The 57671-nt window shown below is 67.0% G+C and carries 49 protein-coding genes (2 of these 49 cut by a window edge); 25 read left to right on the top strand and 24 right to left on the bottom strand.

What is annotated here, in order from left to right:
* Positions 1–468 carry the 3' portion of an amino acid ABC transporter ATP-binding protein gene (locus tag ACWKWX_RS09805; RefSeq protein ID WP_483827644.1) on the top strand. It extends 294 nt beyond the left edge of the window, so only the last 468 of its 762 coding nucleotides appear in the window; the start codon falls outside the window, past its left edge; the stop codon is at positions 466–468.
* 81 nt (positions 469–549) lie between these two features.
* On the opposite strand, the gene ACWKWX_RS09810 is transcribed toward ACWKWX_RS09805, so the two are convergent.
* From ACWKWX_RS09810 to ACWKWX_RS09860, 11 genes are all read right to left on the bottom strand, one after another.
* Positions 550–1026, bottom strand: coding sequence for a BRO-N domain-containing protein (locus ACWKWX_RS09810; RefSeq protein ID WP_483827645.1), 477 nt, complete (start codon positions 1024–1026; stop codon positions 550–552).
* A gap of 375 nt (positions 1027–1401) precedes the next feature.
* Positions 1402–2529, bottom strand: a complete 1128-nt coding sequence (locus tag ACWKWX_RS09815; RefSeq protein WP_483827646.1) for a GGDEF domain-containing protein — start codon at positions 2527–2529, stop codon at positions 1402–1404.
* A gap of 185 nt (positions 2530–2714) precedes the next feature.
* Positions 2715–3149: a RidA family protein gene (locus ACWKWX_RS09820; protein ID WP_483827647.1), complete on the bottom strand. Its 435-nt coding sequence runs from the start codon at positions 3147–3149 to the stop codon at positions 2715–2717.
* A 33-nt stretch (positions 3150–3182) separates the two neighbouring features.
* A complete protein-coding gene (locus ACWKWX_RS09825) occupies positions 3183–4760 on the bottom strand; it encodes a flavin monoamine oxidase family protein (RefSeq protein ID WP_483827648.1) in 1578 nt (525 codons plus the stop codon).
* Positions 4761–4773: 13 nt separating this feature from the next.
* On the bottom strand, positions 4774–5691 hold the full coding sequence (locus ACWKWX_RS09830) for an ABC transporter substrate-binding protein (RefSeq protein WP_483827649.1): 918 nt from the start codon (positions 5689–5691) through the stop codon (positions 4774–4776).
* 5 nt (positions 5692–5696) lie between these two features.
* On the bottom strand, positions 5697–6482 hold the full coding sequence (locus ACWKWX_RS09835) for an amino acid ABC transporter ATP-binding protein (RefSeq protein WP_416424230.1): 786 nt from the start codon (positions 6480–6482) through the stop codon (positions 5697–5699).
* Complete coding sequence (locus ACWKWX_RS09840) at positions 6475–7431, bottom strand: amino acid ABC transporter permease (protein WP_483827650.1); 957 nt, start codon at positions 7429–7431, stop codon at positions 6475–6477. Before ACWKWX_RS09840 ends, ACWKWX_RS09835 begins: the two co-directional genes overlap by 8 nt.
* A 10-nt stretch (positions 7432–7441) precedes the next feature.
* Complete coding sequence (locus ACWKWX_RS09845; RefSeq protein ID WP_483827651.1) at positions 7442–9877, bottom strand: TonB-dependent receptor plug domain-containing protein; 2436 nt, start codon at positions 9875–9877, stop codon at positions 7442–7444.
* A gap of 522 nt (positions 9878–10399) precedes the next feature.
* Positions 10400–11200, bottom strand: a complete 801-nt coding sequence (locus ACWKWX_RS09850) for a class II aldolase/adducin family protein (RefSeq protein WP_483827652.1) — start codon at positions 11198–11200, stop codon at positions 10400–10402.
* Between the two features lie 112 nt (positions 11201–11312).
* Entirely contained in the window at positions 11313–12218 is a 906-nt protein-coding gene (locus tag ACWKWX_RS09855) for a LysR family transcriptional regulator (RefSeq protein ID WP_416424226.1), read from the bottom strand.
* 89 nt (positions 12219–12307) lie between these two features.
* Positions 12308–13183 carry an alpha/beta fold hydrolase gene (locus ACWKWX_RS09860; RefSeq protein ID WP_483827653.1) on the bottom strand — a complete coding sequence of 292 codons (876 nt, stop codon included), beginning with the start codon at positions 13181–13183 and terminating at the stop codon, positions 12308–12310.
* Positions 13184–13385: 202 nt separating this feature from the next.
* On the opposite strand from ACWKWX_RS09860, the gene ACWKWX_RS09865 reads away from it, so the two are divergent.
* From ACWKWX_RS09865 to ACWKWX_RS09880, 4 genes are all read left to right on the top strand, one after another.
* Positions 13386–14297: a LysR family transcriptional regulator gene (locus ACWKWX_RS09865; protein ID WP_483827654.1), complete on the top strand. Its 912-nt coding sequence runs from the start codon at positions 13386–13388 to the stop codon at positions 14295–14297.
* A gap of 111 nt (positions 14298–14408) precedes the next feature.
* On the top strand, positions 14409–15608 hold the full coding sequence (locus ACWKWX_RS09870) for an NAD-dependent formate dehydrogenase (RefSeq protein WP_483827655.1): 1200 nt from the start codon (positions 14409–14411) through the stop codon (positions 15606–15608).
* A gap of 7 nt (positions 15609–15615) precedes the next feature.
* On the top strand, positions 15616–16113 hold the full coding sequence (locus ACWKWX_RS09875) for an HPP family protein (RefSeq protein WP_483827656.1): 498 nt from the start codon (positions 15616–15618) through the stop codon (positions 16111–16113).
* 120 nt (positions 16114–16233) lie between these two features.
* On the top strand, positions 16234–16911 hold the full coding sequence (locus ACWKWX_RS09880) for a TetR family transcriptional regulator C-terminal domain-containing protein (protein WP_483827657.1): 678 nt from the start codon (positions 16234–16236) through the stop codon (positions 16909–16911).
* Positions 16912–17190: 279 nt separating this feature from the next.
* On the opposite strand, the gene ACWKWX_RS09885 is transcribed toward ACWKWX_RS09880, so the two are convergent.
* A complete protein-coding gene (locus ACWKWX_RS09885) occupies positions 17191–18549 on the bottom strand; it encodes an Nramp family divalent metal transporter (protein WP_483827658.1) in 1359 nt (452 codons plus the stop codon).
* A 272-nt stretch (positions 18550–18821) separates the two neighbouring features.
* Here ACWKWX_RS09885 and ACWKWX_RS09890 point away from each other — a divergent pair, with 272 nt between their 5' ends.
* Complete coding sequence (locus ACWKWX_RS09890) at positions 18822–19946, top strand: MFS transporter (RefSeq protein ID WP_483827735.1); 1125 nt, start codon at positions 18822–18824, stop codon at positions 19944–19946.
* A gap of 112 nt (positions 19947–20058) precedes the next feature.
* Here ACWKWX_RS09890 and ACWKWX_RS09895 read toward each other — a convergent pair whose 3' ends face one another.
* Positions 20059–20595: a DUF4946 domain-containing protein gene (locus ACWKWX_RS09895; protein ID WP_483827659.1), complete on the bottom strand. Its 537-nt coding sequence runs from the start codon at positions 20593–20595 to the stop codon at positions 20059–20061.
* Positions 20596–20746: 151 nt separating this feature from the next.
* On the opposite strand from ACWKWX_RS09895, the gene copC reads away from it, so the two are divergent.
* Positions 20747–21112: a copper homeostasis periplasmic binding protein CopC gene (gene copC / locus ACWKWX_RS09900; RefSeq protein WP_416427601.1), complete on the top strand. Its 366-nt coding sequence runs from the start codon at positions 20747–20749 to the stop codon at positions 21110–21112.
* A 4-nt stretch (positions 21113–21116) separates the two neighbouring features.
* Positions 21117–21980 (top strand): copper homeostasis membrane protein CopD, encoded by an 864-nt coding sequence (gene copD / locus ACWKWX_RS09905; protein WP_483827660.1) that lies wholly within the window; start codon positions 21117–21119, stop codon positions 21978–21980.
* Positions 21981–22067: 87 nt separating this feature from the next.
* On the opposite strand, the gene ACWKWX_RS09910 is transcribed toward copD, so the two are convergent.
* Entirely contained in the window at positions 22068–23006 is a 939-nt protein-coding gene (locus ACWKWX_RS09910; RefSeq protein ID WP_483827661.1) for a site-specific integrase, read from the bottom strand.
* A gap of 184 nt (positions 23007–23190) precedes the next feature.
* Here ACWKWX_RS09910 and ACWKWX_RS09915 point away from each other — a divergent pair, with 184 nt between their 5' ends.
* On the top strand, positions 23191–24813 hold the full coding sequence (locus ACWKWX_RS09915; RefSeq protein WP_416424216.1) for an NADP-dependent glyceraldehyde-3-phosphate dehydrogenase: 1623 nt from the start codon (positions 23191–23193) through the stop codon (positions 24811–24813).
* Positions 24814–25010: 197 nt separating this feature from the next.
* Here ACWKWX_RS09915 and ACWKWX_RS09920 read toward each other — a convergent pair whose 3' ends face one another.
* A complete protein-coding gene (locus ACWKWX_RS09920) occupies positions 25011–25469 on the bottom strand; it encodes an REP-associated tyrosine transposase (protein WP_483827662.1) in 459 nt (152 codons plus the stop codon).
* 430 nt (positions 25470–25899) lie between these two features.
* On the opposite strand from ACWKWX_RS09920, the gene ACWKWX_RS09925 reads away from it, so the two are divergent.
* A complete protein-coding gene (locus ACWKWX_RS09925; protein ID WP_483827663.1) occupies positions 25900–27246 on the top strand; it encodes an MFS transporter in 1347 nt (448 codons plus the stop codon).
* A gap of 72 nt (positions 27247–27318) precedes the next feature.
* Here ACWKWX_RS09925 and ACWKWX_RS09930 read toward each other — a convergent pair whose 3' ends face one another.
* The 4 genes from ACWKWX_RS09930 to ACWKWX_RS09945 form a co-directional block, all read right to left on the bottom strand.
* The gene (locus tag ACWKWX_RS09930) at positions 27319–28500 is read right to left on the bottom strand and encodes an acetyl-CoA C-acetyltransferase (protein ID WP_483827664.1); all 1182 of its coding nucleotides are present in this window, start codon (positions 28498–28500) and stop codon (positions 27319–27321) included.
* A 103-nt stretch (positions 28501–28603) separates the two neighbouring features.
* Positions 28604–30202 (bottom strand): GMC family oxidoreductase, encoded by a 1599-nt coding sequence (locus ACWKWX_RS09935; RefSeq protein ID WP_483827665.1) that lies wholly within the window; start codon positions 30200–30202, stop codon positions 28604–28606.
* A complete protein-coding gene (locus tag ACWKWX_RS09940; RefSeq protein ID WP_416424212.1) occupies positions 30195–30686 on the bottom strand; it encodes a sugar dehydrogenase complex small subunit in 492 nt (163 codons plus the stop codon). Before ACWKWX_RS09940 ends, ACWKWX_RS09935 begins: the two co-directional genes overlap by 8 nt.
* Before the next feature lie 156 nt (positions 30687–30842).
* Positions 30843–33167: an FdhF/YdeP family oxidoreductase gene (locus tag ACWKWX_RS09945; RefSeq protein WP_483827666.1), complete on the bottom strand. Its 2325-nt coding sequence runs from the start codon at positions 33165–33167 to the stop codon at positions 30843–30845.
* Positions 33168–33375: 208 nt separating this feature from the next.
* On the opposite strand from ACWKWX_RS09945, the gene moaA reads away from it, so the two are divergent.
* The 14 genes from moaA (at position 33376) to ACWKWX_RS10015 (ending at position 51358) form a co-directional block, all read left to right on the top strand.
* The gene (gene moaA, locus ACWKWX_RS09950; protein ID WP_483827667.1) at positions 33376–34374 is read left to right on the top strand and encodes a GTP 3',8-cyclase MoaA; all 999 of its coding nucleotides are present in this window, start codon (positions 33376–33378) and stop codon (positions 34372–34374) included.
* A 65-nt stretch (positions 34375–34439) separates the two neighbouring features.
* Positions 34440–35324 (top strand): LysR family transcriptional regulator, encoded by an 885-nt coding sequence (locus ACWKWX_RS09955; protein ID WP_416424209.1) that lies wholly within the window; start codon positions 34440–34442, stop codon positions 35322–35324.
* Positions 35325–35731: 407 nt separating this feature from the next.
* A complete protein-coding gene (locus tag ACWKWX_RS09960; RefSeq protein ID WP_416424208.1) occupies positions 35732–36751 on the top strand; it encodes a FecCD family ABC transporter permease in 1020 nt (339 codons plus the stop codon).
* Positions 36748–37518 carry an ABC transporter ATP-binding protein gene (locus ACWKWX_RS09965; protein ID WP_416424207.1) on the top strand — a complete coding sequence of 257 codons (771 nt, stop codon included), beginning with the start codon at positions 36748–36750 and terminating at the stop codon, positions 37516–37518. The genes ACWKWX_RS09960 and ACWKWX_RS09965 overlap by 4 nt, the downstream gene beginning before the upstream one ends.
* A 27-nt stretch (positions 37519–37545) precedes the next feature.
* Complete coding sequence (locus ACWKWX_RS09970; protein ID WP_483827668.1) at positions 37546–39669, top strand: TonB-dependent receptor; 2124 nt, start codon at positions 37546–37548, stop codon at positions 39667–39669.
* The gene (locus tag ACWKWX_RS09975; protein ID WP_483827669.1) at positions 39666–40646 is read left to right on the top strand and encodes an ABC transporter substrate-binding protein; all 981 of its coding nucleotides are present in this window, start codon (positions 39666–39668) and stop codon (positions 40644–40646) included. The genes ACWKWX_RS09970 and ACWKWX_RS09975 overlap by 4 nt, the downstream gene beginning before the upstream one ends.
* A gap of 204 nt (positions 40647–40850) precedes the next feature.
* Positions 40851–41705, top strand: a complete 855-nt coding sequence (gene thiM, locus ACWKWX_RS09980) for a hydroxyethylthiazole kinase (protein WP_416424204.1) — start codon at positions 40851–40853, stop codon at positions 41703–41705.
* Between the two features lie 65 nt (positions 41706–41770).
* Positions 41771–42325: an RNA polymerase sigma factor gene (locus ACWKWX_RS09985; RefSeq protein ID WP_416424203.1), complete on the top strand. Its 555-nt coding sequence runs from the start codon at positions 41771–41773 to the stop codon at positions 42323–42325.
* Positions 42322–43329, top strand: coding sequence for a FecR family protein (locus tag ACWKWX_RS09990; protein ID WP_483827670.1), 1008 nt, complete (start codon positions 42322–42324; stop codon positions 43327–43329). Before ACWKWX_RS09985 ends, ACWKWX_RS09990 begins: the two co-directional genes overlap by 4 nt.
* A gap of 68 nt (positions 43330–43397) precedes the next feature.
* Positions 43398–45803 (top strand): TonB-dependent siderophore receptor, encoded by a 2406-nt coding sequence (locus tag ACWKWX_RS09995; RefSeq protein ID WP_483827671.1) that lies wholly within the window; start codon positions 43398–43400, stop codon positions 45801–45803.
* Positions 45804–46056: 253 nt separating this feature from the next.
* Complete coding sequence (locus ACWKWX_RS10000; protein ID WP_476302022.1) at positions 46057–48147, top strand: TonB-dependent siderophore receptor; 2091 nt, start codon at positions 46057–46059, stop codon at positions 48145–48147.
* A 15-nt stretch (positions 48148–48162) separates the two neighbouring features.
* Positions 48163–49194, top strand: a complete 1032-nt coding sequence (locus ACWKWX_RS10005; protein ID WP_483827672.1) for a PstS family phosphate ABC transporter substrate-binding protein — start codon at positions 48163–48165, stop codon at positions 49192–49194.
* Positions 49191–50189 (top strand): PstS family phosphate ABC transporter substrate-binding protein, encoded by a 999-nt coding sequence (locus tag ACWKWX_RS10010; protein WP_483827673.1) that lies wholly within the window; start codon positions 49191–49193, stop codon positions 50187–50189. Before ACWKWX_RS10005 ends, ACWKWX_RS10010 begins: the two co-directional genes overlap by 4 nt.
* 170 nt (positions 50190–50359) lie before the next feature.
* Entirely contained in the window at positions 50360–51358 is a 999-nt protein-coding gene (locus ACWKWX_RS10015) for a nucleoside hydrolase (RefSeq protein WP_483827674.1), read from the top strand.
* A 127-nt stretch (positions 51359–51485) separates the two neighbouring features.
* On the opposite strand, the gene ACWKWX_RS10020 is transcribed toward ACWKWX_RS10015, so the two are convergent.
* On the bottom strand, positions 51486–52217 hold the full coding sequence (locus ACWKWX_RS10020) for a hypothetical protein (RefSeq protein ID WP_473006647.1): 732 nt from the start codon (positions 52215–52217) through the stop codon (positions 51486–51488).
* Positions 52218–52429: 212 nt separating this feature from the next.
* Here ACWKWX_RS10020 and ACWKWX_RS10025 point away from each other — a divergent pair, with 212 nt between their 5' ends.
* Positions 52430–52711, top strand: coding sequence for a YkgJ family cysteine cluster protein (locus tag ACWKWX_RS10025; RefSeq protein ID WP_473006856.1), 282 nt, complete (start codon positions 52430–52432; stop codon positions 52709–52711).
* 14 nt (positions 52712–52725) lie between these two features.
* Here the strand turns inward: ACWKWX_RS10025 and ACWKWX_RS10030 are convergent, their stop codons facing one another.
* From ACWKWX_RS10030 to ACWKWX_RS10045, 4 genes are all read right to left on the bottom strand, one after another.
* A complete protein-coding gene (locus tag ACWKWX_RS10030) occupies positions 52726–53472 on the bottom strand; it encodes a phytanoyl-CoA dioxygenase family protein (protein WP_416424195.1) in 747 nt (248 codons plus the stop codon).
* A 551-nt stretch (positions 53473–54023) separates the two neighbouring features.
* Positions 54024–54827: a class I SAM-dependent methyltransferase gene (locus ACWKWX_RS10035; RefSeq protein WP_483827675.1), complete on the bottom strand. Its 804-nt coding sequence runs from the start codon at positions 54825–54827 to the stop codon at positions 54024–54026.
* A 207-nt stretch (positions 54828–55034) separates the two neighbouring features.
* Positions 55035–56216 (bottom strand): pyridoxal phosphate-dependent aminotransferase, encoded by a 1182-nt coding sequence (locus tag ACWKWX_RS10040; RefSeq protein ID WP_483827676.1) that lies wholly within the window; start codon positions 56214–56216, stop codon positions 55035–55037.
* A 69-nt stretch (positions 56217–56285) separates the two neighbouring features.
* On the bottom strand, positions 56286–57671 hold the 3' portion of the coding sequence (locus tag ACWKWX_RS10045) for a methyl-accepting chemotaxis protein (protein WP_483827677.1). 273 nt of this gene lie beyond the right edge of the window; 1386 of the gene's 1659 nt are visible here — the last part of the coding sequence; its start codon lies off the right edge, out of view; it ends in the stop codon at positions 56286–56288.

Raw genomic sequence — 57671 nt, forward strand, 5'->3', positions numbered from 1 at the left:
TTCCCACACCTGAGCGTGCTGGACAACGTCATCGAGGCGCCGCTGCAGGTACTGCGCCTGAGCCGCGAGGAGGCGCTGGAGCGCGCCCATGGCTACCTGGCCATGGTCGGCATGGCCCACAAGGTCCACGCCTACCCCGCCACCCTGTCTGGCGGCCAGCAGCAACGGGTGGCCATCGCCCGTGCCCTGGCCATGCGCCCGCAGGTGATGCTGTTCGACGAGGTAACCTCGGCCCTGGACCCGGAACTGGTGGGCGAAGTGCTGGGGGTGATCCGCCGCATCGCCCACGAGCAGCAGATGACCATGCTGCTGGTGACCCACGAAATGAAATTCGCCCGCGACGTGGCCGACCGCGTGCTGTTCATGGAGCACGGGCGCATCGTTGCCGACGGCTCGGCGGACCAGATCCTGGTCAACCCCCAGAACGAGCGCACCCGCCGCTTCCTCAACCTGGTAGCACAACACTAACCCGTAGCAGCGGCCATAGGCCGCGTCCGGGAGCCCCACGGCATGGCTGCCAGGACGCGGCCTTTGGCCGCTGCTACGGGCTTAGGCCCACACCCGCCACCAGGGTGCTTTCTGCTGGCCCTTCGTGGGCAGCACATCGGGCATATCGCGCAGGCGAATCCACGGTTCATCCTGCCAATACAACACCTTCACCTGCCCCCCTTGCGTGCACATGGACGTCACGGCCGGCACCGTGCCCGGCGCGCTGCTGCGCAACATGGGCACCACTTCCAGCGTCAGCCACTGGCGCAGCGCGCGGTTCTCCGGCATCTGGCTGTGCATGATCAAGGTCACCGCCCCGGTCTCGCTGACCAGCAGGCGCTTGCCCCACTGACCTTCCACCTGCACCCACACCTCACGGTGCTGGTCGGCGTCCAGGCGGCGGATGCGGCGCTCCACGAAGTGCACGCCCATCAAGCGGCCCAGGTCGTGAATGCACAGCCAGGCCTGACCTTCGAGCATCAGCGCGCGCAGCGGGAGTTGGTGGCGGAAAAAGGTGGTGGCGGCGAGTGCATCCATGGCGAAAGCTCCTTGCGGGTGAAGGGCTGCCACGGTCATTGGAGTTAGGGTGGCAGCTGCGTGCAGGTTAGCGAACCGGGCTAGAACCGGCAGGCCCGAAGGCCTCCCACACGCAGCTGCCATAACACTTATCCCAGGCGTGAACGCCCGAAACAAGCGGTATGGTGCTGCAGTGTACTAGCACAGGTCGCTAAACCTGATCCCCGAGGCTTCGGAGACGCTGCGCAGGGTAAGGGTGCACCGGGGCAGTGGCAATCAAAGGAGTGTTAAGGGTTGTGTCCAGGGATCCAGCAAACCGCAATCCACCGGGCACGACAGCGGACGCAGCCTGCGGCAGCTTCTACGAAGGCGTTGTTCAAGCCTGCGTCAGGGGCATCACGCGGTCTCGGCCACCACCACCTGGTTGCGCCCCTGGGCCTTGGCGCGGTACAGCGCCTTGTCGGCGCTGTTAATCAGCTTGTGCAGGTCCAGCACCGCGCCGTCCACCTCGGCCACGCCAAGGCTGGCGGTGATGCTCAGCACCGGGTCGGCCTGCAGGCCGGCGATGGTCTGCAGCACCTGCCGGGCGATGTCCCGGGCCTGCGCCAGGGTGGTGTCGGGCAGCAGCACGGCGAACTCCTCGCCCCCCAGGCGGCCGTGGATATCGGCGGCGCGGAACGAACGGGTGATCACCTGGCCAATCTGCCGCAGCACCTCATCGCCCGCCTGGTGGCCGTAGGTGTCGTTGATGTACTTGAAGTGGTCCATGTCCAGCATCACCGCGCACAGCGGCAGCTGGTTGCGCCGGCAGTAGGCAAACAGCTGCTGGGCATGCTCGAAGAAGGCGCGGCGGTTTTTCAGGCCGGTGAGTTCGTCGGTCTGCGCGGCGTAGGTGGAAATGCGGTGGGCGCTCTCTATCTCGTGGGTCAGGGTGTAGGCCTTCACCAGCGCGTCGGACAGCTTGTGGGTGGCACGCACCACGAACGAGGCGAACACGAGCGTCGCCAGGGCCATGCCCACCTGCACTTCGGACGCCTGGAACAGCAGCCAGAACGTGGGCGGCAGCAGCACCAGCAGGATCGACATGACGGTCATGTGGCGGTACGCCGAGTAGCACGACACCGCGCTCACCGACATGCCCACGGCGAACAGCATCACCAGGGCCTGGGCCAGCAGGTCGCCCGCCGGCATCACCGCCAACGCCCCTGCGCCCCAGATGGTCGCGGACAGCGCCAGGGTCAGCCAGTACGGCCGCTCCCAGCGCTGGGGCGTGCGTTCGGCCTCGGGGCTGCGGTAGTAGCGCAGGAACAGCAGGGTGCGCAGCAGCGTCGAGGCGCTGAGCAGGCCCAGCCAGGTGACCACGGTGGCGTGGTCGAAGCGGTCCCAGCACAGCCAGCTGAGCATGAGCGCGGCCAGGTAACTGCCAAACACGGCCGACACCGATTGGCGGAACAGCTGTTGCAGCTGGTCCGTGCGTACCTGTGCGGCTATGTGTACGTCCTGTTGACGCCCCCGGTGATCCATTCGATCCGCCTGATCCTGCGACGAAAAACCGATTGTCGCATTGGGCTGGCTGGGTCACAACCTAATACCGCAGTGCCGCCGGACGCAGCCTGCGGCAGCTGCTACGCAGGATTTGTATTCCGCGTCAGGAAGCGACGGGGATTCACCGTAGCAGCGGCCAAAGGCCGCGTCCGCAGGCGACGCGGTCAGGCCTGGCGCACGGCGATGCCGTCGATTTCCACCAGCGCGCCCGGCAACGGCAGGCCGGCTACCTGGATAGCCGTGCGCGCCGGCTTGTTGGGCTGCTCGGCGGTGCCGAAGAACGGCGTGTAGCCGGCCTGCAGCCCAGCAAAATCAAGGCGCCCGTCCAGCTCGGGCACGCCGACCAGGAACACCCGCAACTGGACAATATCGCCCAGGCCCAGGCCCTGCGCTTCCAGCACCGCCTTGAGCTTGCGCAGCACCGATTCGGTCTGGGTGCGGGTGTCGCCATAGGCCGCCGAAGTGCCCTGGGGCGCGTGCGGGTCGGCGACGTCGGGCAAGGCGCCGCTGAGGAACACCAGCTGGGCGTTGGCCGGCACGCTGACGGTCTGGGCGATGGGGGCCGTGGCCGGGCCGGTGCGAACGATGGTTTGGGTCATGTCAGTGCTCTCTGTGGGAAGTTGAAAAAACGCTTACGAAGCCAGCGCCGTCTGGCGTTGGCGAATCACCTGTTCGGCCAGTTGCCCGACCACCCGCCGCGCGGCGTTGGCCGCCGATTCCTGCCAGATACCGATGCCGCTCTGCCCCAGGCCGTCGCTGGCCAGGTACACGCGGCCCTGGGGCACCTCCAGCAAGGCGTGGGCGGCTGCCGGGAAATGCTCGCGTTGCAGCCACGGCCCTTCGCTGTAGGCCACCTGCTCCCAGGACACCGCCAGCGGGTGGCGCAGGTGCCGGGACTGGCCAGGGTGCAACAGCTCCACGGCTTCGGCGGACGACGCGTATTGCTCGGCCAGGGGCTTGTGGCCGAACTGGGCGGCGCCCTCGCCGGTCACGTAGCCGGCCACCAGCAGGCCTTGCGGGCTGTTGAGGTCGTTGCTGGGGTACCACAGCAGGCGCGCCGGGTGCTCCAGCCACGACAGGCCGCCGTAGATGCGGTCTTTCTGTTCCCAGAAGCGCGGCGCCTGCCACGCCACCTTGGTGGCCTGGTCGTTGCGGGTGCTGTGCAGGGCGGCCTTGAAGGGTTCGCTGAAGTCGGTGTCCAGGCGCGCCAGCAGCGGCAGCGGCAGCGTCGAGATCAGGTAGTCGCCGCGTTCCAGGCGGCTCTCGCCACTGGCCGCGTCGTCGTAGGTGACGCTCACCCCTTCCCCGCTTTGCCGCAACTGGCGCACCACCGCGCCGAACTGCAGCTCATCCTGCAAACGCTGTTCGAACGCCGCGGCGATGCGGTCCATGCCGCCCACCGGTTGCAGCATGGTCGCGGAGAACTCCGGGTACTCGGTGTGCAGCAGTGCGCCCCACAGCTCCGGGTGCAGCAGCCGCTCCAGCGCCACCGGCGCGCCGAAGCCTGGCAGCGCGCCGGGCGCCGGCGCGGCAATGCCGTGGCCGGCACGCAGGCTGCCCTCGTACACCAGTTCCTGGGACAGGTCGCCGTAGCCTTGCAGGAAGGTCAGCAGGCGGCTGCGCTCCTCGGCCGACAGCTGATCGTCCAGGGCGTCGCGGTTGATGGCGGTGGCCAGCAGGCCGGCCAGGTGGCCGCGGGTGTCGTTCAAGGCCTGGCGCACGCTGAACGCCGGTTGTTCCAGGTCCGGCCGCAGCTGCGCGCTGTGGGTGGTGTTGACCAGCACTTCCAGGGGCACGCCCAGCTGGCTGCAGTAGTCGAGGATGGTCTTGTGCTGGCTGGGCAGCCGCGCGGGGCCGGCGTTGAAGTACAGGCCCGGGGCGAACTGCGCGGTCTGCCGGCGGCCGTCCAGGTACTCGACTTCGTCGCCGTGGCGCAGGGTCCAGCTGCGCCCGCCCACGCGCTGGCGCGCTTCCAGGATGCGCACCTGGAAGCCGGCGCGCTTGAGCTCGAACGCCGCCACCAGGCCGGCGATGCCGGCACCCAATATCAGCACCTTGGTGCCTTTGCCGGCCTGGCCGTTGTAGTCCAGCGGCTGGTGTTGCAGGTGGGTCGAAGGGCCCAGGCCCAGTGCTGCCAGGGCGGCCTTGGCGGCTGTTTCGCCACCCACCGCGTTGATGCTGGCCAGCGCCTCACGTCGTGTCAGGGTCATGGTCGCGCTCCTCTCAGTCCGGCAGGCCCGGTGGGTTGATCAGCGAATGGTCGATACGCTCGTCGGCCAGGCCCCAGCGCTGCAGCACGCTGGCGTACTGGCCGCCGGCGATGGCGCCTTCCAGCGCTGTCTGGATCGGCGTGACCAGGCCATTGCCCTTGCGCGTGGTCACGGCGATGTCGGCCTTCAGCGGCCAGCCGCCGTTCACCAGGCCCACCTGCTTGATGCCGCCGCGGGTGGCGGCGATGTAGGCCAGCAGCGAGTTGGGCGCGAAGAACGCGTCCACCCGGCCCGATTGCACGGCCAGGGTGGCGGCGGCCTGGTCGTCGAAGTACACCAGGGTCGCCGGCGCCAGCCCGGCCTTTTCATTGGCTTCGTTCCAGGCCAGCAGCACCTTCTCCTGGTTGGTGCCCGAGCCGACGATGACTTTCAGGCCGGCGATGTCCTTGGCTTCCTTGATGGAGGTGATGGCGTTGCTGGCTTTCACGTAGAAACCCAGCACGTCCTGGCGGTAGGTGGCGAAGTCAAAGCGTTTCTTGCGCGACTCGGTCACGGTGACGTTGCTCAGCACCGCGTCGTATTTGCCCGAGCTGACGCCCAGCGGCCAGTCCTCCCAGCTGGTCTGCACCACTTTCAACTGCAGGCCCAGGCTGTCGGCGATCAGCCGCGCGGTGTCGGCCTCGCTGCCGATGGTGGTCTTGTCGTCGCTGGCCAGCAGCGCCAGGGGTGGGCCCGAGGCGCCGGCGATGGCCACGGTGAAGGTGCCCGGCTCGACGAACTTGAAGCCCGCCGGGATCTGCGCGATGGCGGCCGGGTTGCGTGGCGCATCGATGTGCGCCTGCTGCGGGCTGAGGTCGAACGGCGCCGGGGTTTCTGCAGCCAGCGCCGGCAAGGCGGCGGCAAGGGCCAACAACACGAAGGCATGTTTCATGGCAGTCATTCCTTTAACAGGGGGGCAGTCAGCACCTTGCCCAGGAAGGCAGCGGTGCGTGGGTGACGCGGGTGTTGGAAAATCACTTCGGGTGGGCCCTGCTCCACGAGCTTGCCGTCCACCAGGAACACCACGTGGTCGGCCACCTCGCGGGCGAAGCCGATCTCGTGGGTGACCACCACCAGGGTGGTGCCGGTGGCGGCCAGCTGGCGGATCACGTCCAGCACCTCGCCCACCAGTTCCGGGTCCAGGGCCGAGGTCGGCTCGTCGAACAGCAGCACCTTGGGCCGCAGCGCCAGGGCGCGGGCGATGGCCACGCGCTGTTGCTGGCCGCCGGACAGCTGCCGCGGGTAGGCGTCGGCCTTGTCCTGCAGGCCGACTTTGGCCAGTAGCGCCAGCGCCTGTTCGCGGGCGTCGGCGCGGCGCCACAGCTTGTGCGCCAGGGGCGCTTCGGTAAGGTTCTCGAGCACCGTCAGGTGGCCGAACAGGTTGAAGTTCTGGAACACGAAGCCCACGTCCAGGCGGCGCTTGAGCACCTCGCGTTCCTTGAGCTCGTGCAGCTGGTTGCCCTTGCGCCGGTAGCCCACGTACTCACCGTCGATGGTGATGTGCCCGGCGTCGATCTTCTCCAGGTGGTTGATGGTGCGTAGCAGCGTCGACTTGCCCGAGCCCGACGGCCCGAGGATCACCGTGACCTGGCCAGGTTCGACCGTCAGGTCTATATCATTCAGCACCCACTGGCTGCCGAAGCGTTTGCTCACGCCCTGAATCTCGATGCGCCCCTCAGCCATGGGTGTGCTCCTTCAGCCAGCCCCGCAGGCGTTGCAGCGGCGTGGGCGGCAGGTTGCGCAGCGCGCCGCGGGCAAAGTAGCGCTCCACGTAGAACTGCAAACTGGTGAGCGCGCTGGTGATCAGCAGGTACCACACCGTGGCCACGATCAGCAGCGGGATCACCGCCTGGGTGCGGTTGTAGATCACCTGCACGGTGTAGAAGAGTTCCGGCAAGGCCAGCACGTAGACGATGGAGGTGCCCTTGACCAGGCCGATCACCTCGTTGAACGCCGTGGGCACGATGGAGCGCAGCGCCTGGGGCAGAATGATGCGGAAGATCCGCCGGCTGGCCGGCAGGCCCAGGGCGGCGGCCGCTTCATGCTGGCCGTGGTCCACGCCCAGGATACCGCCGCGGATGATCTCGGCGGTGTAGGCCGCCTGCATCATGCCCAGGCCCAGCACCGCCACGGTGAACTGGCTGAGCACGTCCACCGTCGACCACTTGATGCCCAGCTCGGTGAACGGCACGCCCAGCCACAGGTACTCGTACAGGTAGGCGAAGTTGTAGAGGATGATCAGCACCAGCAGCGCCGGCAGCGAGCGAAACACCCAGATGTAGCTCCAGGCCAGGGCCGCCAGCAGCGGCGAGCGCGACAGCCGCGCCAGCGCCAGGCCGGTGCCCAGCACGGTGCTGAGCAGCGCCGCCAGCACCGTCAGTGCCAGGGTCTTGCCCAACCCCTTGAGCACCGCCGGGGCGAGGAAATACTCGGCGAACACGCCCCACTCCCAGCGCGGGTTGGTGGCCAGGGAATGGACGATGCCCACCAGCACCAGGGCGGCGAAGGCCGAACCGACCCAGCGCCACGGGTGGCGGGCCGGGACGATGTGCAGCGTGGTGTCGACCCTGGGCGTGGCCACGGCGGGCCGGGCTGGGGCGCGGTAGTGCGCGGCGTCGGAAACGATAGGCATGGCAGACTCCTTAGAAGGTGTACGTCAGGCGGGTGTAGTAGTAGCCACCGGTGAAGCCGTACGGCGAATAGGTGCCGTAGCTGCTGACCATGGTGGAAGACGGCACGCCCTGTTTCTTGGGGTAGACGTCAAACAGGTTCTTGGCGCCCACCGCCAGGCTCAAGTCCTTGGTCAGGTGGTAGCCCACGTCCAGGTCGGTGATCCACTGGGCTTTCCACACGCGGTCCAGGGAACGGTCGTCGGCGTCGTTCACCTCCTTCCACGAGCCGTAGCGGGTGAAGCCCAGGTTCACGTCGAACCTGCCGATGCTCCAGGCGCCGCCCAGGATCAGCTTGGTCTTGGGTTGCACGCCGGTGAGCAGGTTGCGCGCCTCGCGGTCCATCAGTTGGTACTGGGTGCCGCCGATGTCGGTGGCCGCGGTGTAGCTGAGGATCTGGGTTTCGTTCCAGTTGAACGCCGCGGTGTATTTCAGCGCGCCCCAGGCGCCCAGGTCCTGCTTGTAGTTGCCCACCAGGTCGAGGCCCTTGGTGCGGGTGTCGGCGCCGTTGAGGAAGTACTGGCCGCCGGAGGTGGAGGTGATGCCGTTGCTCTGCAGCACCTGGGTGACCTCGTCGCCCAGCAGCGTGCCGGTCAGGGTGATGCGGTCGCGGATGTTCACCACGTAGGCGTCGGCGGTCAGCGTCAGGTCGTCGGTGGGCGTGTAGGTCAGGCCCAGGCTGAAGTTGGTGGAGCGCTCGGGCTTCAGGGACTTGGCGCCCAGGGCCTTGGCCGCTGCCGAATCCACCGGCAGCACGCCGTAGTTGATGGACTGGTAGACGCCATCGACCACGCCGTAGGTGGTGGAACGGGCGCTGAACAGGCTGTCGGCCAGGGACGGCGCGCGGAAGCCGTTGCTGACGGTGCCGCGCACGGCGAACTTGGGGGTGAATTCGTAGCGGGTGGTCAGCTTGCCGCTGCGGGTGGCGCCCACGCCTTCGTTGTAGTGCTCGTAGCGCACGGCGGTGCCCAGGTACCACTGCGGCAAGGGGTTGATGCCCAGGTCCAGGTAACTGGCGACGTCGTTGCGGCTGGCGCTGGCCTCTTCCGCTGGCGAGATGCCGTTGGTGACCTGGGCGCCGGAGGACGCGCAGTTGCCGGCCGACACACAATAGCCGCCGTCGGCATAGGAGGCGTAGTCGCCCTTCTTCACTTCATAGCTGTCGCGGCGGTGCTCCAGGCCCCAGGACACGTCCATGGGCTTGCTAAGGCCCACGTCGTAGTTGCGCTTGAAGTCGAGGTTGGTGGTCAGTTCGTCCGACACCCAGGTGCCGTTGGTGAAGCTGTTGGGCGTGGCCTCGCCCAGGGACGGGTTCTGGTTGTGGAAGCTGCCCTGGGTGGCTTCGTTGCGGCCATAGGTGGTGGACAGGTCCCAGTCCCAGGCACCGACGAGGCCCTTGGCGCCGAAGGCGGCCTGGTAGTCGTCCTCGGTGATGGTCCAGGTCGGCGTGTAGCCGCCTGGGTAGCCGTTGGGACCTGTGGTGATGGTGTTGGTGATGGTCGGCAGGCGGAAGTTCTGGCCCTGCTCGGCCTCGCGGTGCGACACGGTGCTGAACGAGTACAGGCTCAGGTCATCGTTGAGCGGCAGTTCGGCGTTGTAGGCCAGGTTGTACAGGTCGATCTTCGGCGTGCCGTAACCGCCGTAGGTGGAGGTGCCGGCCTTGTTGTAGGCCTGGGCGTAGGTGTAGCCATTGGCGCTGGCCTTGTTGTCGTCGTTCTGGTTGCGCGCGTCCAGGCTCAGGTGGACGATGCCGCCGTTGCCGATCTCGAAGCCCTTGTCCAGGCTCTGCTGCACGGTCTGTTTCTTGCCGTCGTAGCCCTCGCCGACATTGGTCACCGAGGTGCCGCTGGCGTCGGCCTTGAGGATCACGTTGATCACCCCGGCGATGGCGTCCGAGCCGTACTGGGCGGCGGCGCCGTCGCGCAGCACTTCGACATGGTCGATGGCGCCGATGGGGATCATGTCCAGGTCCACCGGGGCGGCGCCGGTGTTGATGCCGTTGATGTTCAGGGTGGCCGCGGTGTGGCGGCGCTTGCCGTTCACCAGCACCAGCACCTCGGCGGCATTCATGCCACGCAGGTTGGGCGCGCGGGCCATGCCGCTGGCGTCCCAGCCGGTCTTCTCCGGCAGGCTCAGCGAGGGAATGACGGCGCTGAGGGCTTCCATGAGGCCGGGTTTGCCGGTGGCTTGCAGCTGCTTGGCGCTGACCACATCGATGGGCACCGGGCTGCTGGTGACGGTGCGCTGTTCGGCGCCGCGGTTGCCGGTGACCACCACGGTGTCCAGGGCGCTGTCGTCGGCCTGGGCGGCGCCGGCGAACAGCACGCCGGCCACGGCCAGGGCCAGGGGGCTGAAGGTAACCGTGGGGGTAAGAGGATTGCGTCCACTGCGTTGGCTGACGAATTCCATGGGTGTTGCGACTCCCGTCCAACACCTGCACGCGGGGTGCCCGTCCGGGGCACCGATAGGCTGCAGGCCTGATCTGATGGATACCATCCGGGGGTGGGGGTAGGTGGTCTGGGATTTAAGATAGGGGAATAACGGCTTGGCGTATAATTCTATTTGAGCATATGAATCTATGATTTTATTTTATTGTTTTTTGCCTATTACATTACATAAATGAATTATATTTTTGGTATTTACCCGCCCACGTAGCAGCGGCCGCGAGGCCGCGTCCAAGGCCACACCGCGGTAGCGCTGGACGCGGCCCGGCGGCCGCTGCTACAGGGAGGTTTTAGGGTTCACCGCGGTGTACCGGGAACAGCGCGGCGCCCAGGACGCGGCCTGCGGCCGCTGCTACAGGAACCCCGTTGCGTGCGGGGTAGGAGCCGGCCTTGGCCGCGATGCAGGCGACACGATCGGCAAGGTATACGCATTCACGTAGCAGCTGCCGAAGGCTGCGTCCGGGCCCAGCGCGCCGCCACCTGCCCCTCAGTTTTTATAGTCGACGTCGGTGCGTTCCAGCTGGCGGATCAACGCGTTCCAATGGCGCGCCACGCCGGGGCCGTCGCCGGCGGAATGGCCCTTGGCCTGTTCTTCCACCTTCGCTACCACTTCCCGTGGCGGGAACACCAGCTCCCCATTGCCAGCCGCCTGGGCCGCCACCTGGATGGCGCAGGCGCGCTCCAGGCCGTGCAGCTGCTGGAAGGCGTGCTCGACGCTGATGCCGCCGGTGAGCAAGCCGTGGTTGCGCAGAATCATCACGCTCTTGTCGCCCAGGTCGGCGACCAGGCGCTCGCGCTCGTCCAGGTCCAGGGCGATGCCCTCGTAGCCGTGGTAGGCCACGCGGCCCGAGAAGGCGATGGCGTGCTGGGAGATGGGCAGCAGGCCGTCCTTCTGCGCCGACACGGCAATGCCGTCGCGGGTATGGGTGTGCAGCACGGCCTTGAGGTCCGGGCGGGCGCCGTGGATGGCGCTATGAATCACGTAGCCGGCGTAATTGATGCCCAAGCCGGTGGGGTCGTCGACGATAGTGCCGTCAAGGTCGACCTTGACCAGGTTGGAGGCATTGATCTCGTCGAACAGCAGGCCGAAGGCATTGATCAGGAAGTGCTCTTCGGGGCCTGGCACGCGGGCCGAGAAGTGCGTGTAGATGTGGTCGGTCCAGCGGTGCAGGGCCGCCAGGCGGTAGGCGGCGGCCAGCTTGACGCGCACCTCCCACTCCTCGGGGCTGACGCGGTCGCGGACGTGGGTGGCGGTAGGTTGAAGCGGTAAGGATGTGACGCTGCTCATGGGCACTGCTCCCTGTGGGGCCGAGGACTGTCGTGCACGCAGCCTAAGCGCCTCGGGGAGCATTTAAAAATCACATTTTATTCTAAGCTAATTATTATATTTTTTTATGTTGTCAGGCGGCATCACGGCTTTTCTTCAGCGACCGGGCCACCAGCTCGCCGAACGCCTCCACCGGCCCCTGCAGGTTGCCGAGGAACCGCGGGAAAATCAGCCACAGGTCCATCACCGGCTTGAAGTCCTTGAGCGGCACCACCGCCAGCAGGTCGCGGTGGGCGCTGCGCTCCAGCAGGTCGCGGGGCACCAGGCCCAGGCCCATGCCCTCGGCCACCAGGCCCAGCTGCAGCTCGGTGCCGAAGGTTTCCAGGTTGATCTTCAGGCCCAGGCCCTGGTCCGACAGCGTGCGCTGCAGGCCGGCGCGGAAACCGCAGCCGTCGGGATTGAGCACCCAGCCGCCGTCGTAGACATCGGCCAGCTTGCACGGGCGCTTGGGCACGCGGTCCTTGGCGCACACCACCACCAACTCCATCTTGCCAATGGACTCGCCGATGATGTTGTCCGGGAAAATCTTGCCCGCCGGGAACAGCGCGGCGGCGGCGTCCAGCTCGCCCTTCTCGATCTTGCCCACCAGGTGGCTGCCCCAGCCGGTGGCCACCTGGGCGCGCAGCGCCGGGTACTGGTGGCGCAGGTGCTTGAGGGCATCGAGCAGCACCACGTCGCCGATGGTCTGCGGCACGCCCAGGCGCAGCACACCGGTGGGCGGCGCGTCGCTGGCGACCAGTTCGCGCAGGGCGTCCATCTCGCGCAGGATGGTGCGGCACTGGGCGTACACCTGGTGGCCGATGAGCGTGGGCTTGAGCGGCTTGGTGTTGCGGTCGAACAGCTCCACCCCTAGCGCCTGCTCGAAGTTCTGCACGCGCCGGGTGATCGCCGGCTGGGTCAACTGCAAGGACTCGGCGGCATGGCTGATCGATTGGCAACGGATCACTGCGACAAAAGCATCGATATCATCAATTTTCATTCGGGCCGCACATGGTAAAGATGGGACAAGATGTGCGAAAAGCATAGTCCCATTCGCCCTGGGCAGGCAACGGCGATTCGGTTATGGCCTCATAGCAGGAAAGCCAGGGCTTCATCCAGCAGCAACTGCGGTGCTTCCTCGGCAATGTAGTGCCCGGCCGCCAGCGCCTTGCCGCGCACGTCGCTGGCCACCTTGCGCCACTCCTCCAGCGGCTGGAAGCAGCGGCCCACCACGCCTTCGGCGCCCCACAGGACCAGCAGCGGCAACTCCAGGCCATGGCCACGGGCGAGATCGGCGCGGTCGTGCTCAAGGTCGATGGCGGCGCTGGCGCGGTAATCCTCGCAGATGCCGCGGGCGCTGCCGGGCCGTTGCAGGCAACGCAGGTATTCGCCGAAGGCCTCGTCGGTGAACGGCGCCAGGCCGGCGCTGCGGCTGCCCATGACGCTGCGCAGGTAGCCATCGGGGTTCGCTTCGATGAGGGTTTCCGGTAGCGGTGCCGGGCGGATCAGGAAGAACCAGTGCCAGTAGGCGCGGGCGAAGGCTTCGTTGGTCTGCGCGTACATCGCCAGGGTCGGCGCAATGTCCAGCAGCACCATGCGCTGCGCCACGCCGGGATGGTCCAGCGCCAGGCGGTGCGCCACCCGCGCGCCACGGTCGTGGGCCAGCACCGCGAACTGCTCGAAGCCCAGGGCGGCCATCAGCGCCACGTTGTCCTGGGCCATGACGCGCTTGCTGTAGGCCGCGTGGTCGGCGCTGGCCGGCGGCCGGCCGCTGTCGCCGTAGCCGCGCAGGTCGGCGGCCACCACGGTGAAGCGTTGGGCCAGTTGCTCGGCCACCTTGTGCCAGATCACGTGGGTTTGCGGGTGGCCGTGCAACAGCAGCAGCCCGGGGCCGCTGCCGCCGATGCGGTAGGCGATGTCGACGCCGTTGACGTGGGCCTGGGCCTTGCGGAAGCCGGCGAACATGAGGGGTGATCCTTTTTATTGGGAGGGCTGCCAAAGCATATTAGCAACGGCAATCCAATCAATAGCGCCGCCGTGGCCGCATAAGCCACGAATCGTGAACGCCCCCGGCCCTTCAACGATCGCGACCGGGTGTAGGGGTGCCGGCCGCAATCGTTATATAGTTTTATATATAGCGAACAACCATAACAACAAGGGCACCCTCATGCTGCTGCGCCAACTCACCTACCTCGTCACCCTCGCCCAGGAGCGCCACTTCGGCCGCGCCGCCCAGCAATGCAACGTTTCGCAGCCGGCCCTGTCGGAAGCCATCCGCACCCTGGAGCAGGACCTGGGCGTCGCCGTAGTGCAACGCAGTCGGCGTTTCGAAGGCTTCACCGCCGATGGCGAGAAGGTGCTGGTGTGGGCACGGCGCATCCTCGCCGACTGCGGCGCCCTGCGCCAGGAAGCGCGCAACCGCGAGCAGGACCCGGCCGGCGTGCTGCGCTTGGGGGCGATACCCACGGCGCTGTCCATGGTGCCGCTGATGACCGACCCGTGCCTGGGCAGGTACCCACGCATCAACCATCAGGTCCACACCCTGGCCACCTCGGAAATCGTCCAGGGCATCAGCAACTTCGAGCTGGACATCGGCCTCACCTACCTGTCGGACCCGCGCCTGCAAGCGTTCGAGACCCACCCGCTGTTCAAGGAACGCTACGTGCTGATCGCCCGCGACGACACCGGCCTGCGCGGCAGCCAGGGCGTCGGCTGGGACGAGGTGGCCGCCCTGCCCCTGTGCCTGCTGACCCGCAACATGCAATGCCGCCAGGGCATCGACCAGGCATTCGCCGACGCCGGGGTGCAGGTGACGCCGCGGGTGGAGACCGACTCGATGATGGTGCTGTACGGCCACGTGCGCTGCTCGGGCCTGTACAGCGTGGTGCCGCACAGCGCCCTGGCGCTGACCGAGATGCGCGACGAGATCAGCGCCATCCCCATCCTGCCCGAGCTGCAGCGCGAGATCGGCCTGGTGCTGCTGCGCCGCGACCCGCAGCCGCTGGTGCTGGCCAGCGCCGTGGCGCTGTTCACCGGGCTTGACCTGCAGCGCCGGGTGGACGCCCTGCTGCAGTGTTGATAGGCGGCCCTGATCTACAGATCGGAACAAGCGATTGGCCCTGGCGGCGCCCATGCCGGAGGATCGGCGCCAGACAGCACAGCCTGTCTTCCAATCCTTCAGGAGGCTCCAATGGCGAAGATTGTTTGCGTACTCTACGACGACCCTGTCACCGGCCAACCTCACACCTACGCCCGCGATGGGCTGCCGCACCTGGACCGCTACCCCGACGGCCAGACCCTGCCCACCCCCAAGGCCATCGACTTCACCCCGGGCACCCTGCTGGGCAGCGTCTCCGGCGAACTGGGCCTGCGCAAGTACCTGGAGAGCAACGGCCACCAGTTGGTGGTCACCTCCAGCAAGGACGGCGTCGACAGCGTGCTGGAGCGCGAACTGCATGACGCCGAGATCGTCATTTCGCAGCCGTTCTGGCCGGCCTACATGACCGCCGAGCGCATGGACAAGGCGCCCAGGCTGAAGATGATCGTCACCGCCGGCATCGGCTCCGACCACACTGACCTGCAGGCGGCCATGGACCGCGGCATCACCGTGGCGGAAGTGACCTACTGCAACAGCAACAGTGTCGCCGAACACGTGGTCATGACCACCCTGGCGCTGGTGCGCAATTACCTGCCGTCGCACCAGTGGGTGCTCAAGGGCGGTTGGAACATCGCCGACTGCGTGGCGCGCTCCTACGACGTGGAAGGCATGCACGTGGGCACGGTGGCCGCCGGGCGCATCGGCCTGCGGGTGCTGCGCCTGCTCAAGCCGTTCGACATGCACTTGCACTACATGGACCGCCACCGCCTGCCAGAGGCCGTGGAGAAAGAGCTGAACCTGACCTACCACGCCACCCTGGAAAGCCTGGCCAAGGCCTGCGACGTGGTGACCCTGAACTGCCCGCTGCACCCGGAAACCGAGCACATGATCAACCAGGAGTCGCTCAAGCATTTCAAGCGCGGCGCCTACCTGATCAACACCGCGCGCGGCAAGCTGTGCGACCGCGACGCCGTCGCCGCGGCCCTGGAGAGCGGCCAGTTGGCCGGCTACGGTGGCGACGTGTGGTTCCCGCAACCGGCGCCGGCCGACCACCCGTGGCGGCGCATGCCCCACCACGGCATGACCCCGCACATCTCCGGCACCAGCCTGTCGGCGCAGGCGCGCTATGCCGCCGGCACCCGCGAGATCCTGGAGTGCTACTTCGAGCAGCGGCCGATCCGCGAGGAATACCTGATCGTGCAGGGCGGCCAGCTGGCGGGGGTAGGCGCGCACTCCTACAGCGCCGGCAACGCCACCCAGGGCTCCGAAGAAGCCGCACGCTTCAAGCGCTGAGGTGCCCATGAGCCAGACTCCGTCAGGCATTACCCTGAACGCGGCGTCGGCGGCGCGGGCGCGGGCCGGCCAGCTATTGCTGACCGGCCTGGGCACCCTGCTGGCCGTGGCCCTGATCGCCACCCTGGCCAGCCGTAGCGGCCAGCCCCTGCTGATCGGCTCGTTCGGCGCCACCTGCGTGCTGCTGTTCGGCTTCCCCAAGGGGCCGTTCTCGCGGCCGCGCAACGTCATCGGCGGGCACCTGCTGTGCTCGTGCACCGGGCTGGCCTGCCTGGCGCTGCTGGGCCCGGGCATTTTGCCCATGGCCGTGGCAGCAGCGCTGTCGGTGATGTTGATGGGGCTGACCGACACCACCCACCCGCCGGCGGGCGGCAACCCCATCATCATCTTCATGACCTTGCCGGGCTGGGATTTCGCCCTGGTGCCCACCCTGGCCGGCGCGGTGCTGTTGACCGCGACCGCCTGGGGATACTGGCGCCTGGTCGCCTTGCGCAAGCGTGGCTGAAGCAGTGGCCGCTGCCTGGACGCAGCGGCCTCTACGCAAACGCTATATAGTTTTGTATATTGCGATTCTCAATTCCCTTCCGCGCACAGCACGGGAATGAAGCACAACAAGGATCCGCCGATGTACATCATGCCTTTCGACCCCCGGCTGGACGCCAGCCCCCCTGCCCCCGCGCCGCAGTTGCCGGTGCGCGAGCACATCCTGCAGGCCGCCTGCCAGGTGTTCGCCCGCGAAGGCTTCGATGCGGCCACGGTCAACGGCATCGCCCAGCACGCCGGGCTGCCCAAGCCCAACGTGCTGTACTACTTCAAGTCCAAGGACAACCTCTACGCCCAGGTGCTGGAAAGCATTGCCACGCCGTACCTGGACGCCTGCCTGTCACTGCACGACGACGACCAGCCGGTGGCGGCCCTGACCCGTACGGTGAGCGCCATGGTGCAGCTGTTCGAACGCCAGCCGTTTGCGTCCAAGGTGTTCATGGTCGAGCTCAAGGAAGGCGCCACGCGCCTGCCGCCCGCCTACGCCGAACGCTGGGCGGCGCGGGTGAGCGAACACATCGAGCGGCTGGGCCGCTGGGTAGACGCCGGCCTGCTGGCCCCGGTGGACCCGCGGCACCTGTTGCTGTCGACCTGGGCCATCGCCCAGTCGTGCATCAGCCTGGGCTGGCAGGTGCCAGGCCTGCGCGGCCGCGAGCAGCTGGAAGCGATCGACTACGCCGCCGCCACCCAGACCGCCACGCGGCTGCTGGTGGAAGGCCTTACGCCCGTGCAGCCAGCGGCCCAGCGCAAGCGCGCCTGATACACCCCACCTACTGACTCCCCCTGGGTTTTGTACCTGTTTTACGGGCGATTTTGCCGTGTTCAGGCACTGACATTTGATAATCCTATATTATCAACTCTTTATAAATTGAAATTACCGCAAAATACCAAGCGACAAATCATATGTAATTACAGGGTACGTAATACAGTACGAAATCGTAGCAGCTGCCGCAGGCTGCGTCCTGTGCACCACCGAATAACGGACACGCCAATGACGCGGCCATGCGGCCGCTGCTACGGTGGAGAAAAAAAGGAGGGGTTAGAGGCTGCCCAGCGTGTCCCACAGCAGCTTCAGGTTCAGCACCACGATCACCGCAGCCACCAGCCAGGCCAGCACCTTGGTCACCGGGCCGATGACCAGCTCGCCCATGCTGCGGCGGTCGGAGACGAAGCTCACCAGCGGAATCACCGCGAACGGCAGCTGCATCGACAGCACCACCTGGCTCAACACCAGCAGGCGCGCGGTGCCCTCCTCGCCGTACAGGCTGGTGACCGCGATCACCGGCACGATGGCGATGCCACGGGTCAGCAGGCGCCGCGCCCAGTCGGGGATGCGCAGGTCGAGGAAGCCTTCCATGACGATCTGCCCCGCCAGGGTGGCGGTCACCGTGGAGTTGATGCCCGACGCCAGCAGCGCCACGCCCAGCAACGCCGAGGCGATGCCCACGCCCAGCAGCGGCGACAGCAGGTGGTAGGCCTGCTCGATCTCCACCACGTCGGTGTGGCCGCTGCCATGGAAGACGGCAGCAGCAGTGATGAGGATGGCGGCGTTGACGAACAGCGCCAGGGTCAGGGCGATGGTGCTGTCGGCCACCGCCCAGCGCAGGCCGCTGCGACGGCCTTCCGGGGTGCGCGGGTAGGCACGGGTCTGGACGATGGAGGAATGCAGGTAGAGGTTGTGCGGCATCACCGTGGCGCCAATGATGCCGATGGCGATGTACAGCATGGCCGGGTGGGTGACAATGCTCGCCTGGGGGATAAAGCCCTGGAACACTTCACGCCATTGCGGCTGGGCCAGCACCAGTTGCGCGGCAAAGCAGGCGAATATCAGGGTCAGCAAGGCAATGACGAAGGCTTCCAGGGCGCGGAAGCCGCGGTTCATCAGCAGCAGGATCAGGAACACGTCCAGCACGCAGAGCACGGCGCCCCACAGCATAGGTATGCCGAACAGCAGGTTGAGGGCGATGGCCGTGCCGATCACCTCCGCCAGGTCGCAGGCGATGATTGCCGCCTCGCAGGCCAGCCACAGGGCAATGCATACCGGCTTGGGGTAGCGCTGGCGGCAGGCCTGGGCCAGGTCCAGGCCGGTGGCGATGCCCAAGCGCGCGGCCAGGGCCTGCAGCAGCACGGCCATGATGTTCGACAGCAGGATCACCGACAGCAGCGTGTAGCCAAACTGCGAGCCGCCGGCGATGTCGGTGGCCCAGTTGCCCGGGTCCATGTAGCCCACCGCAACCATGTAGCCGGGCCCGGCGAACGCCAGCAGGCGGCGCAGCCAATGGCCATTCGCGGGCACGGCGACGCTGCCGTTCATCGCACCCAGGCTGGGGCGGGCGGCAAGGGGGAGCGTGCGCCTGTGGCGGGCCGTGTAGTCGGCCTGGTGGTTATCCGTATTCAAGGTCGCGCTTCGCTGTTACTGAGTCGAAAACTGCCGGCGAAACAAAGCGCCTATCTGCTGAACGTAGCGGCTTTGCGGAAATTTACTCGCCTGGCGAATTATTTCCGACCACAGGGCTGGGTGAAGGTCGATTGCAGGCGATCAGCGGCACCTTCACTGGGCGAGCGGCCCCGTGCTGGGATACCCTTGCCAGCCTTCCCCGCCTGGCCACCGGAGCCGCCGTGACTGACTCTGCCCATCGCCCCACGCTCACTACCTCTACCCTGCTGGGTATCGCCCAGATCATCGCCTGGGGTGGTTCCTTCTATCTGATTGCCGTGCTCGCCGCGCCCGTGGTGGCCGACACGGGCTGGAGCCAGGCCTGGGTGTACGGCGCCCTGTCGCTGGCCATCCTGCTGTCGGGCCTGTTGGCGCCCAGCGTCGGCCGCCTGGTGGCGCGCCTGGGCGGCCGCCGGGTGCTGGTGGCCAGCGCGCCGATACTGGCCGCCGGCCTGGCACTGCTGGCGTTGGCGCCCAACCTGCCGTGCTTTTTGCTGGCCTGGGTGGTGATCGGCATCGGCATGGCTACAGGGCTCTATGACCCTTTGTTCGCGGCCCTGGGCCAGCGTTTCGGCAGCGACGCGCGCAGCGCCATCACCCAGATCACCCTGGTGTCGGGGTTCTGCACCTCGATCACCTGGCCGCTGGTGGCGGCGCTGGTGGCGCACCTGGGCTGGCGCGGCGCCTGCCTGACCTACAGCGGCCTGCTGCTGGTGATAGTGCTGCCGATTTACCTGCGCACCCTGCCTCCGCTGGCTGCCCTGCCCGCCAGCCACGCGGCGGCGCCCGGTGCCAGCGGCGCGGCGCCAGACCGCCGGGTATTCGTGCTGCTGACCGCCAGTTTCACCCTGGCGGCGGTGATTTTCACCGCAATTTCAGTGCAACTGATCAGCCTGCTGCAAAACCTCGGCTTCAGCCTTACGGCAGCCCTGGGCGTGGCCGCGCTGATCGGCCCCAGCCAGGTGGGCGTACGGGTGCTGCAGGTGGTGCTGGGGCGCAACGCGCACCCTATCTGGAGCACGCTGGCGTCGGTGCTGCTGGTGGCCGCGGGCCTGGCAGGGCTGCTGTTCGCGACCCAGTGGGCGCTGGTGGCTATCGTGGTGTACGGGTTGGGCAGCGGCATTCGTTCGATTGTGCGCGGCACCCTGCCCCTGGCGCTGTTTGGCCCGGCCACCTACGCCGTGGTGCTGGGCCGCATCGCGCGCCCGGTGTTGATTGCCCAGGCGCTGACGCCGCTGCTGGGTGGGTATCTGCAGGCACATTTCGGTGCCACGGCGACGTTGGCGGTGCTGGGGGTGCTGGCGTTGGTCAACGTGGGGACGGTGGTGGCGTTGCAGCGCCACATGCCACGCCACTGATGCCGTAGCCGCTGCCGCAGGCTGCGCTGGCCCTATGCCTCGCTGCACATCCTCAGCGTACGCGATGGCCAGCGCAGCCTGGCGGCAGCGGCTACGGACGATAGCGGCGGACTCATTGGGTTTGCTGCAATTTCAGGCCATCGCGAATCGCCTGCACCTGCGCCTCGTTGTCGGCATACCCCTGCGCCGACCCCGCATACGACAACGAATACGCCGCCCCCGGCGCACTTCCTGCCACCAGGGTCTGGGTCATCACGTGGCCGCCGTTGAGGCTGATCTTGCAGGTGGTTTCCACCGCGGCGATGTCGCCCAGCTTCGAGTCGTGAACCTTGGTGCACACGCTCTGGTAACCGCCATGGCTGAAGTTGATCTGCAGCGCCTTGCGCATTTCCAGCACCACGCCGCCCAGGTTCACCTGGTGGTCCGGCGCCAACGCCGTGCGGGTCAGCTCCACCACCATCTGCGGGTCACCGTTGGCGTCATTCTTCGCCGCGCGCTGGCGGTGCACGGCCGGGTCGCTGCCGGCGGGCAGCTCCTCGACGCTCCAGCCCGCCGGCCAGGTGATCACCACCTCGTCGGCCAGGGCCAGGGGCGCGGCCAGCAACAGGCCAAGGGCAAACAAGGTACAGCCACGGTGCGGGAAGGTCATGGAAAGCGCGGGGTCCGTTGAGAAAGGGGGCCGATGAAACCGCGAGCGTGACGCAACTTAGACTTCAAGTAAAACATTTCACCCGCCTGCTACCCTCAGATCGTGTTTAATTGCGCCTATTTAACTGCCCGAGGTACTGCATATGCCTGCCCTGCCCTTGAAAAAACTGCTGGGTGCCACCGCGCTGCTGCTTGGCTGCGCCGTGTCGCCGCTGGTGTTCGCCCATGCCCACCTGAAAAGCGCCACGCCGGCGGCCGACGCCACCGTCAGCGCCCCGGCCGAGCTGAGCCTGGTGTTCACCGAGGGCGTCGAGGAAAGCTTCACCAAGGTTGACCTCAGCCGCGACGGCGAGCCCGTGCTGGTCAAGAGCATCGCCACCCAGGGCGCCGACAAGAAGACCCTGATCGTCACCCCGGCCGCACCGCTGGCCGCAGGCACCTACACCGTGAAGTGGCATGCCCTGTCGGTGGACACCCACAACAGCGACGGCAGCTACAGCTTCAAGGTGGCCCCGTAACCCCATGAGTGCTTTGGTCGTCGTTCGTTTCGTGCATTTCTGCGTGGTGCTGCTGGTGTTCGGCACTTTGGTTTTCCGCCCGTTGCTGCTGGGCGACGCCCGCCAGCAGGCGCGCCTGCGCCAGTGGCTGGACCCGCTGCTGTGCCTGCTGGCCGGCATCGGCCTGATCACTGCGGTGGCCTGGCTGATGCTGACCGCCGCCGACATGTCCGGCAACTGGCAGTCGGCGCTCAACAGTGACGTGATCATGAAGGTGCTGACCCAGACCTTCTTCGGCAAGGCCTGGTTCGTGCACCTGTTTGCCAGCCTGGTGCTGCTGATGTGCCTGCGCATTCCCATGCGCCTGCCCACCTGGCTGCCCCTGGGCCTGAGCACCGTGCAACTGGCGACCCTGGCCCCGGTTGGCCACGCCGCCATGCTCAGTGGCGTGCCCGGCGCGCTGCTGATGCTCAACCAACTGGTGCACCTGCTGTGCGTGGCCGGCTGGATGGGCGCGCTGATGCTGCTGATGATCATCCAGGCACGCCCCGCTGGCTACGACCTGCGCGGCACCCTGCTGCGCTTCAGCGGTTATGGCCTGGTGCTGGTGGCCGGCATCCTGGTCACCGGCCTGATCAACGTGCGCGTGCTGACCGGTGCGCTGTGGCCCACGCCCATGGACTCGGGCTTTGCCCTGGTGCTGGCGGTGAAGGCCTCGATCGTGGCGTGCATGCTGGCGTTGGCACTGTTCAACCGCGCGGCGCTGGCCAATCAGCGCATTGCCCTGAACACCTTGCGCCAGACGGTGCTGGTGGAGTGGCTGCTGGGGTTGGGGGCGTTGGCGGCGGTGTCTTTGCTGGGTACGTTGAGCCCGGTGCCGTTGGTGTAGACAATAACCGTGGGAGCCGGCTTGCCGGCGAGCTTTTGACCTCAAAGGCTCGCTGGCAAGCCAGCTCCCACAGGCTGTCCATTACCCTTATAAATCGTAACGGTCTACCGCGCGGCGGCGTTCGTTGTCGTCGCGCACGTCGTAGTTGGCGGTGGTCTGGATATTGGTGTGGTGCGCCAGTTTCTGGGCGATGGACAGGTCGTGCTCCTCGATCACCCGGGTGATGAACGAGCGGCGGAAATCATGGGGCATGATCTTCACGCCGACCTGGGTGCCGCGCTGGCGGGCGATGTAATAGATCGCATGCTTGGTGATGCGCTCGCGGGTGATGTGGCTGCCGCGGCGGATGCGGTTGAACAGGAAGGTATCGTCCTGCTCGCCCTCGCCCAGGTGCTCGCGGCGAAACGCCAGCCAGGCTTCCAGCTTCTCGAACGCCCAGGCCGGGGCGTATTTCACCAGCTGCTTGTTGCCCTTGCCGGTAACCTGCAGGCTGCGTTCCTGGAAATCGACTTGCGCCAGGTCAAGGTTCACCGACTCCGACTTGCGCATGCCCGAACCGTACAGAATCGCGATCACCGCCGCGTCGCGCAGGCCCTGGGGCCGCGGGTCGGCGGCGCACACGTCCATCAGTTCGCGGATCAGCGTGCGCTTGAGGTTGCGGCCCTGGCTGAGCCGCGTGCCGGCGGCCGGCTTGACCGAGCGCATTTTCAGCAAGTGGTCCTGGTCGATCAGGCTCAGGCGCCAGGCCTCGTTCATCACCCCACGAATGGCGTTGACGTACAGCGACGAGGTGTTGGGCGCATAGCCATCGGTGCGCAGCGCGGCCACAAGGCCGGTGATATGGCCCGGCTGCAGCACGTGCCAGGGCACGTCGCGGATGTCGGTGTCGGCGAAGCCTAAGCGATCGGCGGCGTCCTGCAGCACGTATTTCATGGTCAGCTGGCTGGACGGCACCAGCCGCGCCAGGTACTGGACCAGGGGGTTGCGCACGTCCGGCAACGGGTCTAGGGCGGGGATTTCAGGCAAAACGCGGGGTTCCTCGTGGGCTTCAAAGCGCGGCCATGTTAACAGCCCCTGGCAAATGATGGGCGCTCACCCTTTTGCAGCAAGCTGATGAAAACCCGACCGATTTTGGTGCTGACACGTTTCAGCCGGCCCGCAATAGCGCTATGCTGATTTCTTTGTCCCGGTCATCCATGGAGGTAGCGTCATGAGCCAAGATCCACTGAGCAGTCTGTACCCCACAGCAGCGGATATCCCCGAGCAGTACCGCCTGAGCGGCCAGGTCGAGCAACGCGACTACCTGGTCGATGGCGAACTGCGCCGCTGGGAAGGCCCCCTGGCCACCGTCCGCAGCCCGATTTTCCTCGACACCCCCGAAGGCGACCAGCAGGTGATCCTGGGCAGCACGCCGCTGCTCGACGCCGATACCGCCCTGACCGCCCTGGACGCCGCCGTGCGCGCCTACGACAAGGGCCGCGGTGCCTGGCCGAACCTGCGCGTGGCCGAGCGTATTCGCCACGTCGAAGGCTTCCTGGCGCGCATGCGCGAGCAGCGCGACGCGGTGGTCAACCTGCTGATGTGGGAAATCGGCAAGAACCTCAAGGACTCGCAGAAAGAGTTCGACCGTACTTGCGACTACATCGTCGACACCATCAACGCCCTCAAGGACGTGGACCGCAAGTCCAGCCGCTTCGAGCTGGAACAGGACACCCTGGGCCAGATCCGTCGCGTGCCGCTGGGCGTGGCGCTGTGCATGGGCCCGTACAACTACCCGCTGAACGAGACCTTCACCACGCTGATCCCGGCGCTGATCATGGGCAACACCGTGGTGTTCAAGCCGGCCAAGTTCGGCGTGCTGCTGATTCGCCCGTTGCTGGAAGCGTTCCGCGACAGCTTCCCGGCCGGCGTCATCAACGTCATCTACGGCAGCGGCCGCGAGACCGTCAGCGCGCTGATGGCCAGCGGCAAGATCGACATCTTCGCGTTCATCGGCACCCACAAGGCCGCCAGCGACCTGAAGAAGCTGCACCCCAAGCCGCACCGCCTGCGCTCAGCCCTGGGCCTGGACGCCAAGAACCCCGGCATCATCCTGCCCGAGGTGGACCTGGACAACGCCGTCAACGAGGCCATCACCGGCTCGCTGTCGTTCAACGGCCAGCGCTGCACCGCGCTGAAGATCCTGTTCGTCCACGAGAACGTGGTGGGCAGCTTCATCGAGAAATTCAACCAGAAGTTGGCGGCGCTGAAGTCCGGCATGCCGTGGGACGCGGGCGTGTCGCTGACGCCGCTGCCGGAGTCGGGCAAGACCGAGTACCTGTCGGGCCTGGTCGCCGACGCCGAGGCCAAGGGCGCCAAGGTGGTGAACGCCGGTGGCGGTGCCATTCGTGGCAACTTCTTCTACCCGGCCGTGCTGTTCCCGGTCACCCCGCAGATGCGCGTGTACCAGGAAGAGCAGTTCGGCCCGGTAGTGCCGATCGTGCCGTTCCGTGACCTGGAGACCGTGATCGACTACGTGCTGGAGTCCGACTTCGGCCAGCAGGCGAGCATCTTCGGCACCGACGCCACCCAGGTGGGCAAGCTGGTGGACATCTTCGCCAACCAGGTCGGCCGCATCAACATCAACGCCCAATGCCAGCGTGGCCCGGACACCTACCCGTTCAACGGCCGCAAGAACTCGGCCGAAGGCACCCTGTCGGTGTTCGACGCCCTGCGCACCTTCTCGATTCGCACCCTGGTGGCCACCAAGTTCCAGGACGCGAACAAGACGTTGATCAGCGACATCATCCACGACCGGAAGTCGAACTTCCTGACCACGGATTACATCTTCTGATGTGATCGCCGGCGGGATGCGGCCTGCGGCGTGCCTGCAAAATCGCGGCGCCTGGGACGCGGCCTGTGGCCGCTGCTACAGAAGTTTTGCGTAGCAGCTGCCGAAGGCTGCGTCCGGCGGCGCACCTGCAGAATCGCGGCGCTCGGGACGCGGCCTGCGGTTTCGCGTAGCAGCTGCCGAAGGCTGCGTCCGGCTGGCTACAGCCAGACAGCATCCCACAGCGGATAATCGCCCAGGCGCTTCACCAGGCCGGCACGCAAGGGGTTGGCGACGACGTACCGCGCCATCTGCTTGAGGTTGTCTTCCTTGCGCAACGCACGGTCATGGTAGCCCTTTTGCCAGAAACGCCCGGTGCGGCCCAGATGCTGATTGATGCTCTGGCTACTGCGCGCCTTCACCCTGCACATGACTTCGCCCAACGACTTTTCTCGCAACGCCATCAACCAGTGAAAATGGTCCGGCATCACCACCCAGGCCAACGACTCGACCAGCCCTGCCTCGTGCGCCGAGCGCAGTTCATGGACCACCAACCGGCCCGCCCGCAACTGCTCGAAATATCGCGTGCGCCCCTCGGTCACCGTGGTGAGCAGATAGATGCGGCCCGGTTCGCTGCAACGGCCGGTGCGCAGTGTGTAGGCGCGGCGTTTGCCTTCCATGGTAATGCCTCCCTGGCTGAAGACAGTACGGTAATGGCGAGGCTGAGGAATGGCTACCTTGGGTGCGTTGCGGGGGATTTCGGACGCGGCCTGTGGCCGCTGCTACAAATACACCCGCGTGGACCCGCGAAATGGCGGTGTCCGGAAGTTTTTTGTGGGCGCCGCAGGCCGCGGGGAATGGTGGCCAGAGGCCTTGCAACCGGGCGGGATGTCGCAGGCTAGCGCCACGCAAACGGTTGCGCTATCGGTTTTCAGGTGCGATAACTAAAAAGGCAACGCGACTCGACACCCGATAAAAGCCAGAAACCACGCCCGCATCACTGTCGTTTTCCCGTCGTTTTATGACCGCTCACCTGAGCCTGCCCTTCAACCTCCTCGAGGCCATTCATTGGTGCGCCCAAGCACCTGCTGCACACAAGGAAACGGAACATTGAGCGATCAATCCACTCCGCACTCTCCCCTCGCCCGTCTATGCGCCAAAATCGGCATTCCCTACCCGCTGTTCTGGGGCTTCGTCGGCCTGTTGATCTTCATGATCGGCGACGGCGTCGAACTCGGTTACCTCTCGCCCTTCCTCGGCCAACGCGGCCTGCCTGAACACCAGATCGCCATGGTCTTCACCCTGTACGGGGTCACGGTCGGCATTTCCTCCTGGCTGGCCGGCGCACTGTCCAACCTCTGGGGCCCGAAACGGGTGATGACCCTCGGGCTGATCATCTGGAGCGTCTTCGAGGCACTGTTCCTCATCTACGGCCTGCAGAAGCTCAGCTACCCGATGATTCTGCTCACCTACGGCCTGCGCGGCTTCGGCTACCCGCTGTTCGCCTACGGCTTTCTGGTATGGATCGCTGCCGCCACGCCGTCACGCAAGATGGGCCTGGCCGTGGGCTGGTTCTGGGTGGCCTACGCGGCGGGTCTGCCCACCCTGGGCTCGCTGGTGGCAAGCATCAGCATCCCCATCATCGGCGCCCTGCAGACGTTCTGGCTGTCGTTCGGCCTGGTGGTTTTCGGCGGCATCATCGGCCTGGTAGGCATGCGTGAAAGCCATGGCCTGCAACGCCTGGCGCCCGAGGGTGAAAAACCGCTGGTGTCGATGGCGAAGAACATCACCATCATGTGGACCCAGCCCAAGGTGACCCTGGCCGGGCTGGTGCGGGTGATCAACACCGCGTCGATGTTCGGCTTCCTGGTGGTGCTGCCCGGTTTCTTCATGCACACCGTGGGCTTCACCCTGGAGCAATGGCTGCGCCTGCTGACCATCGTGTTCGTGTTCAACATCATCGGCAACATGGGTTCGAGCATCGTCAGCACACGCATCGGCTACCGCAACACCATCCTCTGGCTGGGCGCGGTGGGCAGTACCATCAGCACGCCGCTGTTCTTCTTCATGCCCCAGGCGTTCCCGCACAACTTCCTGCTGGCCTCGGTGTTCGGCGCGTTCTACGGCCTGACGCTGGCGTGCTTCGTGCCGCTGTCGGCGCTGGCACCGGCCCTGGCGCCGCAGAACAAGGCGGCGGCGTTGTCGGTGCTGAGCCTGGGTGCGGGTGCATCGACCTGGGTAGGCCCAGCCGTGGTGGCGATTTTCAGCGACCGTTACGGGCTGGAAGGCGTGGTGTGGGCGTTTTCGGGGCTGTATGCGCTGAGCGCGGTGATGATGGTGTTCCTGCGTGACCCGGAACCGGTGCATGAGCCGGTGCTGACCCAGGCCACGCGCCGGATCAAGGTGCGGGTGCCGCGGTTGGATTACCGCTGGGCCCATGCGACGCGGGCTGAGTAAGCGGCGCTGGTGACGCGGCCTGCGGCCGCTGCTACGGGGCTTGTAGCAGCGGCCAAAGGCCGCGTCCTGGCATTAAACCCGCTCCAACGCCAACGCCACACCCTGCCCGCCACCAATGCACAAGGTCGCCAGCCCCTTGCGCGCATCGCGCTTGATCATTTCATGCAGCAAGGTCACCAGCACGCGGCAGCCCGACGCGCCGATGGGGTGGCCCAGGGCGATGGCGCCGCCGTTGACGTTGACCTTGGCGGCGTTCCAGCCCAACTCCTGCCCCACCGACAACGCCTGCGCGGCGAAGGCTTCGTTGGCTTCGATCAGGTCCAACTGGTCGAGGGTCCAGCCGGCTTTCTGCAGGCAACGGCGGGTGGCGCTGACCGGGCCGATGCCCATGATGGCCGGGTCGACGCCGGCGTTGGCGTAGGCGGCGACGCGGGCCAGCACCGGCAGGTGCAGTTCCTGGGCCTTGGCAGCGCTCATCAGCAGCACGGCGGCCGCGCCGTCGTTCAGCGACGAGGCGTTGCCGGCCGTAACCGTACCGTCCTTCTTGAACGCCGGCTTGAGCTTGGCCAGGCTGTCGGCGGTGGTGCCGGCGCGTGGCTGCTCGTCGGTGGCGAAGGCGATGGGGTCGCCCTTGCGCTGGGGAATCAGGATGGGGGTGATCTCGGCGACGAAGCGCCCGCTCTCGATGGCGGCCGCAGCCTTGGCCTGGGACTGCGCGGCGAAGGCGTCCTGGGCTTCGCGGCTGATGCCGTATTTCTCCACCAGGTTCTCGGCGGTGATGCCCATGTGGTAGTCGTTGAAGGCATCCCACAGGCCGTCGCTGATCATGCTGTCGACCATGCTCGCGTGGCCCATGCGCAGCCCGGTGCGCGCGCCGGGCAGCACGTAGTTGGCCAGGCTCATGTTCTCCTGGCCGCCGGCGATGATCACGTCGGCGTCGCCGCAACGAATGGCCTGGGCCGCCAGGTGCAGGGCCTTGAGGCCCGAGCCGCAGACCTTGTTCAGGGTCATGGCCGGCACGGCCACGGGCAGGCCGGCCTTGATGGCGGCCTGGCGCGCTGGGTTCTGGCCGGCACCGGCGGTGAGCACCTGGCCAAGGATGACTTCGTCCACCAGGCTGCCGTCGAGGCCGGTCTGGGCCAACAGTTGGCGGATCACCGCGGCGCCCAGGTCGACGGCGGGAATGGTGGCCAGCGAGCCCTGGAAACTGCCGACCGCGGTGCGGGTGGCGGCGACGATGACGACGTCTTGCATGGTGTGAACCTCGTTGTTATTGGACGATTCGATACGATACGGGCATCGGTGGATTGTCACGCCATTAGATTATTTTGATAATTTTGTTTTTCAAAGCAGTTCATCAGCTTTGCTTATCAATGATCGCCTGCGCGCTGCGCAGCGCCAGGGCCACTGCCGTCAGCGTCGAGTTGACCGTGGCCGAGGTCGGCATCACCCCGGTGCCGCACAGGTACAAGTTGTCATGCTCATGGCAGCGGCCAAATCCGTCGCACACCGAGGTGCGTGGGTCGTGGCCCATGCCCAGGGTACCGGTGATGTGCTGGTTGTTGGAGAACTTGCCATCGGCGCTGTGGCGCAGGTTAGTGCCGCCCATTAGCTGGGCGATGCGCAGGAAGTCCTGGCGCGAAGCTTCGGCGCCGCGCCGGGTGTAGTCGTCTATCGCGTAGTGCAGGCGTGGCGTGGGCAGGCCCAGTTTGTCGCGGCGGTCGCTGAGGGTGACGCGGTTATCCGGGTGGGGCAGCAGCTCCAGCACGTCTTTCACGCTCATTTCGAAGGCGGCGCGGTGGCGCAACTGGGTCTTGAACGCTACGCCATAGACCCCAGCCTTGAGCAGCGCCTCGCTGGCCGTGTCGACCCGCGAGACGTTGGTGAAATCCAACCGGTAGGCGGCGCGATGGCGGCGGAAATCGCCGTCGCGCAGGGTGTTGATAGAACTGGGGCTTTGCGGGCCGCGGCCCAGCCAAAGCTCCTCGTCGGCGTCGAAACTCAACGAGGTGCTGGGGTGGTCCATGAGGTTGCGGCCCACCTGCCCCGAACCGTTGGCCAGGCCGTGGGGATAGCGGTCGCTGGCTGACATCAGCAGCAGCTTGGGGCTTTCGATGCCGTTGGCGGCGACGATAAAGGTCTGGCCGGTGACCCGATGGCTCTGCTTGTCCGGGTCATAGTAATGGGCGGCGACGATGCGCCCCTGGGCGTCGTGCTCCAGGCGATAGACCACGGCCTTGATCTGCAGGCGCACGCCCGCCGCCACGGCCTGCTGGATGGCGATGCCGCCGTGGTACTGGGCGTTGATCGGGCAAATGGGCTGGCAGCTGTTGCTGGCGCAGCACGGCGGCCGGCCATCGTAGACCTGGCTGTTGCGCGCCGCCGTGTTGCCCACCACGCTGTAGGCCGGCGCCAGGCGCTCGCGAATGCGCGCCATGGCGTAGGGCTCGGCCACCGGCGCCATGGGCAGCGGCTGGCTGCGCGGCGAGCCGGTGTTGGCGGCGCCGGACACGCCCATCAGCACCTCAGCCTGCTGGTAGAACGGCTCCAGGTCGGCGTAGGCCAGCGGCCAGTCGACACCCACGTCGTACAGGCTCTTCAGGCGAAAATCGTTGGGCAGCAGGCGCCAGGCCTGGGCCGCCCAGTGCCAACTGGTGCCGCCCACGCCGCGGATGTACTGGGTGTCGTAGGGGTACGGGCCGGCCTGGTCGAGGTAGCCGTTGGGCTCGGGCTGGTAGATAGGGTGCGGCGCCCAGTCGTGGTACGGGTACGGCGCCAGCCAGTCGTGCTTGCGCGGCGCGGCGCGAAACGCGGCCACCACCTGGGCGTGGTCGATGGGCCCGCCCGCCTCCAGGATCAGCACCGACAGCCCGCGCTCCGCCAGGCGCCTGGCCGCAGTTGAGCCAACGATGCCGCTGCCGATCACCACCACGTCGGCGCTCAGGACCTCAGGCATTGCCCGCCACCGGCTTTTGCGTCCAGCTGCCGTAGCCACCCAGGGCGAAGCTGGGCGGCTGCAGCACGTCGCTGACCATCTGTGCGTTCAATGCCTGCTCGTAGGCCACGCAGCGCGCCTGGGCGCCGCTGCCGACGATGCCCATGAACCAGGCGCGGGCGATGGCCCGGGGTACTTTGGCCAGCGGCGATTGTTCGCTGTCGAGGGTGTGCTGCAGGGTCTCGGGGCTGATGCGCCGCGCTTCGATCAGGCTCAGCAGTTGGCGGGCCTGCTGGGGAAAATCAGGGTGCAGGTCGCACAAGGCCCGGTACAGGGCGGCGGCCAGGCTGGCGTCCAGGGCCTGCTGGCCGGCGATCAGCGCCGACAGGGCGAGGAAATCGGCCTGGGCCGGGCTGTCGACCGGTTCAGCCAGGGCAAAGCCGATGTGCGAGGCCGTCCAGGCGCCCAGCATGGCCGTCAGCAGGGTTCGGCGGGTGGGGTTCATGGCATCCATTCTCCGGGGCATCGCTGTTGGAACACGGCGAGCCGGAGAAATTCACGGGATGCGCAATAAACGCCATCGCTGAATTTTTGTGGGAGCTGGCTTGCCAGCGAGCTTTTGGGCCTCAAAAACTCGCTGGCAAGCCAGCTCCCACAGGGTTTATGCGACGGCGGCGGCGATCAGGGTGCTGGCGGCAGCCTTTTCGACCTTGATGGCGATGAACTTCGAGGTCGGGGTGAAGGTGCGGTCGCCGTAGCTTTCCAGCGGCACCAACGGGTTGGTCTCCGGGTAATAGGCAGCGGCCTGGCCTTCGGGGATGTCGTAGGCGATCAGGGTGAAGCCCTTGACCCGACGCTCGCGGTTGTCGTCCCACAGCGCCACCAGGTCGACCTTGTCGCCCGGCGCCATGCCCAGCTTGCGAATGTCCGCCTCGTTGACGAACACCACGTCGCGCATGCCATACACACCACGGTAACGGTCGTCGAGGCCGTACAGGGTGGTGTTGTACTGGTCGTGGGAGCGCATGGTCTGCAGGATCAGGTCCGGCGCGACGTTCATCTTGCGCACGCCGGCGTTGACCAGGTCTTCAGGCAGCAGGCTGGCAGTGAACTGCGCCTTGCCGCTGGCGGTTTTCCACACGCGCTGGGCAGCGGTGTTGCCCAGGTGGAAGCCGCCCGGGTGTTCCAGGCGCTTGTTGAAGTCGGTGAAGCCCGGCAGGGTGTCGGCGATCAGGTCGCGGATGCGGCTGTAGTCGCCCACCAGCCAGTGCCAGTCCACCGGGTGGTTGCCCAGGGTGGCGGCGGCGATGCCGGCAATGATCGCAGGCTCCGAGCGCAGCGCCGGCGAGCGCGGCTTCAGCTGGCCGTGGGAGATGTGCACCATGCTAAAGGTGTCTTCCACGGTGATGCCCTGCGGGCCATTGACCTGCACGTCGATCTCGGTGCGGCCCAGGCACGGCAGAATCAGCGCGTCACGGCCGGTGACCAGGTGGCTGCGGTTGAGCTTGGTGGCGATATGCACCGTCAGGTCGCATTTGCGCAGCGCTTCGTGGGTACGCGGGGTGTCCGGCGTGGCTTGGGCGAAGTTGCCGCCCAGGCCGATGAACACCTTGGCTTCGCCACGTTCCATGGCGCCGATGGCCTGCACGGCGTTGTGCCCCACTTCGCGCGGCACGCTGAAGTTGAAGCGCTTTTCGATGGCGTCCAGCAGGGCTTTCGACGGCTTTTCGTCGATGCCCATGGTGCGGTCGCCCTGCACGTTGCTGTGGCCACGCACCGGCGACAGGCCGGCGCCCGGGCGGCCGACGTTGCCGCGCAGCAGTTGCACGTTGATGACTTCCTGGATGGTCGGCACCGAGTGCTTGTGCTGGGTGAGACCCATGGCCCAGCACATGATCACGCGTTCGGCCTTGCGGTACATGCTGGCGGCCAGTTCGATATCCGCCAACGGCAGGCCCGACTGCTCGACAATGTGCGCCCAGGTAGTGGCGTCCACTTCAGCCAGGTAGGCGTCCATGCCGGTGGTGTGCTCGGCAATGAAAGCGTGGTCGAACACCGCGGGTTCGCCGTTGGCCTGGGCCTCGCGCTCCCACTGCAGGAGGAACTTGGCCATGCCGCGGAACAGCGCCATGTCGCCGCCCAGCGCCGGGCGGAAGTAGGCCGAACTGGTGGGCTTGGAGCCGTTGCCGAGCATTTCCAGCGGGTGCTGTGGGTGCTGGAAGCGTTCCAGGCCGCGCTCCTTGAGCGGGTTGATGCAGATCACCTGGGCGCCACGCTCCACCGCTTCACGCAGCGGCTCGAGCATGCGCGGGTGGTTGGTGCCGGGGTTCTGGCCGATGACGAAGATGGCGTCGGCGTGCTCCAGGTCGTGGAACACCACGGTGCCCTTGCCCACGCCCAGGGTCTCTTTCATGCTCACGCCGCTGGCTTCGTGGCACATGTTCGAGCAGTCGGGGAAGTTGTTGGTGCCGTAGGCCCGCACGAACAGCTGGTACAGGAAGGCGGCCTCGTTGCTGGCGCGGCCCGAGGTGTAGAACTCGGCCATGTCCGGCGACGGCAGCGCCTTCAGGTGCCTGGCGATCAGCGCGTAGGCGTCTTCCCAGCTGGTTTCCACGTACTTGTCACTGGCGGCGTCGTAGCGCACCGGGTGGGTCAGGCGGCCCTGGTACTCAAGCCAGTAGTCACTTTGCGAGGCCAGCGCCGTTACCGTGTACTTGTTGAAGAACGCCGGGTTCACCAGGCGCCCGGTGGCTTCCCAGTTGACGGCCTTGGCGCCGTTCTCGCAGAACTTGACCATGCCGTTTTCCGGCGACTCGCCCCAGGCGCAGCCCGGGCAGTCGAAACCGCCGTTCTGGTTGGTCTTGAGCATGGCGCGGATGTTGGTGAGCGCCTTCTTGCTGCCCAGCCAACTGCGCGTCACCGCTACTAAAGCGCCCCAACCAGCTGCGGCACCTTTGTAGGGTTTATAGCGTTCGTGCGTGGACATGGGGCGCTCCGTTTTCGGCAGTGAATTCAGAATCTCAGGCTATTCCCGGCCCTGCCAGCTGTCCAATTGCTATTAGTGAACGCGTGATCGACGCCATCTATCACCCCTTGATAGACGCCATTGATCATGTCTTCACTCGAAGTAATTAGACCTGCCCCCACCACGCCCTTATTCTGGACGCACGAATGAGCTGTTCAACGAGGTATGCATGTCTGATCGGACCCTGGTAGACGGTTTCGCCCGGCGCGTGGACTACGTGCGCCTGTCGGTGACCGACCGCTGCGATTTCCGCTGCGTGTACTGCATGGCCGAGGACATGACCTTCCTGCCGCGCCAGCGCATTCTCAGCCTGGAAGAGATCGGCGAGCTGGCCGAGCGCTTCGTCGCCCTGGGCACGCGCAAAATCCGCCTTACCGGCGGCGAACCGCTGGTGCGCAAGGGTATCGTCGAACTGTGCCAGCGCATCAGCGCCCTGCCCGGCCTGCGCGAATTGTGCCTGACCACCAACGGCTCGCAGCTGGCGCGCCTGGCCCAGCCGCTCAAGGCCGCGGGCGTCAAGCGCCTGAACATCAGCCTCGACAGCCTGGACCCGGCGCGCTTCAAGGAGTTGACCCGCACCGGCGACCTGCAGGCGGTGATAGACGGCGTCGATGCCGCCAGCGCCGCCGGCTTCACCCACACCAAGCTCAATTGCGTGGTGATGAAGGGCCGCAACGACCACGAGATCAACGACCTGGTGGCGTTCGCTATCGACCGCGGCGTGGACATCTCCTTTATTGAAGAGATGCCGTTGGGCACGATCAGCGAGCACAGCCGCGCCGAGGCGTTCTTCTCCAGCGCCCAGGTGCGCGAAGTCATCGCCCAGCGCTACACCCTGCTCGACTCCGCCGAATCCACCCAGGGGCCGTCGCGCTACTGGCGGCTGGCCGAGGCACCGCACATCCGCATCGGCTTCATCTCGCCCCACAGCCACAACTTCTGCGCCACCTGCAACCGCGTGCGCGTCACCGTCGAAGGGCGCCTGTTGCTGTGCCTGGGCAACGAGCACGGCATGGACCTCAAGGCCGTGCTGCGCGCCAACCCGGGCCAGCCGCACAAGGTCGAACAGGCGATTGTCGAGGCCATGAAACTCAAGCCGTGGCGGCATGACTTCCAGCTCAACGACGACGTGCAGGTGGTGCGGTTCATGAACATGACCGGCGGTTAGCGCCCACGACGCGCCCGTAACCGCTATCATCGAACCTGCTCCCCTGCCCAGCTTCCGGTGTTGCCTTGGATATCAAACAGCTCAAGTTCCTCATTGCCCTGGACCAGACCCGGCACTTCGGCCAGGCCGCCGCGCGCTGCAACATCACCCAGCCGACCCTGTCCATGCGCCTGCGCAACCTGGAAGACGAACTGAACATCGTGCTGGTCAACCGTGGCCAGCGCTTCGAGGGCTTCACCCCGGCCGGCGAGCGCGTGCTGGCCTGGGCGCGCACGCTGATCGCCGCCCACGACGGGCTGTACGCAGAAGCGGCGGCCTGCCGCGGGCAGTTGATCGGCGACCTGCGCCTGGGCGTGGTGCCGCTGAGCAGCTTCAACACCACGCAGTTCATCCAGGCGCTGGCCAAGGAGTTTCCCGAACTGGGCTTCAGCGTCTCCACGCTGACCAGCGACGACATCGTCGCCGGCCTTGCCAACAACCACATCGACCTGGGCATCTGCTACCTGGACCAGGTCAACGCCAGCCACTTCGAGTACTTCGAACTGTCCTCGACCCGCATCGGCGTGCTCTACGACAAGCGCTATTTCAACTTCGCCAGCGCGCACATCAGCTGGGAAGACGCCGCCGAACTGCCGCTGGGGATGATCCTCAACGGCATGCACTTCCGCAAATCCGTGGACCTGAGCTTCCGCAGCCGCGGCCTCAGCCCGCGCCCGGTGCTGGAAAGCGACTCCACCTTCCAGCTGATCCAGGCGCTGCAGGCCGGCTTCTGCTGCGCAGTCATGCCCCTGGACGGCGGCTTCGAGGGCCTGAGCGAACACATCGGCGTGCTGGAGCTGCCCGACGCCGAAGTACTGGCGCCGCTGGGCCTGATCATGCGCCGCACCGAGCCGCGCTCGGCCATCGCCGAAAAATGCTTCGCCCAGGCACGGCAGTTGCTGGCTTCGTGACAAACACCGCGTCGTCTGCATCGCGACCAAGGTCGGCTCCTACCACGGACCGCGTAGGAGCCGACCTTGGTCGCGATGCAGACGACGCGGTCTGTGACGTAGCAGCGGCCGCAGGCCGCGTCCCCAGCATTGTTGCACGAACAGGAATACACCCTTTCTTTTTGATAGGTAGCTAACAAACAGACCCGCTGATACATTGCTCGGCGTCGAGATTGCCAACTGCTCGACGCCCCTATTGGGCCATTATCCCTGCTCCCCCCTGGTGGTAATGGCCCTTTTTTACGCCCTCCACATTCGCCCCACCGCCAGGTGAAATTTTATTCATGCTGGGCGTTATGTACGTTCTGGTTCAATGCTGGCCATCGCTATATACTTTTTGATACACCGCCAGCAATCGAATCCCACTGATGTCACGCGCCGCCCCGCTCTACCCCGCAGCTTTCAGCCTGATCGCCGTGACCCTCGCCAGCCTGGTGGCCCTGACCATCGGCCGCTACCCGCTGCCCCTGTCGCAACTGCTGGATTTCATCGCAGCCTGGCTGGGGCTGACCACGCTGCCCGCCGACCAATACGCCCTGCTGCACAGCCTGGTGATCGACAGCCGGCTGCCGCGCATCATCGCCGCGGTGCTGGTGGGCGCCGGGCTGTCGGTGTCGGGGGCGGCCTACCAGGCGGTGTTTCGCAACCCGCTGGTGTCGCCCGGGCTGCTGGGCGTGTTGAGCGGCTGCGCGTTCGGCGCCGCCGTGGGCATTGTCGCCAACCTGCACGGCGTGTGGATTCCGCTGCTGGCGTGCCTGACCGGGCTGGCGGCGGTGGCCCTGGGCGTGACCATCGCCAACCTGTTCGGCATGAGTTCGATCCTGATGCTGGTGCTGGGCGGCATCGTCGCCAATGCACTGTTCACCTCGCTGCTGTCGATCACCCAATACCTGGCCGACCCGCTCAACCAGCTGCCCACCATCGTCTACTGGCTGCTGGGCAGCGTCAGCGCCGTGGACCAGCAGGCCCTGAAGCTGACTGCGCCGCTGTTGCTGCTGGCCATCGGCGTGCTGTGCCTGCTGGGGCGCGCCATCGATGCGCTGTCGCTGAGCGATGACGAGGCGCTGAGCCTGGGCGTGCCGGTCAAGCGCATTCGCTACGGGGTGATTATCCTGGCCACGCTGATCAGCGCGCTCACCGTGAGCATCGCCGGCATGGTCGGCTGGGTGGGCCTGCTGGTGCCGCACCTGGCGCGCCTGCTGGTGGGCCCGGGCAACGCGCGGCTGCTGCCGGTCAGCGCCGGCCTGGGCGCCTGCTTCCTGCTGGCCGCCGATGCCCTGGCGCGCAGCCTGGGCGCCGGCGAGATTCCGCTGGGCATCATCACCGAACTGCTCGGCGCCGTTGCCTTCGTGCTGGTGCTGCACCGCGTGCGCCGGGGCTGGCTGTGAGCGCGCCGCTGCTGCAGGCCGAGGGGCTGGGCTACCGCATCGGCGAGCGCTGGCTGTTTGAAGACGTCAACCTCAGCGTGCAGGCCGGCGATTGCATCGCGCTGCTGGGCGCCAACGGCGCGGGCAAGAGCACGCTGCTGAGGCTGCTGCTAGGGCTGCTCAAGCCCAGCGCCGGCCGCGTGCTGGTCAACGGCCAGCCGCTGACCGCGCTGGACCGCCGCAGCATCGCCCGGCTGCTGGCCTACGTGCCGCAGACCCACGTGCCGAGCTTCCCCTACAGCGTGCGCCAGATCATTACCCAAGGCCGCCTGCCGATCACCGGCCTGGGCCGCGCACCCAGCAGCGCCGACCACGACGCCGTGGCCCGTGCCCTGCACGAGCTGGGCATCGAAGCACTGGCCGAGCGCACCTACACCGAGCTGTCCGGCGGCGAGCGCCAGTTGGTGCTGATCGCCCGCGCGCTGGTGCAACAGGCGCGAATGATCCTGCTGGACGAACCCGTCACCGGCCTGGATTTCGGCCACCAGCTGCGCCTGCTCGAGCGCCTGCAGCAGCTGGCCGCCAGCGGCCTGGCCATCCTGACCACCAGCCACCGCCCGGAACAGGCGCTGGCCGGCGCCAACCGCGCCTGGGTGCTGCACCAGCAGCGCCTGATCGCCGACGGCACGCCCCATGACGTCATCGACGCCGCCTTGATGCAGCGCCTGTACGGCGTGCCCGTGCGCCAGATCGACAGCGACCGCCACCGTTTTTTTGCCCCCCTGTAAGCCGCCCCTTGTCAGAGAGAGTCCTGCATGAAGCACCTCCCCTATGCCCCGCTGCTGCTGGCCGCAGCCGTCAACCTGGCCCACGCCGCCGACAGCGCGCCCGTGCAGCTGGGTGCCGTCACGGTCAACGGTGTCCAGGACACCCAGGCCGAGCAGGACGCTCGCGCCGCCCGGGAGAAAAGCGCCAACCTCGGCCCGCTGGGCGAGCGCCGGCTGCTGGACACGCCCTACTCGCTGAACGTGGTGCCCCATGACCTGATCCAGGACCAGCAGCTGAAAAGCGTCAAGGACATCCTGCGCTACCTGCCCTCGGTGCAAGGTGACGGCGCCCGCCCGCAAAGCCGCGGCCTGCAGGGCAGCGTGGTGCAGAACACGCGCCTGGACGGCCTCAACGTGGTGTCGACCACCGACTACCCCGCCGAGCAGTTCGACAACGTGCAGGTGCTCAACGGCCTGGCCGGCTCGCTGTACGGCCCGGCCAACCCCGCCGGTACGTTCAACTTCATCTCCAAGCGGCCCACCGACGAGCGCCTGAACCGCGTGACCGTGGGCGTGGGCACTGGCCTGAGCTGGCTGAAAGCCGCCGACCTCAGCGGCCCGTTCGACCCGGACGGCAAGATCAAGTACCGCCTCAACCTGCTCGACGAACAAGGCCACAGCTACGCCCCGGGCAGCACCCTGCGCCGCCAGCTGGTGAGCCTGGCGCTGGACTTCCAGCTAAGCGACAACGACGTCATCGAGACCAACTTCAGCCACTACAACTACCTGGCCAAGGGCCTGCCGGGCAAGTTCGCCCTGGCCTCCGGCGCCAGCTTCCCCCATGCCATGGACCCGACCAAGAGCAACCTGGGCCAGAACTACGCCGGCGACAACGACACCACCGACACCGCCAGCGTGCACTTCAAGCATGACTTCAACGGCAACTGGAAGCTGGACGTGGGCCTGCTGCGGCAGATCGCCGACCGCGAATCCACCGCCGTCACCAACACCCTGGCCGCCACCGGCAACACCTACACCTCCACCGTCGCCACCGCCACGGCCAGCCGCTTCACCATCAACAGCTACCTGGCCAACCTCAACGGCAGCGAGTGGACCGGCTCGGTGCGCCATGACCTGACCTTCGGCCTGAGCGGCTTCGACTGGAAGAACTTCAACCCGGTCAACGGCGCCACCACCACCCTGGGCACCGCCAGCCTCGGCGACCCGCAGAACTTCGCCGAGCCCAACTACCCCGACTTCACCGACCGCTATCACTCGGCCACCGCCACCCAACAATCGCTGATCTTCGGCGACACCCTGACCTTCACGCCGCAGTGGAGCCTGATGCTCACCGGCAGCCAGAGCCAGATGTCGGTGCACAACTACAGCCTGGCCGGCGCCACCACCAGCGGCTCCAACGACCACGGCCTGAGCGGCGCCAGCAGCCTGATGTACAAGCCGGTCGACAACCTGACCCTGTACGTCACCTACGCCGACAGCCTGCAGCAGGGCGACACCGCGCCAAGCGGCACCAGCAACGCCAACACCATCCTGGCGCCGTACCGCAGCAAGCAGTGGGAAATCGGCGGCAAGCTGGCCGTGGGCGGCGTCAACCTGTCGCTGGCGGCGTTCCAGATCAAGCGGCCGTACGCCTTCACCCAGAGCAACGGCGCCTACGCGGTGGCCGGCGAGCAGCGCAACCGCGGCCTGGAGTTCATGGCTGACGGCAAGGTCAGCAGCAACGTGCGGATGTTCGGCGGCATCACCTGGCTGGACCCCAAGCTGCTCGACACCGGTAGCGCCAGCACCGACGACACGCGCATCGTCGGCCTGTCGCGCTACACCGCCAGCCTGTTGACCGAATACCAGGTGCCGCAGGTCAACGGCCTGGCGCTGAACCTCAACGCCCGTTATGTCGGCGCGCGCCCCACCGACAACACCGACACCCACTGGGTCAGCAGCTACGAGACCTTCGACCTCGGCGCCAGCTTCACCACGCGCCTGATGCAGCGCAACACCGTGTACCGCCTGGAGGTCACCAACCTGACCAACGAGCGCTACTGGACCAACATCGTTCCCGGCGGCCTCAACGGCTACAGCGCCGCCGGCAACGCCAGCGCCAGCCTGGGCGCGCCGCGCATGCTGCAGGCGTCGATCCAGGTGGACCTGTGAGGCGCCTGGCGGCCCTGGCCCTGGCCCTGCTGAGCAGCGTAGCGGTGGCCGGCACAGTGATCGACGACAGCGGCCAGCGCGTCGAGGTGCCGGCCCAGCCCCGGCGCATCGCCGATGGCTGGTTCGCCCACCACGCGCTGATGCTGACCCTGGGCGCGGGCGAGCGCATCGTCGCCACGGTCAACCACCCCGACCGCCAGCCATGGATGTTCAAGGTGCAGCCGGCGCTGAACCAGGCGCAGATCGTCACGGGCACGGCGTTCAACGTCGAAAGCCTGCTGGCCGACAAGGTCGACCTGGTGTTCACCAGCACCGGCGACCGCCAGGCCCTGGCCTACCAGCAGGCCGGCATCGCGGTGGTGCACATGGGCTTCAACGACCTGCCGGGGCTGGAACACAGCCTCGACGTCACCGCCCAGGCCCTGGGCACCGACACCGCGCGCCAGCGGGCCCGTGACTACAACGCCTGGCTCGAGCAGCAGGTGGCGCTGGTGCGCCAGCGCAGCGCCGGCCTGAGCGACGCGCAGCGGCCACGGGTGCTGCACATCGCCTCGCTGAAGCCGTTGAAAGTCGACGGCGATGGCACCCTGATCGACACCTGGATCAACCTGGCCGGCGGCCGCAACGCCGCCACCGGGCTGCACGGCAACCTGCAGGTAGTGAACGCCGAGCAGGTGCTGGCCTGGCACCCGGACGTGATCGTGCTGGCGGCGGACGCTGGCGACATCAGCCAGGTGCCGTTGCTGGCACAGCTGCACAGCGCGAAAGTGCTGCGCAACCCGGCCGGGGTGTTCCCCTGGGACCGCTACGGCACCGAAGTGGGCCTGCAATTGTTGTGGGCGGCGCAGCAGCTGCACCCCGAGCGGTTCCAGGATATCGACCTGCAGCAGCAGACCATGGCCTTCTACCGACGCTTCTTCGACTACCCCCTGACCGCGACCGAGGCCACCCGCATCCTCACCGCGCAACGCCCCTAATCCCGGGTCCGCGTCGTACGCCTCTGTAACAGCGGCCGCAGGCCGCGTCCCGGCGCACCTGCGGTCCGTGTCGTATGCGGACGCAGCCTTCGGCAGCTGCTACGGGGGACACGCCGCGTCCGGGCGGACCTTGGACAGGCTGGGCGACAGGACGGCTGCAAACAGGTATTTTGGCGTTTTCCCGCCTTACCGGAACTGCCCACCATGCTGCCCATCGCCCGCCAGGCCCCGACCGTCGAAACCATCATCAGCGCCCACGCCGCCCTGCGCGCCCAGGGGCCGCTGGTGCAGTGCCTGACCAACGTGGTGTCGGCCAACTTCATGGCCAACGTGCTGCTGGCCGCCGGGGCGTCACCGGCCATGGTCGACAACCCCGAGGAAGCCGCCGGCTTCGCCAGCATCGCCGGCGCGGTGCTGGTCAACCTGGGCACCCCCACCACCGCCCAGGTCGATGGCATGCGCCTGGCCGTGCAGGCCGCCTACGACATCGGCAAGCCCTGGGTGCTCGACCCCATCGGCGCCGGCGCCCTGCCCTGGCGCGGCGGCGTGGCCGCCGAGCTGCTGGCCTTCCGGCCCACGGTGATCCGCGGCAACGCCTCGGAAATCATCGGCCTGGCCGGGCTGGGTGCCAGCCACGCCAAGGGCTTCGACAGCTCCAACGACCCGGCCGATGCCGTCGACGCCGCCATCAGCCTGCTGCAGCACGCCAGCTGCGTGTCTGCGTCCGGGCCTATAGACCATGTGGTCGGCAAGGTGCAGGACGACAAGGGCGACATCAGCCACTACCTGCTGCGCATCGCCGGCGGCAGCGCCCTGCTGCCCCGGGTGACCGCCTCTGGCTGCGCGCTGGGCGCGCTGGTGGCCGCTTACGCGGCCGCTACCCAGGACGGCTTCTGCGCGGTGGCCGCCGCCCACGTGCACTTCGCCCTGGCTGCCGAATACGCCGAGCGCCAGGCCCGCGGGCCGGGCTCCTTCGTGCCGGCGTTCCTCGATGGCCTGGACCTGGTGGACGCCCGCCTGATTCGCGCCAAGGCGCAGGTCGAGGGCACACGGCTGTAGCCGCGACCGTGGCCTTTGTGCCTGCAAGCGCTTATCATGCGCGTTTCCCCGGCCAGCCCATGCCCATGCGCAAACCCCCACCTCCCGAACCCAGCGCCGACGACACGTCCGGCGCGCAGGACATGCTGCAGGTGTTCCTGCAGCAACAGGGGCGCGTGGAAAAACAGCTGAGCCGCTGGGTGGCCTGCCGCGCCACGGCCGCCGACCTGTGCCAGGAGCTGTTCATCCGCCTGTGGCGGCGCAAGGACGTGCAGGTGCAGGACATGAGCCAGTACATGATGCGCAGCGCCCGCAACCTGGCCATCGACCATATCCGCAGCCAGCGCAGCCGCCTGCGCAGCGAGACCGCGCTGCTGCCCGAGCAACTGGTGGGCGCGCCCACGCCGCTGGAAGACGGCCACCAGGCCAACCACGAATTGCAGCAGGTGGACGCCGCCCTGCGCGCGCTGCCCGAGCGCACCCGCCATGTGTTCCTGCTCAACCGCATCCATGGCCAGAGCTACAGCGAAATAGCCCGCGCGCTGGACATCTCCGCCAGCGCCGTGGAAAAACATATGATGCGCGCCTTGCAGGCCTGCAAGAGTAGCGTCGACGCCCCTACCGTGAAGGCCAGACAATGAACATGGTCAGCCCCCCACCGCGCCACGCCGGCGAGGACGTGGCCCTGCTGTGGGTCACCCGCCTGGCGGCCGAACCCGACAACCCCGGCCTGGATGAAAGCCGCCTGCCGCTGCTGGACCAGCAGGAACTGCAGCGCTGGCTGAGCCACGACCCGGCCAACGCCGAGGCGTACCGCGATGCGCGCCGCCTGTGGCGCCTCACCGGCCCGGGCGCTGCGCAACTGGCCCGCGAGGAAGACGCCGTGCTGCAGGCCCTGCTGCGGCGTGCCAAGGCGCCGGCCCGCCGCGGCCGCCGGGTGGCCCTGGCCATGGCCGCCAGCGTGGTGCTGGCCGGCGTGCTGGCCATGGCCTGGCAGCCCGAACGCTGGCTCGATGACCTGCAGGCCGACTACCACAGCGCCCCCGGGCAGCTGCGCAGCATCACCCTGACCGACGGCAGCGAAGTGCAACTGGACGGCAACAGCGCCATCGACGTGGCGCTCGGCGACCACGGCCGCGCTGTGACCCTGCGCCGTGGCGCGGCGTTCTTCCACGTCAGCCACAACGGCCAGCCGTTCGTGGTGCACACCGGCGACGGCGAAGTGCGCGTGGTGGGCACCCGTTTCGAGGTGCGCCGCGAGGCTGCCGCCACCCAGGTCACCGTGGAAGAAGGCAAGGTGGCGGTGCAGCCGCAGCATGATGCCGCCCCGGTGATGCTCACCGCCGCCCAGCGCGTCGACTACCAGCAAGGCCACGCCGGCGCGCTGCAGAGCGTCAACCCGCTGCAGGCGTTCGGCTGGCGAGACGGCCATGTCAGCTTCCGTCGCCAGCCCCTGGCCGACGCCCTGGCCGTGGTGCAGCGCTACTACCCTGGGCGCATCGTGCTGCTCAACGCCGAGCTGGGCGCGCGCCCGGTCAGCGGCGATTTCACCAGCAACGACCCGCAGGTGATGCTCGCCGCCTTCCAGGGCCTGCTGGGCTATTCGGCGCAGCGGCTGCCAGGCGGCACGCTGATCATTCGCTGAAAGGGATGCAACATTAAAGCTAATGAGATATATTCGCATCTTTAACCCCTGACCCAGAGCCTGATCCGATGCGCTGCCGGTTGCGACTTTCCTTGCTGGCAGCAGCGCTGACGACGCCCCTGGGCCTGCCCAGCGCGGCCCAGGCCGACGCCGGTGCCGCCCAGGGCGCCGAAGCGCGCTTGAGCCTGACGCTGCCCGCCCAGCCCCTGCCCGATGCCCTGGCCGCGCTCAGCCGCCTGAGCGGGCAAAACATCGTCTACGCCGACGACGCGCCCTACCAGCTGCAAGCGCCCGCCGTGCACGGCCAGCTCACCGTGGAACAGGCCCTGGCGCGGCTGCTGGCCGGCAGCGGCCTGGCCTACCGGCGCACCGATGCCCATACCCTGGCGCTCAGCAGCCTGCCGGCCAACCACCAGCAAATCCTGCTGCAGGCGCTGAACATCGACAGCGACCGCCTGGCCCGTTACCAGCCCGCCAGCGTCGCCAGGGTCAACCGCAGCAGTGGCCCGTGGCTGGAACAGCCGCAGTCCATCAGCCGCGTCAACAATGACGTGCTGCGCGACCAGCAGCCGCGCAACCTCGACGACGCCCTGCGCAACGTCAGCGGCCTGACCCAGGGCAACACCCTGGGCAGCACCCAGGACACCCTGGTCAAACGCGGCTTCGGCGACAACCGCGACGGCTCGATCCTGCGCGACGGCATGCCCATGGTGCAGGGCCGCAACTTCAACGCCACCACCGACAGCGTCGAGGTGCTCAAGGGCCCCGCTGCCCTGCTGTACGGCATCCAGGACCCTGGCGGGGTGATCAACGTGGTCAGCAAGACCCCGCAGTTGACCGCCCACAACGAACTGCAGGCCAAGGCCTCAAGCTTCGCCCACGACCGCGACGGCAGCGCCGTGACCCTGGACAGCACCGGCCCGCTGGGCGACAGCGGTCTGGCCTACCGGCTGATCCTCGACCACCAGGACGAGGACTACTGGCGCAACTACGGCGTGCACCGGGAAACCCTGGTGGCGCCCTCGCTGGCCTGGTACGGCGAGCGCGATGAGGTACAGCTGGCGTTTGAACAGCGCACCTTCGTCACCCCCTTCGACCGCGGCACTGTGATCAACCCCGACACCGGCCACGTGCTGGACATTCCCTACACCCGGCGCCTGGACGAGCCGTTCAACGACATGACCGGCCGTTCGCAGCGGGTGCGCCTGAGCTACAACCATCAGCTGGCCAACGGCTGGCAGACCCACGCCGCCTACAGCTACAACGAGGAAACCTACGACGCGTACCAGGTGCGCATCACCGGCGTGAACACCAGCGTCGGCACCCTCACCCGCAGCATGGACGGCACCCTGGGCTCGGTCAGCCGCGCCCAGCAGGGCGAGCTGGAGCTGTCGGGCAACCCCACCTGGCTGGGCCTGGAACACGAAGTGCTGGTGGGCCTGAGCGAAGAGCACCGGCTGTACTACCGTGACGACCTGCTGCGGCAGAACAGCCTCGCGACCTTCAGCTACGTGAACCCGGTGTACGGCCGGGAAGTGGCGCCCACCAGCGTCTCCGACAGCTCCAGCGCACAGCTGGACCGGCTGCGCACCACGGCGCTGTACCTGCGCGATTCGGTGCACTTGAACGAGCAGTGGCTGGCCATCCTCGGCGCCCGCCTGCTCAGCTACGACCAGTACGCCGGGCGCGGCCGGCCGTTCCACGCCAACACCGACATCAACGGCAGCGCCTGGGTGCCCAGCGCCGGCCTGGTGTACCGCTTCGCCCCGGACTGGTCGTGGTACGCCAGCTACAGCGAGTCGTTCAAGCCCAACTCCAGCATCGCGCCGTTGAACGCCGCCACCGACCAGATCATCGACTCCACCATCCGTCCTGAGCAGGCCAGGGCCTGGGAGACCGGCCTCAAGTACGAACACCCCGACGGCCTCTCGGCCAGCGTCGCGCTGTACGACATCCGCAAGCGCAACGTGCTGGTCAGCGAGACCGTCAACGACCTGCCGGTAAGCCGCAACGCCGGCGCCGTGCGTTCGCGCGGCCTCGAGCTCGAGGCCAGTGGCAGCCTCGCCCCTGGCTGGGAGCTGATGGCGGCCTATGCCTTCACCGACGCCTGGGTCACCCGCGACCCGCAGCTACGCGGCAACCCGCTGCAGAACGTGCCCCGGCAGAGCGCCTCGCTGTACCTGACCCACGACCTGGGCACGCTGCTGGGCGGCGACCGCCTGCACATCGGCGGCGGCCCGCGCTACGTGGGCGAACGCGCCGGCGACCCGCAGGACAGCTTCAAGCTGCCGGCCTACACCGTCACCGATGCGTTCGCCCGCTACGACACCCGCGTGGACGGGCACGAGGTGCGGGTGCAGCTCAACGTCAATAACCTGTTCGACCGCCACTACTACCCTTCGGCCGTGAGCAATTACGTGGTCGCCGTGGGCGACCCGCGGCAGGTGGTGCTGAGCACCAGCCTGTCGTTCTGATTTTTGTGGGAGCTGGCTTGCCAGCGAGCTTCAGGGCCTCAACAGCTCGCTGGCAAGCCAGCTCCCACGGGATCTGAAAAAATATTCAAATTTTTACTGAGGTGTTTCCCGTCGAGCTCCGTGTTGTGAATGAAAGGCAATCCCATTTCCATTCACACCCTTCACGCAGAGCACCCGCATGACCGCCTCCTTCACCCCCAGCGGCTCCACCCCTACCCTTCGTTACCGCAGCGCCTGCGCCAGCGGCGTGTTGATGCTCAGCCTGGCGCAGCCCCTGTGGGCCGCCGACAGCGTGGAACTGGGCGCCACCAACATCGACAGCACCGCCGTGGCGCCCACCACCACCGAAAAAAGCCAGGTCAGCTACCAGGCCGTGGCCTCCACCGTGGCCACCCGCACCGAGACCCCGCTGATCGAAGTGCCCGCCTCGGTCAACGTCGTCACCCACCGCGTCATCGAAGACCGCGCGCCCCAGAGCCTCGACGAAGCCATCAACGCGGTCAGCGGCGTCAAGCAGGGCAACACCCTGGGCGGCACCCAGGACGCGATCATCAAGCGCGGCTTCGGTACCAACCGCGACAACTCGATCATGCGCGACGGCATGCAGTCGGTGCAGGCGCGCAACTTCACCCCCACCACCGAGCGCGTGGAGGTGCTCAAGGGCCCGGCGTCGATGCTCTACGGCGTGCAGGACCCGGGCGGGGTGATCAACGTGGTCACCAAGAAACCGCAACTCACCCAAGCCACCAGCGTGTCCGGCTGGGGCACCAGCTTCGGCGGCGGTGGCGGCCAGCTCGACACCACCGGCCCCGTGGGCGACACCGGCCTGGCCTACCGCCTGATCTACGACAAGCAGCAGACCGACTACTGGCGCAACTTCGGCAGCACCGACCAGGAGGTCATCGCGCCGTCGCTGTCGTGGTTCGGCGACGACACCACCATCACCGCCGCCTACGAGCACATGGAATACAGCGTGCCCTTCGACCGCGGCACGCAGATCAACACCACCACCGGCAAGGTGCTGGATATTCCGCGCACGCGCCGCCTGGACGAGCATTTCAACATCACCACCGGCCGCTCCGACGCGTTCAACCTCACCGCCGAACACCGCCTCAACGACGACTGGACCCTGAAGGCCGGCTACGGCTACAGCCGCAACTACTACAACGACCACCAGTCGCGCTACATCTCCGCCAACTTCACCACCGGCCAGGTCACCCGCCGCGGCGACGCCACCCGCGACGCCCTGCAAGTGGCCCACACCGCCACCGTCAGCGCCCTGGGCGACCTGCAGTTCGCCGGCATGCGCCACGAGCTGCTGGTGGGCGTGGACTACATGCACAACGACCGCACCCTGGGCGACCTGATCCGCAACGTCAACGACACCGGCTTCAACTACAACGACCCGGTCTACGGCCAGGTGCCGGTGCCCAGCCGCGTCAGCGCCGCCAACAGCGACCAGACCGACCTGCTGCACACCCATGCACTGTTCGTGCAGGACGCCATTCACCTGACCGACAAGTGGATTCTGCAGGCCGGCCTGCGCTACGAGTCGTTCACCGAGCTGACCGGCAAGGGCCGGCCCTTCGTGGTCGGCGCCGACGTCGACCGCAGCAAGGCGGTGCCGCGCCTGGGCCTGGTGTACATGATCCAGCCGGACTGGTCGGTGTACGGCAGCTACACCGAGTCGTTCCGCCCCAACACCTCCATCGCCACCGTCATCGGTGACCTGGCGCCCGAAGAGGCCAAGGCCTACGAGATCGGCACCAAGTTCCAGAACGACTACCTCACCGCCAGCCTGGCGGCCTTCACCATCACCAAGAAGAACGTGCAGACCAGCGCCACCTGCGGCACCGAGACCTGCACCCGGCTGGGCGGCGAAGCACGCTCGCGCGGCGTGGAACTGGACGTCAGCGGCCAGCTCAACGAGTTCTGGAGCCTGACCGGCAGCTACGCCTACACCGACACCGAATGGACCAAGGACCCGATTCTGCAGGGCACGCCGCTGGACGGCGTGTCGAAAAACACCGCGGCCCTGTACCTGACCCGTGACTTCGGCCACGTCGGCATCGGCGACCTGCGCGTAGGCGCAGGCGGCCGTTACATGAGCAAGTGGGGCGCCAACGACGGCACCGGCACCGAATACTGGCTGCCCTCGGCCAAGGTCGCCGACGCCTTCGTGGCCTACAAGATGAAGCTCGACCACAAGGACCTGACCCTACAGTTGAACGTCAAGAACCTGTTCGACGAGACCTACTACGTCTCCAGCAGCGGCCTGGGCTCGCCGGCCATCGTCATCGGCGAACCGCGCCAGGTCATCGCCAAGGCCACCCTCGCCTTCTAACCCCAAGGACTGACCATGAACCTGATCACCCGCGCGCTGGCCCTCGCCAGCGCCGCGTGGCTGGCGCTGCCGGCCCACGCCGCCGTCGACCCGCAACTGCCGCCCTACACCGCCCAGGCGGTGCAGCCGCCCGCCCACGCCTCGTACCTGGCCGCCGACGGTGCCATCCGCATCGGCGGTGCCGAGCACGTGCGCTACATTGTCGAGCGCTTCAACGCCGCCCTGGTGCAGCAGCACCCCGGCTGGCGCTTCCAGGACGAGTCCAAGGGCACCACCAGCGCTGTGCCGCTGCTGACCCACGGCGTCACCCTGTTTGGCGCCATGGGTCGCGAGATCAACCCGCTGGAGATCAAGGCGTACCGCAAGATCGTCGGCGCCGCGCCACTGGAGATCCGCATCGCCCTGGCCGCCAACGACACCTCCCAGCACCTCGCCACCTCGCTGGCGGTGTACGTCAACCGCGCCAACCCGCTGGCCCAGGTCAGCGCCGATGAGGTGCGCCGTACCTTGAGCCTCGGCAACCCCGAGGGCGACCTGTCCACCTGGGGGCAGTTGGGCCTCAAGGGTGAATGGCGCGAGCGGCGCATCCACCCCTATGGCACCCCGGAGTTCACCGGTTTCGGCACCTATATGCAAAGCAACCACCTGCAAGGCCGGGCTCTTGCGCCCAGTTACGAAGGCTACGGCAACACCGAGGCCATCCTCGCGCGCCTGGCCGCCGACCCGGCCGGGCTGGCGGTGGCGGCCATCGGCCTGGACAACGCGCAGATCAAGGCGCTGCCGATTCGCGACGCCCAGGGCCTGCTGACCACCGGCACCGAGGCCCAGGTGCGCGACGGCCGCTACCCCTATGGCCGCTTCCTGTACCTGTACCTGCGCCGCGAGCCCGGCAAGGCCGTGGACCCGGTGGTGCGCGAGTACCTGCGCTTCGTGCTGTCGCGCCAGGGCCAGCAGATCATCGCCGACCAGCCCAAGGGCTATTTCCCCTTGAGCGCCGCCCAAGCCCAGGCCGAACTGGCCAAACTCGACGAGGTTGCCCCGCTATGATCACGTTCCTCAAACGCGCGGCCTGCCTGGGCCTGTGCCTGCACCTGGGCTGGGCCCAGGCCGATACCCTGCAACCGCCCGCCAACGCCAGCTACCTGACGGCCGACGGTGCCATCACCATCATCGGCAACGACGGCATGCAGCCGCTGATCGAGCAGCTGAACGCGCTGTTCATCCGCCAGCACCCCGGCTTCCGCTTCGCCGTCACCGCCAAGGGCTCCTCGGTGGGGCTGCCGGCGCTGACCGCCGGTGCCACTGCCATTGCGCCGCTGTCCCGCGAGCCGTGGCTGGGCGACCTGCATGGATATGAACAGGTGTTCGGCCAGGCGCCGCTGGACGTTCGCATCGGCTATTCAGGCCACGGTCCGCGCACCAACGGCAAGACCCCGCCGGCGGTGTACGTGCACCCCGACAACCCGCTCAAGCAACTGACCGTGGAGCAACTGGCGAAGCTGGCCACCGCCGGCCAGCCGGGTGGCGACATCAATACGTGGGGGCAGCTGGGCCTGACCGGTGACTGGGCGCTGCGGCGCATCCACGTGTACGGCCTGCGCGACGACGGCGGCTTCGCCACCAACCAGCGCATGGACCGCTTCGGCGGCCGGCCCTTCAGCCCCCATTACGAGGCGCTGGACAGCGTCGGCGCGGTGCTCAAGGCCGTGGCCAGTGACAGCCATGGCATCGGCCTGACCGGCTGGGCCAATGGCGCCAAGCTGGCCCCCGGCCTGCACATCGTGCCCCTGGCCAGCAAGGCCGGCGAAGCCGCCCATGGCCCGGCGCTGGCAGACGTAGCCGCGGGCGCCTACCCGCTGTCGTCGTACCTGCACCTGTTCGTCAGCAACGCCCCGGCGCCGTTCATCAAGGCCTATTTGCAGATGGCCCTGAGCGACGAAGGCCAGGCCCTGGTGCGCGCACAAACGGCCAGCGCCGAAGGCTACGTGCCGCTGAGCGCCGCCGACCTGGCGCGCGAGCGGCAAAAACTGCGGGACCTGTAGCCACAATCCCGTAGCCGCTGCCGCCAGGCTGCGCTGGCCTGTGTGTTCGCTGACAATCTTCAGCGTGGCTCAGGGCCAGCGCAGCCTGCGGCAGCGGCTACGGTAGGTGCGGGATGGCCACTGCCCACTTACACTGGGAATCCTTACCCCCACCATCAAGGAAGAGCAGCATGAAAAAGGTCATCATCGATTCGGACATGGGCTGGGACGACGTGCTGTCGATCGCCTACCTGATGAAAGACCCCGGCGTCGAGATCATCGGCCTCACGGTCACCGGCTGCGGCGAAACCGACCTGGGCTGGGGCACCATCATCGCCCAGCACCTGCTGGGCATCGGCAACCACAGCCACGTGCCGGTGGCCCGTGGCACCGACGTGCCGCTGGCCCTGAACAACGTGTTCCCGCAGCTGTTCAAGAACGACATGAACGACATCATGGGCCTGCTGGGCAGCCTCAACCCCAAGGAACTGCCAACCCTGTCGCCGAAACCCGCGTGGGAGTTCCTGCATGACACGCTCAAGAGCGCCACGGGCAAGGTCACCATCCTTTCCCTGGGCGGCTTCACCAACTTCGCCAAGCTGCTGGAGCTCAAGCCCGCCGCCAGCGACCTGGCCAAGATCGACCGCATCCATGCCATGGCCGGCGCCGTGTACGTGGACGGCAACGTCGCCGCCCTGAACGGCGCCCTGCCCGCTTGGGACCAGGGCAGCCGCTACAGCAGCAACCACTACGCCGAATGGAACGTGTTCGTCGACCCGCTGGCCACCGATCGCCTGCTCAAGTCCGAACTGCCGCTGACCCTGGTGCCGCTGGACGCCTGCAACCAGGTGATCCTGGATGCCAGCTACGAGGCGAAAATCACCGCCACCGACCCGGTCGCCAACCTGGTGCGCGGGATCTTCGACAAGAAGACCCACGAGAACGCCGAGGGCAACCTGCCAGTCCCGATCTTCGACCCGCTGGCTACCCTGCTGATGACCGGCGCCGTGACGGCCAACAAGGTCGACAGCCAGTACCTATCGGTGGAGTTGGGCGAGCACGAGCATGACAACCATTGTGGGCAGCTGCGGGTGGAAACCAGCGGTTCGCGCAAGGTTGACATCGTGCTGGGCGTGTCACAAACCCAATTCGCCCGGCAGTTCGCGCAGGTCATCAACGCCGAAGCCTGAGCCATAACCCCCGGAACGCGTCGGGGCCAGCCGCTGCCCTTGTAGCAGCGGCCGCAAGGCCGCGTCCCCAGGCGCTGCGGTTTACCGGCAAGACCGTAGCGCGGCCGGACGCAGCCTTCGGCAGCTGCTACTGCACCGGTAGGAAATTCAGGAACAACAGGCTCTGGGCGTAATTCAGACCTATCCGTCTATATCGTTCGTCCAGCATCTGCGCCACCAGGTCCAGCCGCGCGACGATCTTGCCGAATTCGGTGGCGAAGCTCAGGTTGCTGCCTTCCTCGGATATCGCGTTGGAGAACAGCAACGGCTCGCCCTGGGCGTCCTGGCGCTGGCCGAGCAGCCAGGTGGCCTTCTCGATGTTGCGCGCGGCGTTGTTGATGAACCGCGGGTTGAGGCTGTCGGTCATGTAGAACGCCAGGCGGTTGCCGTGGGCGGTCACCAGCATGCTGCCGATGGCGTAGATGAACGCGCCTACGCGGTCACCGAGGAATTCCGGGCTCATGGCGTAGCTCAACGCCGCCAGGTCCTTGCGCCCGCCCAGTTGCGGCAGCGGCTGCTGCTGTTCGATGGCCTGGCGCACCTGGCGCTCGGCGGTAGCGGCATCGAGGAAGCCGGAGCGCTTCCACTGCGCGGGGTTGCGCAGGTACAGCTTGTTCATCAGCAGGTACAGGCTCTGCAGGTTGTCGTGCATGGCCAGGGTGGCCATGCGGTCGACGCTGGTCTGGAAGAACTCGTCGGGCTTGCCATTGCCGATCTGCGTGGCAATGTCCTGGCCGGTCTGGCGGCTGCACCCTTGCACGGCAAGCAGGCAGGCCAACAGCGCCAATAAACGCGGCAAGGCGGAAAACGTCGAAATCATCGGGCTGGGCGGGGTGTCCTGGCGACGGCAGTGGCAGGTATAGAGGGCCAAATCGGCAAAAAGTGCGATCCACCGGCAAAACCCGACAAGAGGCCGCCATCGCCCAGCAATTGGTCGGGATTCACGGCGCTGTCATCCGCAGCGCTTTGTGATTGCCCGCAGACCCGGTACCCTCTGCGTTCACGCCCTCCAGGATGAAGCCCTTGATACCGCTGCAGACGCTGCCGGTCCTCGACCCCACTGCCACGTGCGATACCTGCGCCGCCAAGTGCTGCCGCCTGGAGGTGATGCTGATCACCGACACCGGCGTGCCCGAGCGCTTCATCGCCACGGATGACTGGGGCTCGCAGACCATGGCGCGCCTGGATGACGGCTGGTGCGCGGCCCTGGACCGCCGCACCATGAGTTGCAGCATCTACCGCGTACGCCCGCTGATCTGCCGGGAATTCGAAATGGGCGGCAGCGACTGCCTGGAAGAACGCCAGGTGCCCTGACCGCCCCTACCGCCTCATACCATCGCCCGTGGGCGCGGCCGCACGTGGCCCAGGGACGAGCGAATGCGCCCCACCAGCGAACTGGCCCCGTGCAGGTTGTCGTAATGGAACACCGCCGTGGCGCGGATGCCGTTGGGGTCGGCCGGCAGGTTGGTGTGCAGCGAGCGGTAGCCCCAGAACAGGTACATGTTCCCCGGTTCCATGGCCACCTGGGTAAAGCGCTTGTTGCCCTTCTGGTAGGCGTTGATCAGGTAGCGCTGGCTCCAGCGGTTGTCGATCTTCAGCTTGTCCAGCAGGTTCATGGCGTAGGTCTCGCGCAACGGCCGCTTGCTGGGCAGCATCAGCAGGTCGCCCTTGGCGCCCTCGGGCAGGCACACCGGCATGATGGTGGTGAGCACGTAGGAATCGTAATGGAAGATCATCGATTCGCGCCGGCCGCTGTCCCCCACCAGGCAACGCAACACCTGGTGCAAACCGTCGTCATTGGCGGCACGGCCAGTGGCCTGGGTGACCACGCGCTTGCACAGGTCGAGCATGACCGGTGAACGCCCCCAGTCATACAGCGTCGAGCCCACCACCGCCTGCTGCCCGGTCAGGGCCACGTAGCTATTGCCCGCTGCGGCCACCGAGCGCCTGACCAGCCCGCGTATTTCCTCCAGCTCCTCGGGGCTCGCCCAGTTCGGCAGCACCGCGTACCCCTGCTGATCAATGGTTTGCGTCAATGCCTTGATCTGTTCGTCACTGAAATAGGTGTATTGCATGTCCATCTCCCCAACTCACTTTTGACCCAAGGTTGTTAGAAGCCGCCAGTCGCGCGCCCAGCCGCGTGCCGTCCCAGGGGCAGTGCGTCAAGGCAGGTTCATCCAGCGGGCATATACAGGACAGTGCATCGAGGTGAGCGCTCCCACCTACGGCCGGGCAGTGTCGATTGATCCTTGAGCTCAGGCCTCTATGGCAGGCGAGGCGAATCGGCAGACAAGCTAAACCCGGCTCGTTGTGCGTTTACGGCTGCTCTGGTGGCAAGACACGAGTGGGCTCGTCCCTGACCTGGTACTGATCACGCCCAGGTCGCGCTGAAGCACTTCGCGGCCGCCCGGCACGCCAGGGAGCTCCCTACCGGCCTGCCGGCTGACCGCCGCTTCACAGTGTTCATCCTTGGTACCGCGGCGCCCCTTTAAAGGCGCAACCTGCGGCGTTGAAGTGAGACTAGCAGTCGTTATCACTTGGACCTAACGAAGATGAAGAAATTGTCATGCCAGTCGTCGACTTGGAATGGATAAAAACCAGAAATGAGCTACCCGCCAAATATCCGTCAACGAAGTGCTACTGCGGTGAAACACATGGGTAGCTGCGCGGCACGATTTTCGTATTGGTCGTAGGCCTCTTCGCGGTTGGAATGGGGGTATTCGTGGAAATGGCGAAGCTGCAGGCCTGCCCGAATCAGCGCGGTGAAGATCTCGCCCAGGGTGTGGATGTGCCAATAGGAAGGGGCCGCCATGGCCGGGGCATCGCCCTCATAGACGATGGCCTCCTCCAGCACCACGGGCGTGGCGCGGAAATAGGAATCGCTGGGGCTGAAAGGGTCCACGCCTGCCGGGTCGAACATTTCCAGGAACGGATGGGTCTCGTAGATCACCAACTGGCCGCCGGGCTTCAGGGTGCTGGCCACGCAGGCCATGAACGCCTGCAGGTCTGGCATCCAATTGAGCACGCCGATGGTAATCAGCGCGACATCGAACGTGCCTTGAAGCTCGACCGGCAGGTGGTGAATATCGGCCTCGATGAACTCGGCCGGGTGTGACGAGGCTGCGGCCAGCTCACGGGCTTGCTGCAGAAATGCGACCGATTGGTCTACACCCACGGCGCGGCGTGCGCCCATGGCCAGCAGCGACAGGGTCTCGCGGCCGTTGTTGCAGCCCAGCTGAATGACGTCCCTGCCCTGCACGCCCACCTCCTGCAGGCATTGGGTAAGGGTGGTGTCGAGGCAGGAGTAGCGTGGGTCCTTGAAACTGGCCAGCAGGCGTTGCCAGGCCGGGGTCTGGCGATGCAGGTCGGCCGAGGCGTCCCAGGCGTGCTTGTTGCTGGCGATCATGTGCGCGGCAGTCGGGGTCGTCATGACAGGGGCTCCTTGTAGGGCGCCCAAGATAGCACCGCTTGCCCAGGGCATTCATTGCACGGGTTGTTTCAAGGAGTATCCAAACCCACGCCATTCCCGTAGCCGCTGCCGGAGGCTGCGCTGGCCATGGGGGCTCCTGGAGATCTCCAGCGCACATCACGGCCAGCGCAGCCTGGCGGCAGCGGCTACAAGGTTGGTGACAAGCCGCTAACGGGCTTCCAGCACCTGCACTGCGCAGCGGGCGATGCGGCGGCAGGCTTCTTCCAGGCGTGCGACGTCCTGCACAAGGCCCATGCGCACGTGGCCAGCGGCGCTGGGGCCGAAGGCCTCGCCGGCCAGCACCGAGACGCCATGCTGGTCCAGCAGGCGGTCGGCGAAGGCCTGGGCGCTGAGGCCGGTTTCGCGGATGTCGACCATCACGAACATGCCGCCGTCGGGCTTCACCGCGCGCACGCCGGGGCAGCCTTCCAGCGCCGCGCACACCCGGTCGCGGCGCTGGCGGTAGGTGTCGCGCATGGCCGCCACTTCCGGCAGCGGCGCCTCGATGGCGACCTGGGCCGCGTGCTGGACGAAGTCCGGCAGCCCGTAGAGCATGCACAGCGCCAGGTTGCCCAGGTGGCCGGCCAGCTCCGGCGGCGCCACCACCCAGCCGACCCGCCAGCCGCTCATGGCGTGGGACTTGGACAGGCTGTTGAGGGTGGCGGTGCGCGCCGCCATGCCCGGCAGGCTCGCCGGACTGATGTGTTCACCGTCATACAGCAGCTCGCTGTAGACCTCGTCGCTGATCAGCCACAAGTCATGGGCGATGCACAGCTGTGCCACGGCCTGCCAGGTGGCGCGCGAGAGGCTGGCGCCCGTGGGGTTGTGGGGGCTGTTGAGCATCACCGCGCGGGTGCGCGGGCCGATGCGTGCGGCAAGGTCGGCGGGCTGCAGGGCAAAGCCATGCTCAGGCCGCAGCGGCACCGGCACCACCCGCGCACCACAGGCGCCGAACACGGCTTCGTAGGTGACGTACATGGGTTCGGCCACCAGCACCTCGTCGCCGGCCTCCAGCAGGCATTGCGCCACGCTGAACACCGCGCACTGGGCGCCCGGCAGCACCACCACCTCGTCGGCATCGACGGCGCGGCCGCTGCACTGGCCATGGTGGCGGGCGATGGCCTGGCGCAGGGCCAGGTTGCCACGCACTTCGGAATAATGGGTATGGCCGGCGCGCAGGCTCTGCACGGCAGCTTCGACCACCGGGGCCGGGGTGTCGAAGTCCGGGTCGCCCACCGACAGCAGGATCACGTCCTGCCCCTGTTCGATCAGGCGCAGGGCGCGGTAATGGATGTTCCAGGCGGCGGCGCCGTCACCGGCGATACGTTGGGTCAGGGCGGAATAGCGCATGCACATTTCCCTTATGCAGGCTTGCGGCCCCTGACCCTACCACCACTGCGGGCGCAGTTACATCATTGGTTAAATCACGAACCGCGCGACCATGCCGCTGAGGCCCACGGCCAGGCGCGACAGCTCGTGGCTGGCGGCGCTGGTCTGGTGCGCGCCGGCGGCAGACTGGTTGGCCAGGTCGCGAATGTTGACCAGGTTGCGGTCCACTTCGCGGGCCACCTGGGCCTGCTCTTCCGAGGCGCTGGCGATCACCAGGTTGCGCTCGTTGATCAGCGAGATCGACTCGGTGATCTGCTGCAACGCCGTGCCGGCCTGGCGCGCCATGTCCAGGGTGGACTGGCTGCGCTGGCTGCTCTGCTGCATCGACTGCACGGCCTCGCCGGTGCCGGTCTGGATGCCGCTGACCATCTGCTCGATCTCGCGGGTGGACTGCTGGGTGCGATGGGCCAGGGCCCGCACTTCATCGGCCACCACGGCGAAACCACGTCCCGCTTCCCCGGCGCGCGCCGCCTCGATGGCGGCGTTGAGGGCCAACAGGTTGGTCTGCTCGGCAATGGCGCGAATCACGTCCAGCACCTGGCCAATGTCACGGCCCTGGGCCGCCAGGCCTTCGATCAGCACCGAGGTCTGCTGCACGTCCTGGGTCATGTGCTGGATGGCGCCGACGGTCTCGCCCACGCGGTCGCGGCCTTGCAGCGCCACCTGGTTCGACTCCTGCGAGGCCTGGGACGTGGACACGGCGTTGCGCGCCACCTCTTCCACCGCCGCGGTCATCTCGTTGACCGCCGTGGCTGCCTGCTCGATTTCCTGGTTCTGTGCCAGCAGGCCCTTGGAGGCTTCCTCGGTCACCGCGCTCAGCTCTTCCGCCGCCGAGGCCAGCTGGGTGGCGGAGCCGGCGATCTGCTCGATGGTCTGGCGCAGGTTAGCCTGCATCTGGCCCAGGGCCTTGAGCAGTTGCGCCGGCTCGTCGCTGCCGTCGACGTGGATAGGCTGGGTGAGGTTGCCGTCGGCAATGGTCTGCGCCGCCTTCACGGCCACCTGCAGCGGGTTGACGATGCTACGGGTCAGCAGCCAGGCCAGCAGCACGGTCATCAGGCAGGCGAGCACCGAGACGATGATCACCCAGGTGTTGGCCAGGCTGTACTGGGCGGCGGCTTCCTCGCCGGCGGCCTTGGCGCCCGCCTGGTTGATGGCCACCAGGCGGTTGAGCTGGTCGCCCATCTTGTCGGAACCGTCCTTGATGCCGGTGTTGAGCAGCGTGCGCATGTCTTCCAGTTTGTTTTGGTGCGACAGGTCCTGCAGGCGCGATTGCAGTTGCAAGTAAGTATTCAGCGAGCTTTCAAACTCGCGGTATAACCCTTGTTCTTCCGCACCCGCCGGCAACACCGCGTAGTTGCGTTGGGCTTCTTTCAACTTATTAACCAGGACGCCCATGCGTGTGTCGGTATCGGCAAT

It is taken from the genome of Pseudomonas imperatae, assembly GCF_057128625.1.

What these genes read in the sequence shown, in the direction of transcription:
- ACWKWX_RS09855 (WP_416424226.1), bottom strand. Translation starts at nt 12,218, where the DNA reads ATGAAAATTGATGATATCGATGCTTTTGTCGCAGTGATCCGTTGCCAA.
- ACWKWX_RS09920 (WP_483827662.1), bottom strand. Translation starts at nt 25,469, where the DNA reads ATGGAAGGCAAACGCCGCGCCTACACACTGCGCACCGGCCGTTGCAGC.
- ACWKWX_RS09970 (WP_483827668.1), top strand. Translation starts at nt 37,546, where the DNA reads ATGAAGCACCTCCCCTATGCCCCGCTGCTGCTGGCCGCAGCCGTCAAC.
- ACWKWX_RS10015 (WP_483827674.1), top strand. Translation starts at nt 50,360, where the DNA reads ATGAAAAAGGTCATCATCGATTCGGACATGGGCTGGGACGACGTGCTG.
- ACWKWX_RS09915 (WP_416424216.1), top strand. Translation starts at nt 23,191, where the DNA reads ATGAGCCAAGATCCACTGAGCAGTCTGTACCCCACAGCAGCGGATATC.
- ACWKWX_RS10035 (WP_483827675.1), bottom strand. Translation starts at nt 54,827, where the DNA reads ATGACGACCCCGACTGCCGCGCACATGATCGCCAGCAACAAGCACGCC.
- ACWKWX_RS10030 (WP_416424195.1), bottom strand. Translation starts at nt 53,472, where the DNA reads ATGCAATACACCTATTTCAGTGACGAACAGATCAAGGCATTGACGCAA.
- ACWKWX_RS09995 (WP_483827671.1), top strand. Translation starts at nt 43,398, where the DNA reads ATGCGCTGCCGGTTGCGACTTTCCTTGCTGGCAGCAGCGCTGACGACG.
- ACWKWX_RS10010 (WP_483827673.1), top strand. Translation starts at nt 49,191, where the DNA reads ATGATCACGTTCCTCAAACGCGCGGCCTGCCTGGGCCTGTGCCTGCAC.
- ACWKWX_RS09840 (WP_483827650.1), bottom strand. Translation starts at nt 7,431, where the DNA reads ATGCCTATCGTTTCCGACGCCGCGCACTACCGCGCCCCAGCCCGGCCC.
- ACWKWX_RS09870 (WP_483827655.1), top strand. Translation starts at nt 14,409, where the DNA reads ATGGCGAAGATTGTTTGCGTACTCTACGACGACCCTGTCACCGGCCAA.
- moaA (WP_483827667.1), top strand. Translation starts at nt 33,376, where the DNA reads ATGTCTGATCGGACCCTGGTAGACGGTTTCGCCCGGCGCGTGGACTAC.
- ACWKWX_RS09875 (WP_483827656.1), top strand. Translation starts at nt 15,616, where the DNA reads ATGAGCCAGACTCCGTCAGGCATTACCCTGAACGCGGCGTCGGCGGCG.
- ACWKWX_RS09815 (WP_483827646.1), bottom strand. Translation starts at nt 2,529, where the DNA reads ATGGATCACCGGGGGCGTCAACAGGACGTACACATAGCCGCACAGGTA.
- ACWKWX_RS09940 (WP_416424212.1), bottom strand. Translation starts at nt 30,686, where the DNA reads ATGAACCCCACCCGCCGAACCCTGCTGACGGCCATGCTGGGCGCCTGG.
- copD (WP_483827660.1), top strand. Translation starts at nt 21,117, where the DNA reads ATGAGTGCTTTGGTCGTCGTTCGTTTCGTGCATTTCTGCGTGGTGCTG.
- ACWKWX_RS10000 (WP_476302022.1), top strand. Translation starts at nt 46,057, where the DNA reads ATGCTCAGCCTGGCGCAGCCCCTGTGGGCCGCCGACAGCGTGGAACTG.
- ACWKWX_RS09825 (WP_483827648.1), bottom strand. Translation starts at nt 4,760, where the DNA reads ATGACCCTGACACGACGTGAGGCGCTGGCCAGCATCAACGCGGTGGGT.
- ACWKWX_RS09935 (WP_483827665.1), bottom strand. Translation starts at nt 30,202, where the DNA reads ATGCCTGAGGTCCTGAGCGCCGACGTGGTGGTGATCGGCAGCGGCATC.
- ACWKWX_RS09830 (WP_483827649.1), bottom strand. Translation starts at nt 5,691, where the DNA reads ATGAAACATGCCTTCGTGTTGTTGGCCCTTGCCGCCGCCTTGCCGGCG.
- ACWKWX_RS10040 (WP_483827676.1), bottom strand. Translation starts at nt 56,216, where the DNA reads ATGCGCTATTCCGCCCTGACCCAACGTATCGCCGGTGACGGCGCCGCC.
- ACWKWX_RS10020 (WP_473006647.1), bottom strand. Translation starts at nt 52,217, where the DNA reads ATGATTTCGACGTTTTCCGCCTTGCCGCGTTTATTGGCGCTGTTGGCC.
- ACWKWX_RS09945 (WP_483827666.1), bottom strand. Translation starts at nt 33,167, where the DNA reads ATGTCCACGCACGAACGCTATAAACCCTACAAAGGTGCCGCAGCTGGT.
- thiM (WP_416424204.1), top strand. Translation starts at nt 40,851, where the DNA reads ATGCTGCCCATCGCCCGCCAGGCCCCGACCGTCGAAACCATCATCAGC.
- ACWKWX_RS10005 (WP_483827672.1), top strand. Translation starts at nt 48,163, where the DNA reads ATGAACCTGATCACCCGCGCGCTGGCCCTCGCCAGCGCCGCGTGGCTG.
- ACWKWX_RS09860 (WP_483827653.1), bottom strand. Translation starts at nt 13,183, where the DNA reads ATGTTCGCCGGCTTCCGCAAGGCCCAGGCCCACGTCAACGGCGTCGAC.
- ACWKWX_RS09865 (WP_483827654.1), top strand. Translation starts at nt 13,386, where the DNA reads ATGCTGCTGCGCCAACTCACCTACCTCGTCACCCTCGCCCAGGAGCGC.
- ACWKWX_RS09880 (WP_483827657.1), top strand. Translation starts at nt 16,234, where the DNA reads ATGTACATCATGCCTTTCGACCCCCGGCTGGACGCCAGCCCCCCTGCC.
- ACWKWX_RS09930 (WP_483827664.1), bottom strand. Translation starts at nt 28,500, where the DNA reads ATGCAAGACGTCGTCATCGTCGCCGCCACCCGCACCGCGGTCGGCAGT.
- ACWKWX_RS09820 (WP_483827647.1), bottom strand. Translation starts at nt 3,149, where the DNA reads ATGACCCAAACCATCGTTCGCACCGGCCCGGCCACGGCCCCCATCGCC.
- ACWKWX_RS09845 (WP_483827651.1), bottom strand. Translation starts at nt 9,877, where the DNA reads ATGGAATTCGTCAGCCAACGCAGTGGACGCAATCCTCTTACCCCCACG.
- ACWKWX_RS09985 (WP_416424203.1), top strand. Translation starts at nt 41,771, where the DNA reads ATGCGCAAACCCCCACCTCCCGAACCCAGCGCCGACGACACGTCCGGC.
- ACWKWX_RS09990 (WP_483827670.1), top strand. Translation starts at nt 42,322, where the DNA reads ATGAACATGGTCAGCCCCCCACCGCGCCACGCCGGCGAGGACGTGGCC.
- ACWKWX_RS09960 (WP_416424208.1), top strand. Translation starts at nt 35,732, where the DNA reads ATGTCACGCGCCGCCCCGCTCTACCCCGCAGCTTTCAGCCTGATCGCC.
- ACWKWX_RS09895 (WP_483827659.1), bottom strand. Translation starts at nt 20,595, where the DNA reads ATGACCTTCCCGCACCGTGGCTGTACCTTGTTTGCCCTTGGCCTGTTG.
- ACWKWX_RS09850 (WP_483827652.1), bottom strand. Translation starts at nt 11,200, where the DNA reads ATGAGCAGCGTCACATCCTTACCGCTTCAACCTACCGCCACCCACGTC.
- ACWKWX_RS09810 (WP_483827645.1), bottom strand. Translation starts at nt 1,026, where the DNA reads ATGGATGCACTCGCCGCCACCACCTTTTTCCGCCACCAACTCCCGCTG.
- ACWKWX_RS09835 (WP_416424230.1), bottom strand. Translation starts at nt 6,482, where the DNA reads ATGGCTGAGGGGCGCATCGAGATTCAGGGCGTGAGCAAACGCTTCGGC.